Source organism: Pseudomonas fluorescens, assembly GCF_902497785.1.
GTDB classification, from domain to species: domain Bacteria; phylum Pseudomonadota; class Gammaproteobacteria; order Pseudomonadales; family Pseudomonadaceae; genus Aquipseudomonas; species Aquipseudomonas fluorescens_BO.
Genome location: NZ_CABVHK010000005.1, coordinates 285,157 through 334,862 on the forward strand (window position 1 = coordinate 285,157; position 49,706 = coordinate 334,862).

Here is a 49,706-nt window from a genome sequence, read left to right on the forward strand (position 1 = left end):
AGTCGGAGCACCCATGGGTGCAACTGTTTCAACGGACCTACCCCGATCTGCCCAAATCAGCGGTGGAGCAAATGTTCGATCGCTACGGCGGCGATTTCAAGGCGGCCCCCGACCCTGAACTCGCCAAGGAGCTGTTCAGTCAACTGGACGGCAAGGCTCGCCACTACCAGCAGCATGTGCGCCTCAATCGGGCTTATGAGGCGCTCTATCTTCGTTCCGTCACCAGTGCTGAATCGGACACGCTGGCCTTGCACTCACTCGTGAATCTGCCGGGATGGCCCAAAGGATTGCGAATCGAAGTGCTCGACGGTTCGCTGGGCGGGCGAGTGCTGGATCGTGCCGGTCCAATCGACTCGCCCGATGGCCTGCGTCTGATCAAGGTCAAGGAGCTGTATCAGTCGGCTTCTGCTGTCAGTGCGACGAATTTCTACGGAGCGGTCGCACAGGCCCTGTCCAGGGACGAACGCTCGGCCTTGCAACTGCTGTCCGAAGATCCCGGCGCCGAGCTGAAACTTCAAATCAGTGAACACCCGCTGTCTCGTTCCGGGTTGGCAACTGGCCTGGACCGAATGAACTCGGGACTCGCGTTTGAGCCACAGGGGCTCAAGGGTGGAGGGTTTCCGAATACACCTGTAGACGAAGCCTTCCCGCAAGCCATGAAAAGGTTGTACCTGAGGGATGTCTATCCCGAGCTCACTGATGCAGACGCCGATGTGGAACTGGCGCGAATGGGCGGCAGTTACCTGGACCATATCGCTCGATTAAAAATTCAACTTCAGCAGTTGTACGCTGATATGAACGACTGGATTAATCGGGTGGCGCAAGACATCAGCGATATGGGCGTACCTCTACTGAACGCCGGCGATCCCGAGGCAGCCGGTATGAATGCCGCGCAACTGGCAGCCCATAATGCCGCATTGATCCAGGAGGTAATGACAAATGAGGTGAACACCCGAATGGAACTGGCTGACGAACTTATTTCCGTGTGGCGTAAGCGTCCTCCGCAGCCACATAGCCGCTACTCGGGTAACCATACAGTCGGCTTCACGATGAACCTGGAAAATGAAAACTTTCATCGTTTACCCGGGTTCAACGTTCGACTGAATGATGTCGTCGGTTTGAATATGCGCAATTTTCAAATGAACGTGATTTCCAGCCTGGATGAGTTTCTTGAGGCCTTTCCCAATCTGCAGACGCTGGATCTGGAAGACGTGGACTTGCGGTTTGAAATTGCCAACGTGCTACAGGATGGTGAACTACCCGTCATTATTCCCGAGTTAACGCGTCTCACTTCATTGAACTTGCGCAACACTCACTTGAAATTAAGTGAGCGCAATGCCGGGAAGTTAGATGACCTGACCAATCTTCAACACCTCGACATGAGCGATAACCCCTTGGGCGATCCGCCCTTGGTGATGAGCCTGTATCAACTGCGGTCTCTGAATTTGAACAACACAGGGATTAAAGTCTGCCCGACCGGGATCATGGATCGACCCTATTTGACGCTGCTGGATTTGGGTGATAACCAGATCACACGCGTGCCGCCGGCGGTACTGAGTCAGGCGATTGCCCGGGATCGAGTGATACTGGGGGGCAACCCGATCACCGACGAAGATACCTTGCAGCGGTTGGTGACGCATCGGGAGCAAACGGGCATTAACCTTTGGCGGAGCGTGGCGGACGCCAATTATGGCAACCCTGCGGTCTGGTTGAACGGCATTGCAGATGGACCAGCGAATGCCCGATTAGCGATTTGGCAACAACTGGCGCTCAGGCCGAGCGGCGCACGATTTTTAGGGATCATCAATACCCTGACGCTCACCGCGGATTTCCGGGTCAATTATCTGGATTTTCAAACCCGGGTATGGCGGTTATTGACTGAAGCAGATGCTTCGAATGAATTGTGGGGGCGATTGACCCAGGATGTGCCGTTGCGCGACGACCCGCTTGCAGCGTTCAAAACCCTGGAGGACAGGGCGCGACTTTACGCCCACTGGGTGACGTTGGGGCGGCCATTTCCGGCCGTAGGGGATCCGACGTAACAACCGACGAGCCTTGAACCCCGCAAGGGGTTCAAGGCATCACGATCAACGGCGACGGAACAGCGGCAGCGGTTCGTCGGTGGCGGCCTGATAGGTCACCGAAAAATCCTTGAGACTTTCAAGGGCTTCGTACGGGTCTTTATCGGCGCGAATGGCAAAGGCGTCGAAACCGCAGCGATGCAGATAGAACAACTGGTCGCGCAGCACGTCGCCAATCGCCCGCAGTTCGCCTTTGAAACCGTAGCGGTCACGCAGCAAGCGGGCGTTGGAGTAGTTGCGGCCATCGGTGAAGGCCGGGAAATTCAGGGCGATAACCTGGAAGTTGTCCACGTCGTCACCGATTTCTTCGGCTTCTTCGTCAGCATCCAGCCACACACCCAGACCGCCGTCGCGGGCCTTGAGCATGCGGCCGTGTTCGCGCCACAGCGTCAACGGGACGATGTAGTCGTCGCAGTTGCTGATCTCGTCAATGTTGAAATCCTTGGGCAGCAGGTGCCAGGTTTCGTCGACGACTTCGTTGTTCTTAATGATTCGCTGCATAGACACGCTCCTTGAAGAGGTCGATGCCAATACGCTGGTAAGTGTCGATGAAGCGCTCGTCTTCGGTACGTTGTTCGATGTACACGTCGATCAGCTTCTCGATCACATCAGGCATGGCTTCCTGGGCGAAGGACGGGCCGAGGATCTTGCCCAGGCTGGCGTCGCGACTGGCGCTGCCGCCGAGGGAGACCTGGTAGAACTCTTCGCCTTTCTTGTCCACCCCGAGGATGCCGATGTGGCCGACATGGTGGTGACCACAGGCGTTCATGCAACCGGAGATGTTCAGGTCGAGTTCGCCGATGTCGAACAGGTAATCCAGGTCGTCAAAACGGCGCTGGATCGATTCGGCGATCGGGATCGACTTGGCGTTGGCCAGCGAGCAGAAATCACCGCCAGGGCAGCAGATGATGTCGGTCAGCAAACCGATGTTCGGCGTGGCGAAACCTTGCTCGCGCAACTCGCCCCACATCGCGAACAGTTGCGACTGTTCAACGTCGGCCAGAATGATGTTCTGCTCGTGGGAGGTGCGCAGCTGACCGAAGCTGTAGCGATCCGCCAGGTCGGCGACGGCGTCGAGCTGCTTGTCGGTGATGTCGCCCGGCGCAACACCGGTCGGCTTCAGGGACAGGGTTACGGCGACATAGCCCGGCTTTTTGTGCGCCAGGGTGTTGCGTGTGCGCCAGCGGGCGAAACCCGGGTGTTGCTGGTCGAGCGCGGCGAGTTCGGCGCTCTGGTTGTCCAGCGCCTTGTAGTCCGGGTCGACAAAGTGTTTGGCGACACGATGGACTTCAGCCTCGGTCAGCGTGGTCTGGCCATCGCGAAGGTGTTCCATTTCCGCGTCGACTTTCTGCGCGAAGACTTCAGGCGTCAGGGCCTTGACCAGAATCTTGATCCGCGCCTTGTACTTGTTGTCGCGACGGCCATAGCGGTTGTACACACGCAGGATGGCGTCGAGGTAGCTCAACAAGTGCTGCCACGGCAGGAATTCATTGATGAAGGCGCCGACTACCGGGGTACGCCCGAGGCCACCACCGACCAGTACCCGGAAACCCAGCTCGCCAGCGGCGTTGTGCACCGGCTCGAGGCCGATGTCATGGACTTCGATGGCAGCACGGTCGGAGGTCGAACCGTTGATGGCGATCTTGAACTTGCGCGGCAGGTAGGCGAATTCCGGGTGGAAAGTCGTCCACTGGCGCACGATCTCGCACCACGGGCGCGGGTCGATCAGCTCATCGGCCGCGACACCGGCGAACTGGTCAGTGGTGACGTTGCGCAGGCAGTTGCCGCTGGTCTGGATCGCGTGCATCTGCACGGTGGCCAGCTCTTCGAGGATGTCCGGGATGTCTTCCAGCGCCGGCCAGTTGAACTGAACGTTCTGGCGGGTACTGATGTGGGCATAGCCCTTGTCGTAGTCGCGGGCAACCTTGGCCATCATTCGCGTCTGGCGCGAAGTCAGCTGACCGTAAGGCACCGCCACTCGCAACATCGGCGCGAAGCGCTGGACATAAAGCCCGTTTTGCAGACGCAGGGGGCGGAATTCTTCTTCGCTCAGCTCGCCTGCCAGATAGCGTCGGGTCTGATCCCGGAACTGCTTGACGCGGTCCTCGATGATCCGCTGATCGTACTCGTCGTATACGTACATATAAGTCCTGTTCTCAGGCTTGGGCCGGTCGGATCCAGTGGCGTTTTCGCTTGCTGAAGTCTCCGATACTGCCTCGGCAATTCTGCGCGCACGGCCGCGCACTCCCTACGGAGCCGGGGCAAGATACCAGTTTGGAGTTATGCGCAAAAGTGATGTTTGAGTATATGTAAAGAACCAAAACGACTAACGAGAATCGTTTTGGTAAAACCCGTATTTGTGGTGTGGGCAATCATCGTCTTAACTGTGGTCGAGTCTTTATGCAATCACCGATAAAACCGACAAGAGGCGATGCAATGAGCAACCCTACCAAAGCTTCAAAGCCTGACAGTACGGTCGATGCCTGGGCCATTCTGTTTCTGATCATATTGGTCGTGGGGACGGCAGTTTTCTGGGTCAGCCATCAATAACCGACCCCGTTCGGGCCCGGTGCCGACGATTGTCGGACAATAACTGCATCAAATGCCGTTTTTCGAACGTTCGCTGGCTATAATGCGCGGCGAATTTTCGAGGGCCCGGACGTCAAATGTTAAAGTTTTTTTGCACCTGCCTGCTCATGCTGGGCGCCCTCTACGGCCCTATTGCGCGTGCGGAATCGGTGTTGTTCCTCAATCCCGGAACCACCGGGGAAGCGTTTTGGGTCAGCTATTCGCGATTCATGCAGGCCGCCGCCACCGAACTGCACGTGGACCTGCGCATTCAATACTCGGACCGCAAGAGTGAGAACACCCTGAAACAGGCGCGCGAAGCGCTGCAAGGGCCTAATCGTCCGGACTATCTGGTGTTCGTCAACGAGCAGTACATCGCGCCGCAGATCCTGCGCCTGGCACGGGGCAGCGGGGTCAAGCTGTTTATGGTCAACAATGCCTTGACCCCGGATCAGGTGCGCCTGCTCGGTGCGCACCCTGATCAACACCCGGACTGGCTGGGCAGCCTCGTGCCGAATGATGAAGAGGGTGGCTACCTGATGCTCAAGGAGCTGATTCGCCTGCATCCTCCGGTCGCGGCAGGCCAGGTGATCGAGTTACTGGCTTTTTCCGGACTGAAAATTACCCCCGCCGCGCAATTGCGTGAAAAAGGCCTGATGCGTGCGCTGGCCGAGCATCCCGAGGTGCGGCTGCGGCAGTTGGTGTATGGCGAATGGACGCGTGAACGCGCTTATGAGCAGGGCAGATTGTTGTTCAAGCGTTACCCGAACGCTTCGCTGATATGGACCGCCAACGACGAAATGTTCGCCGGCGCCCTGCAAGCGTACGCAGAAACGGGCCGCCTGCCGGGCAGGGACGCCGTGTTTGGAACCATCAATAATTCACCGATGGCCTTGCAGGCGTTGCTGGACGGTCGACTCAGCGTGTTGCTGGGCGGGCATTTCAGCCTGGGTGGCTGGGCCCTCGTGCAGTTGCACGACTACGACCAGGGTGTGGACATCAGCCAATACGGCGGTCGCGATGTGCAGATTCCGCTGTTGCAGCTGATTGACCGGGCACAGGCCAGACGCCTGATGACGCTGGGCGTCAAACAGGATTACGGGGTGGATTTCCAGAAGCTCTCGGCCAAGGGGCGGCCAGTGTCCTATCGCTATCCCTTCAGCCTGCAAACCCTGATGCGCTAAACCCCGGCCAGCAGCAACACCAGTTGCACGATGCCGAACAGCGACAGCGCAAAGACCGCCGTGAACAGAACCCCCAACATGACGAAATGACTGGGCTTGCCGTGAGTGAAATCCCGGGCCCGGTTCTTCCCGCTCTGCACCCCGAACGCCGCCGCCATCACGCTGTGAAGCATCTGCCAGAAAGTGGGCGGCTTGTTGTTGTCGACTGGATCGTCCATAAACCCCTCGTCACCGATGTGTGAAGAGTAAGCATAGACAATTCAAAAAAGATCGCAGCCTGCGGCAGCTCCTACAAGGGTGTACACATAACTCTGTAGGAGCTGCCGCAGGCTGCGATCTTTTGATCTTAGTTGTCGTAACCCAGATTCGGCGCCAGCCACCGCTCAGTCACGCTCAATTCCTGATACTTGTTGACCTCACCACGGAATGTACCGGTTGCTGCGGTCATTAAGATTTCAGTTTCTTTTTTTTAATAAATCAGGTGAACCTGTTATTTGTGATAGTAGATAAATCTCACAGCCAAGTGTTTACTGGTTTTGCAAAACACCCAAAGTAATTGAACATATAATCTGTGAGACGATGAGAATGACGAATTACAACTCGAATGATAATGCTGTTCGTCCGGGCATGCCGGAAGACTTTATAGTAAACAATATCAATAACAATTCTGCGTTAGCGAAGTGGAAATTACCCACTGATAGTAATGCCTACAGAAGTTTTATTGGTCTTTCTGGGGCATCTGAACAGGAAGTCGTGGGTGAGCAGTGGCAAATCGAAAATTTGTTGCCTGACACCCAGTATCTAATTCGTTTGCAGATTGAAAATCAACTGGGGCAGCGTTCACGTCCCGAGTATGTCCCGTTCAACACATCGGTTGAGCCACTGACATCCCCATCAGGCTTGCGGGTACTGCAGGACGATACGGGCAGTGTGACGCTGGGCTGGGAGGCTTCCACTGGTGGCGTAGAGCCCATTAACAGTGAGGTTTCCGATGGCGGTGGTATTTATGCAACCACAGGTCAACTGACGCAGGTTGTGGACAATCTGGCGCCTGGTACTAAGTACGAGTTCTCTGTTGCATGCTTTGATATAACCGGCACATTTTCGCAGTCAATTTCGATTCAACATACCACGCCATCCAGTTTGAAATTGCGCGGTGTTATTCTGTCGCCCGAGCATGATCCACATGAGTACGAAGATCACGAAGCAGCACCACGAACAGCCTTTCCAGGGGCTAAAGTGCAATTCGTCGTTGAAGGCGGAATTCCCCCGTATAAAATAGATCTTCTCGGTAGTACCGCGGCAACGGTTGATGGTTTGGTGGTGACATTATTACGGAAAGCAGGCATAGCTCTGAAGATTGAAGACAGTCGGGGTGCGGAAGTGCCCTACTTGATCAATCCTCTCTACTGGTTCAGCACGCCGTCAAATGCAACTTTCACTCACCGCCAGGCTCAGGCGGGAGGAACGTTGCCGGACGTACATATCATGAGCAATCGAGGTGGACCTGGCGACAGGCAGGTTGGAACATTGTGCTCGGAATGGGGGGATTTGACCAAGCAGGGCTGGCCAAAAAAAGACGACGATACTGTCTACTACTGGACTGTAAATGCTTCAAGCGAACCACCTCTCGGCAAAACCTATGAAGCAGTCGGAGTGGCAAACAATATGTGGGGTGGGCGGTTAGAGACGCGTGCATATTTCACCACCTACGTTTCCTAGCATCGTGCAAGCATGCCGCTCAAACCCGGCGGCATGCTTGATTGACTCCGTCCTGTAGTCAGTTGTCATACCCCAGATTCGGCGCCAGCCACCGCTCGGTCACGCTCAATTCCTGGCCTTTGCGCGACGTGTAGCTTTGCACCTGATCCTTGTCGATCTTGCCCACGGCGAAGTACTGCGCCTGTGGGTGAGCGAAGTACCAGCCGCTGACCGCTGCCGCCGGGAACATTGCGTAGTGTTCCGTGAGGAATACACCGCTGCGACCCGCCTGCATTTCGCTGGCTTCAGGGTCGAGCAATGCGAACAGCGTCGATTTCTCGGTGTGATCCGGGCACGCCGGGTAGCCCGGGGCAGGGCGGATGCCGGTGTATTGCTCTTTGATCAGCGCTTCGTTGTCGAGCGTCTCGTCCTTGGCGTAACCCCAGTGCTCTTTGCGCACCTGCTGGTGCAGCCATTCGGCGCAGGCTTCGGCCAGGCGGTCGGCCAGGGCTTTGACCATGATCGAGTTGTAGTCGTCGCCAGCATCCTGATACGCCTTGGCCACTTCTTCGGCGCCGATGCCGGCAGTAGTGATGAAGCCGCCGACGTAATCGGTGATTTCGCTGTCCTTGGGCGCCACGAAGTCGGCCAGGGAGAAGTTTGGCTTGCCGTCGGTCTTGATGATCTGCTGGCGCAAGTGATGCAGCTTGGCCAATGGCTTGCCGTCATCGCCGTAGACTTCGATGTCGTCGTCGCGCACCTGATTGGCCGGCCAGAAACCGAACACCGCGCGGGCACTGATCAGTTTTTCGTTGATCAACTTGTCGAGCATTTCCCGGGCATCGGCGTAGAGCGAAGTGGCGGCTTCCCCAACCACTTCGTCGGTGAGGATGCGCGGGAACTTGCCGGCCAGGTCCCAGGAGATAAAGAACGGCGTCCAGTCGATGTATTCGGCCAGCACCTTCAAATCGATGTTGTCCAACACCCGGGAACCGGTAAAAGCCGGTTTGACCGGGACGTAGGCGCTCCAGTCAAACTGCGGCTTCTTGGCGATGGCTGCCGGGTAGCTCAGGCGTTCGGTGCGGGCGCTGCGGTTGGCGGTGCGTTCGCGGACCTCGATGTACTCCAGACGGGTTTTCTCGACAAAACCGGCCTTCAATTCCTTGGACAACAACTGCGTCGCCACGCCCACGGCGCGGGAAGCGTCGGTGACGTAGATCACCGCGTCGTTGCTGTACTTGGGCTCGATCTTGACCGCCGTGTGCGCCTTGGAGGTGGTCGCGCCGCCGATCATCAACGGCAGATGGAAGTCCTGGCGCTGCATCTCGCGGGCGACGTGAACCATTTCATCCAGCGAAGGCGTGATCAGACCTGACAGGCCAATGATGTCGCACTTCTGCTCCTTGGCCACTTGCAGGATTTTCTCCGCCGGCACCATCACCCCGAGGTCGACAATGTCGTAGCCGTTACAGCCGAGCACCACGCCGACGATGTTCTTGCCAATGTCGTGCACGTCGCCCTTTACCGTGGCCATCAGGATCTTGCCCTTGGCTTCCGGTTTGTCGCCTTTCTCCAGTTCGATGAACGGAATCAAGTGGGCCACGGCCTGTTTCATCACGCGGGCGGATTTCACCACCTGCGGCAGGAACATTTTGCCGGCGCCGAACAGGTCGCCAACGATGTTCATGCCGGACATCAGCGGGCCTTCGATCACTTCGATCGGACGGGAGAACGACTGGCGCGACTCTTCTGTATCTTCAACGATGTGCGTGGTGATGCCCTTGACCAGCGCGTGTTCCAGACGCTTGTTGACCTCCCAGCCGCGCCACTCTTCGGTCTCGGCTTCCTTGACGCTGCCGTCGCCCTTGTACTTGTCGGCGATGGCGAGGAGGGCGTCGGTGCCTTCCGGGGTGCGGTTGAGCACGACGTCTTCGACAGCGTCACGCAACTCGGCCGGGATCTGGTCGTAGATCTCCAGCTGGCCGGCGTTGACGATGCCCATGGTCAGACCGTTGCGGATCGCATACAGCAGGAACACCGAGTGAATCGCCTCGCGCACCGGGTTGTTGCCACGGAAGGAGAACGACACGTTGGACACGCCACCGGAGGTCAGCGCATACGGCAGTTCGTCGCGTATGTAGGCGCAGGCGTTGATGAAGTCCACAGCGTAGTTGTTGTGTTCTTCAATGCCGGTGGCCACGGCGAAGATGTTCGGGTCGAAGATGATGTCTTCCGGCGGGAAGCCGACTTCGTTGACCAGAATGTCGTAGGAGCGTTTGCAGATCTCTTTCTTGCGTGCTTCGGTGTCGGCCTGGCCAGCTTCATCGAAGGCCATCACCACGACTGCGGCGCCGTAGCGTTTGCACAGTTTGGCGTGATGGATGAACTGCTCGACGCCTTCTTTCATGCTGATCGAGTTGACGATGCCCTTGCCCTGGATGCACTTGAGGCCGGCTTCGATCACTTCCCATTTGGAGGAGTCGATCATGATCGGCACGCGGGAGATGTCCGGTTCGCCGGCAATCAGATTGAGGAAGGTCACCATGGCCTTCTTCGAATCGAGCATCCCCTCGTCCATGTTGATGTCGATAATCTGGGCGCCGGCCTCGACCTGTTGCAGGGCGACTTCCAGGGCTTCGGTGTAGTTGTCTTCACGGATAAGGCGGGCGAATTTTGCCGAACCGGTGATGTTGGTGCGCTCGCCGACGTTGACGAACAACGAGCTGCGATCGATGGTGAACGGTTCCAGGCCCGAGAGGCGGCAAGCCTTGGGAATCTCCGGGATCTGGCGCGGTGCATAGCCGGCCACGGCTTTGGCGATGGCCTCGATGTGGCCCGGGGTGGTCCCGCAGCAGCCGCCGACGATGTTGAGGAAGCCGCTCTGGGCGAACTCTTCGATGACTTTCGCGGTTTCCGACGGCAGTTCGTCGTACTCGCCGAATTCGTTCGGCAGGCCGGCGTTCGGGTGCGCCGACACGTGGGTGCCGGCCTTGTTCGACAGTTCTTCGAGGTACGGGCGCAATTCGCTGGCCCCGAGGGCGCAGTTCAGGCCGACCGAAATCGGCTTGGCGTGGGCCACGGAGTTCCAGAACGCTTCGGTGGTCTGGCCCGACAGGGTGCGGCCAGAGGCGTCGGTGATGGTCCCGGAAATCATGATTGGCAGTTCGATGCCCAACTCCTCGAACACCCCTTGCACGGCGAAGATCGCGGCTTTCGCGTTAAGGGTGTCGAAAATGGTTTCGATCAGGATCAGGTCGGCGCCGCCTTCAATCAGGCCTTTGGTGGCCTCGGTGTAGTTCTCCACCAGTTCATCGAAAGTCACGTTGCGGTAGCCGGGGTTGTTCACATCCGGGGACAGCGAACAGGTGCGGCTGGTCGGCCCGATCACGCCGGCGACGAAGCGCGGCTTGTCCGGGGTTTCCAGGGTCTTGGCATCGGCCACCTTGCGCGCCAGCCGTGCGCCTTCTACGTTTAACTCGTACGCGAGGCCTTGCATGCCGTAGTCGGCCAGGGACACCTGGGTGGCGTTGAAGGTGTTGGTTTCCAGAATGTCGGCGCCGGCATCCAGGTAGGCCTTTTCAATCGAGCCGATCACATCCGGGCGGGTCAGCACCAACAGGTCGTTGTTGCCTTTGACATCGCTCGGCCAGTCTGCAAAGCGTTTGCCACGGTAATCCTGCTCTTCGAGCTTGTAGCTCTGGATCATCGTGCCCATGCCGCCATCGAGAATCAGGATGCGCTCTTTGAGGGCGTGCTTGAGGGCTTGAAGGCGAACACTGCGATCGGACATTGGGACTACTCGGAAAGACCATGACGAAGGGGCGGGATCATAGCAAACCTGTGCGGTTTTAGAGCATGTGTGGTTTTTGCATGAATATCGCTCATGTTGGCGCAGGGGCCTCGCCTGTAGAATCGCGGCGTTTTTTCATGATCGGGACCAGGGACATGTCTTTTCGCGTCGTCAGCATTGTTTTGCTGTTTTCAAGCTGGGGCGCTGCCGCGCAGGAAGCGGTCAATTTCTCTGCCATTTCCTACAGCCGCGACATCCAGCCGATCTTCACCGAGAAGTGTGTGGCCTGCCATGCCTGCTACGACTCCGCCTGTCAGTTGAACCTGGGCAGTGGCGAAGGGGCGGCCCGTGGCGCCACCAAGTCCCCGGTCTACGACGGTGAAAGAAGTCAGGCTGCCGCGCCGACCCGGTTGTTTTACGACGCCTTCGGCAAACGTGCCTGGCAGCAAAAGGGCTTCTATTCAGTGCTCGACGCTCAGGGCAGTCAGGCGGCGTTGATGGCGCGGATGCTGGAACTGGGTCACAAAACTTCGTTGCAACCCAACGCCAAATTGCCGCAAGACATGGTTCTTGGCCTTAATCGGGAAAACAGCTGCGCCATGCCCGCCGAGTTCGACGGCTACGCCAGCACTCATCCGAAGGAAGGCATGCCGCTGGCCGTTACCGGCCTGACCGACCAGCAATACCAGACGTTGCAACGCTGGCTCGCCTCGGGTGCGCCGATTGATGAGCAAGGTCTGGTGCCTTCCGCCAGGGAAGCCTTGCAGGTGGTGCAGTGGGAAAACCTGCTGAATGCCCCGGGCGCGCGGCAGAGTCTTGTCGGTCGATGGTTGTTCGAGCACTGGTTTCTCGCGCATCTTCATTTCAAGGACGGCGAGCCGGGGCATTTCTTCCAGTGGGTGCGTTCGCGCACGCCAACCGGCCAGCCGATTGATCTGATCAACACGCGGCGCCCGAATGACGATCCGGGTACTCAGGTGTATTACCGTTTGTGGCCGGTGCAAGGCGTGATTGTGCAGAAAACCCACATCACCTACCCGCTGAGCCCGGCGAAGATGGCGCGGGTCAAAAGCCTGTTCTACAGCGGCAACTGGCAGGTCAACGCCTTGCCGGGTTACGGGCCGGAACGCCGGGCCAATCCGTTCACCACGTTTGAATCGATCCCGGCGCAGGCGCGGTATCAGTTCATGCTCGATAACGCCGAATACTTCGTTCGCACCTTTATCCGCGGCCCGGTGTGTCGCGGCCAGATTGCCACCGACGTGATTCGCGACCACTTCTGGGCGCTGTTCCAGGCACCGGAACACGACCTCTATATCACTGACCCCAACTATCGCGGCCAGGCCACGCCTTTGTTGGCGATGCCGGGGCAGAACGATGATGTCGGCAGTGTCCTCAGCCTGTGGCATGACTATCGCAACAAGCGCAATGAATACGAGGCCTTGCGCCGCGACTACTATGCCGACTCACCGGCGCCAAGCTGGTCGACTTTGTGGGCCGGCAACGACAATGCGTTGCTGAGCATCTTCCGGCATTTCGACAGTGCTTCGGTAAATAAAGGCTTGATCGGAGATGTGCCACAGACCCTGTGGCTGTTCGATTTTCCGCTGCTGGAGCGCACCTATTATCAGTTGGCGGTCAACTTCGATGTGTTTGGCAACGTCTCCCATCAAGCGCAGACGCGCCTTTACTTCGACCTGATTCGCAATGGCGCCGAGCAGAACTTCCTGCGCCTGATGCCCGCCGACTCCCGGGATGACTACCTCGACGACTGGTACCAGAGCGGCGGAAAATTCAAGATGTGGATGGACTACGAGTCCATCGACAACGACAAGCCGACCGCGCTGACACTCGACGAGAAAGACCCGAAGCGCGATTTTGCCATGCAGCTGCTGTCGCGCTATGGCGAGTTGAATGCCAGGCCCGATCCGATCAACCGCTGCGATGGGGCCTATTGCTCGCGGCCGAACATTGACCCGGCATTGCAGAGCGCCGAGCAGGCGCTGAGCCGTCTGACTTCGCGTCCGGCCGCCGGAATGAAAGTCATCGACCAATTGCCCGAGGCGACCCTGCTGCGCATCGAAACGGCGAGCGGTCAACGCGAGGTCTACAGCCTGCTGCGCAACCGCGCCCACAGCAACGTGGCATTCCTGCTCGGCGAGGCGCGACGTTATCAGCCGGGGCTCGACACGTTGACGATTTATCCGGGCGTGCTCAGCAGTTATCCGAATTTCATCTTCAATGTGCCCGCCGATCAAATACCGGCCTTCGTCGAGGCCATGGAAAACGCCAGGGATGCCCAGCGTTTCGAGAAAATCGTCGAGCGCTGGGGCATTCGCCGCAGCCATCCGCAGTTCTGGTTTTACTTCCATGACCTGAGTCGCTACGTCCACGAGACCGACCCGGTGGAAGAGGGCGTGCTGGACATGAACCGCTACGAGAATCTTTGATCGACTTTTGATCGATGCCCGGTGTCTCAATCTCATCTGCGCCGCTGACCCCTGTGGGAGCGGGCTTGCCCGCGATTGCGGTGGGTCAGTCGCCATCAATGTTGAAGGTAATGTCCCCATCGCGGGCAAGCCCGCTCCCACAGGATTCTCGGTATCTGGAAGAATGAGTCCGGAGGGCGATCAATGTTGATTTCAGTACAGGCACTGCGCGCGCTCGCGGCCTGGACCGTGGTTTGTCACCACTTCATGCAGATTTTCTTCGACTTCAAGGCCCGGGGCCCGATCGGGCAGATGTTTATCGACAAGGGCGCGGTGGGCGTCGATATCTTCTTCGTCATCAGTGGTCTGGTGATTTTCCTGTCGACGCAGGAAAAATCGCTGCCGCCGGGACGATTTTTACTCTATCGGCTGTTTCGCATCGTCCCAGCGTATTGGTTGTACACGGTGCTGATGGCGCTGGTGGTGGTCTTCGCCCGGCCGGTGTTGCCGGATCAGACGGTCGACTGGTCGCATTTCCTTCTGTCGTTGCTGTTCATTCCTACGGAAAACCCCGGCGGCTACGGGATTTATCCGACGCTGAATGTCGGCTGGACCCTCAACTACGAAATGCTTTTTTATGTGCTGTTCGCCTGGGCGCTGCTGTTCCGCCTGCAGGTTCGCCTGTTGGTCGTCGCGGCGCTGTTGTTTGCCGTGTGCCAGGCGTGGACGGGCTACGGCTGGATCAGCGAGTTTTACCGTTCGGACATTGTTTATGAGTTTCTGCTGGGCATCGCCATCGGCATGATTTACCGGCGTGGCTGGATCAAACCCGGTTTATGGCTGCCGTTGCTGGGCGTTGGCGGGGCGTTGCTGGCGATTTATCACTTGGCGCCGCAGCCACGATTCCTCGCCTGGGGCCTGCCGAGTGCGGTGCTAGTGATGTCCTGTATGGCGCTGGAGCGGTTTTTCGAAGACAGCCGAATGTTCAAGTTACTCGGCGATTGTTCTTACTCGGTGTACCTGATGCACGTGTTGGTCCTGTCCGCCGGCGGCTTTGTCGCACAGCGCTTTGGGGTAAATCCCTACGTGATGTTCGCCCTGTGCGTTGCGACCATCGGCGTGGCGTCATGGGCCAGTTATGAATGGGTGGAAAAAGGCAGCTATCGCTGGCTTAAAGGCCGGATTGACGGCCAATCCTCAGGTGAAGGCGCGCTGGCGCTTTCCCGACAAAAATACTAGGACTTTGTCCGGCGCGATGATTGGCGTAAACTGCGCCCAAGCCTGCGAGGAGTTTCCATGACCGCTATTACCATCACCGACGCCGCCCACGATTATCTGGCTGATCTGCTCTCCAAGCAGAACACCCCGGGCATCGGCATCCGCGTCTTTATCACCCAGCCCGGCACCCAGTACGCCGAAACCTGCATTGCCTATTGCAAGCCGGGCGAAGAAAAACCCGAAGACACGGCGCTGGGGCTGAAAAGCTTCACCGCATACATCGATTCGTTCAGCGAAGCTTTCCTGGACGACGCGGTTGTCGACTACGCCACCGACCGCATGGGCGGCCAACTGACCATCAAGGCGCCAAACGCCAAAGTACCAATGGTCAATGCCGACAGTCCGATCAACGAGCGCATCAACTATTACCTGCAAACCGAGATCAACCCGGGGCTGGCCAGCCACGGCGGTCAGGTCAGTCTGATCGACGTGGTCGACGACGGCATTGCCGTGCTGAAGTTCGGCGGCGGTTGCCAAGGCTGCGGCCAGGCGGACGTCACCCTTCGCGAAGGCATCGAGCGCACCTTGCTCGAACGCATTCCCGAGCTCAAAGGGGTCCGTGACGTGACCGACCACACGCAGAAAGAAAACGCCTACTACTAAGGTGTTCGCTGCAGAAACGAAAAAACGGTACCCGTGAGTGCCGTTTTTTTATGGGTGAAGCTTTAAAGATCGCAGCCTTCGGCAGCTCCTACGGGGTATGCGTATTCCTGTAGGAGCTGCCGAAGGCTGCGATCTTTTGATCCTACGGTCTATACAAATGCGCATGCCCCGCGCGATACAGCGATGACTCACTGAACTGATCACTGCCCAACACCCGTCCCACCAGAATCAACGCCGTGCGCCGAAACCCCTTGGCCTCAACCTTCCCGGCAATATCCGCAATCGTTCCCACTACCCAATCCTGATCCGGCCATGTCGCCCGGTGAATCACCGCAATCGGGCAATCCGCGCCGTAATGCGGCAGCAACTCAACAAGAATTTTGTCCAGATGATTAACCCCCAAGTGGATCGCCATCGTTGCCCCATGCTGCGCCAGGCTCGCCAATTCTTCACCGGCCGGCATCGCGGTCTTGTCGGCATAACGGGTGAGAATCACGCTTTGCGACACGTCCGGCAAGGTCAATTCAGCACCTAACAGCGCTGCACAGGCCGCCGTAGCGGTCACTCCGGGGATGATTTCAAACGCAATATCGAGCTCGCGCAGGTAACGAATCTGCTCGCCAATCGCGCCATACAGACCCGGATCACCGGAATGCACCCGAGCCACATCCTGACCGTTGGAGTGGGCGGTCTTGATCAGCTCAATGATCTGTTCCAGGTGCAGCTCGGCACTGTTGATCACCTGCTCGGCGCGGTGACCTTCGAGCACGGCGGCGGGCACCAGTGAGCCGGCGTAGATGATCACCGGGCAGCTGCGGATCAGCCGTTGGCCTTTGACGGTAATCAGTTCCGGGTCACCGGGACCTGCGCCAATGAAGTACACGGTCATGGTCGTATCCTGTGAAAAAGGGTGCGGGCACGTCTTACAGATGAAGATTGCTCATGATCAAAGGCGAGGATTATCGGAGATTTTACCCAGTGCAAGCCAACGCCAGAGTCGCCTGGGCGTATTTTTGCCGGGTGATCAGCAGTTTTGCCGGTGCTTGAGCCAGCTGTTCTGCAAGGGCGAGGGCGGCACTTTCGGCGATGCCGTAACAGCCCGTGCGTTCGAAGGCGATCTCCGAGCGGTGGCTGAGCCGGGCTTGATAACCGGCCAGTTGCTCACTGCTGAAGTACGTCAAGGGCAGCGCCAGCTGCGCCGCAAGTTCGATCAGGCCAGGTTCATCACGCTTCAGGTCGATGCTGGCAAGGGCACTGATCCGGTGAAGTTCGATGTGATGCGCCTGTAATGCCTGATCGAGCAACGCCCGCAGCGTGCTGACGGGGCAGCCGCGCTGGCAGCCCAGGCCGACCACTAACGTCGGCGCCGTGCCGGCTTCGGTCATGCGGGGTATTGGCCATCGTTTTTGCGGCGGAACAACCAGGCGCTGATCAGGCCCAGGGCCAGCCAGAACACTACGTTGGTCAGCTGCGAAGCGATTTTGAACTGCGATTCCAGCGCTTGCGGCGCGAGCATCGAATGCACTTCCGGTTGCGGCGCGCCGATCACGTGCGGAACGGCGAGAATCGCCACACCGAGGATTTTCATCAGCCAGTGACGGCTGAACACGATTAGCGCGATGCCGACGGCGGTAGACGCTGCGGTGCCAATCCACCAGACCTGCCTTTGCGCCAGATCGGCTGCGGCAGTGCCCGGCAGTTCCGGTGGCAGGCCCAGGGTCGGCGCCAGTACAAACGTCGCGTACCCGGCCAGGCCCCAGAGCAGGCCTTGAGAGGTTTTGGTCGGCGCACGCAAGGTATAGAGGCCCGCAAGCATCAGTGCAAAACCAACGGCGACCACCAGATTGCCACCGGTCGTGGACAGCACGCGCTGCCAGCCGTCTTCCGGTTCCCAGGCTTCGCCATCGTGAGTGTGCGCGGCGACACCGGCGGCGTGTTCGTGAACTTCAACGGTGGCCGTCCCGGATGTTTCGTAGGTCTCGGCTTGCAGAATCAGTGGAGACACCCAGAAACTCTGCAGCAGGGTCAGCAACAGGGCGGCTAGCAGTCCGGTGAAACCTGCGGTTTGCGCGATACGCTTGATCATGTCGGCAGGTCTCAATGGCACGGGAACGCGGAACTGTGACGGGTATCGTGTGCAGCGTTGTGCACCGCTTCGATGTGCGAGAAACCGGCGAAATACACCAGGCACGCACCGAGGATCGAGGCGCAAACGGCGGCGGTCAGGCGTTGAGTCAGGGTCGTGGTGGTGCTGGCGGTGGTGTGATTGGTGCTGCTGATGATCGACATGGCGCATCCCTCTGGTCTGTCAGCGGGTGAATAGAGCGCATGGAAGACCCCTGCGAACCGGGCTCGCAGAGAGGCAAACAGCGCCCGCCCACCGCGGGTTTGTCATTCAGTGATCGCAAGGGTCACTGTGTGTTGCGGGCCGGTCTCCGGGCTCACGAGGGGTTTTGGCGTTCACCGAAACCTGCAAGCATCACCTTCCCATGCCGAACAGCTGGCACAGTGGATCTGACGCTTCGCTCGCTTACCGTTGCGGGGGCAGCACCGGACTGACATGGCTTTGAGTAAAGCACATGATTCACCGGTTTCCCGTTTCACCCTGTGAAGGGCACCCGTAACAAGGTGCGTAGGAGAGCATGGGCGGGGGTTGGGCGTCAATTGGCAGGGGTTCTCAATTGCTCTGTGTAGGAGCTGCCGAAGGCTGCGATCTTTTGATCTTGTTTTTCTAAAAGCTAAGTCAAAAGATCGCAGCCTTCGGCAGCTCCTGCAGGGGGATGCTGGCAGTCAGGTGATTGACCCGCCCCAAGACGATGCGTAGCCTTGCGCTTTCGAGGTTCTTCGGCTCAGGCCGAAGCTAAGAAGGGAACGCGGTCAATGCCGCGGCTGCCCCCGCAACTGTGAACGGTGATGTTCGCTGCCACGCCACTGCAAACGCTGTCCAGCGGGTTCGCGGGAAGGCGCAGCGAATGCCAATCCAAGATTGGCACACCGTCAGCCAGGAGACCTGCCTCGACACAGATTCTCACTACAACCGGGCGGGGTGATCCGGTGGCGAACTCTTCCGCGCGCGCGTGCGCCGCAGCGATTGTCGTCCCGTATGCCCGCCACCTTGCCAAAGGGCATCCGATGAAAACACTGGCCAAACTTCCCGTCACCATCGTTACCGGCTTTCTCGGCTCGGGCAAAACCACGTTGCTGCGGCACATGCTCGACAACGCCCAAGGCCGGCGTATCGCGGTGATCGTCAACGAATTCGGCGAGCTGGGCATCGACGGCGAAATCCTCAAGCAGTGCTCCATCGGCTGCACCGAAGAAGAAGCCAATGGTCGCGTGTATGAACTGGCCAACGGCTGCCTGTGCTGCACCGTCCAGGAAGAATTTTTCCCGGTGATGCGTGAATTGGTGGCCCGTCGTGGCGACCTCGATCACATCCTCATCGAAACCTCGGGCCTGGCCCTGCCGAAACCGCTGGTCCAGGCCTTCCAGTGGCCGGAAATCCGCAGTGCCTGCACGGTTGACGCAGTGATCACCGTGGTCGACAGCCCGGCCGTGGCCGCCGGCACGTTCGCGGCGTTCCCGGATCAAGTGGATGCCCAGCGCAAACTCGATCCGAACCTGGACCACGAATCGCCGCTGCACGAGCTGTTCGCCGACCAACTGGCCAGCGCCGACCTGGTGATTCTCAACAAAGCCGACCTGATCAGCCCCGAAGACCTGGCCCGCGTACGCCTGGAAGTCGCCGAAGAATTGCCGCCCGCGGTCAAAGTCATCGAAGCCAGCAGCGGTCGCGTGCCACTGGACGTGTTGATCGGCCTTGGCGCCGGTTCCGAGGAACACATCGACAGCCGTCACAGCCATCACGATCACCACCATGAAGGCGAGGATGATCACGATCACGACGCGTTCGACTCCATCTCCATCGAACTGCCGCAAGCCGACGAAAGCCTGCTGATGGACGCGCTGACCCAATTGGTGGTCAAGCACGGCATCTTGCGTGTGAAAGGCTTTGCCGCGATCCCCAATAAACCAATGCGCCTGCTGATTCAGGGCGTGGGCACGCGTTTTGACAAGCATTTCGACCGTCAGTGGGGCGCCGAAGAAGCACGCACCACGCGCCTGGTGTTGATCGGTCAGGAACTGGACGCCGCGCACCTCGAAGCGCAACTGCGTGCCGCGCTCAGCGTTTAGCCCATGCACCTGCTCAGGACCCAGCCCGGCGGTTTCGTCTCGGATGACAACATTGCCGACCTTGGACAAACCCCCGCCGAGCTGGTGATCCTGTGCAGCGGCGATTCCAGTCTGGCGCTGCTCGCCGAAGCGGCGCAGCAATTGCCTGACGATTACCCGAGCGTGCGCCTGGCCAACCCGATGCAGGTGCAGAATCACGCCTCGGTCGATCTATACGTCGATGAAGTGCTGCGCCACGCCAAGGTGATTCTGATTTCGTTGCACGGCGGCATCGCCTATTGGCGCTACGGCATCGAGCGGCTGGTCGAGCTTTCACAGCGTGGTGTGCAGCTGATTCTGGTGCCCGGCGACGATCGCCCGGACCCGGAACTCAGCGACCTGAGCACCGTTGCCGTCGAAGACCGCGACCGGCTCTGGCATTACCTGCGCCAGGGCGGCATGGCCAATGCCCTCGACCTGTTTCGCTGCCTGGCCAATCGCTGGCTGGAACGCGACTACACCTGGGCCGAACCGCACACCCTGCCGCGTACCGCGATTTACCATCCGCACAAAAGCCCCGCCGAACTGGCGGATTGGCAAGCCGACTGGCACGCCGATCAACCGGTGGCGGCGGTGCTGTTTTATCGCTCGCATCTGCAAGCGGCGAACACCGCGTTCATCGATGTTTTCTGCCAGCGTTTGCAGGCGGCGGGGTTGAACCCGTTGCCGATTGCCGTGGCCAGTCTGAAAGAGCCCGGCTGCCTGTCGGTGGTCGAGGACTGGCTGGACGACGTCGGGGCCTCGGTGATTCTCAACACCACCGGTTTCGCCCAATCCAGCCCCGAAGCGCCGCACCTGCGCCCGTTTCGCCGCAACATCCCGGTGATCCAGGCGATTTGCGCTCAGGACAACGAGCCTGCCTGGCGTGCCAGCGAGCAGGGCCTCGGGCCTCGGGATCTGGCGATGCACATTGCATTGCCGGAACTGGACGGACGGATCATCAGCCGCCCGATCAGTTTCAAGGACCTGGCGTGGCGCAGCGAGCGCAGTCAGTCCGATGTGGTCTGCTATCGAGCTGCGCCTGAACGGATGGATTTTGTCGCTGAACTGGCGCGACGCTGGGTCGATCTGGCGCGGGTGCCGAACAGTGAAAAACGCATCGCGCTGATCCTCGCCAATTACCCGACCCGCGATGGCCGGATTGGCAATGGCGTCGGCCTCGATACCCCGGCAGCCGCGCTGAATATCCTGTGCGCGCTGCATGACCAAGGTTATCCGCTACCGGCCCAACTTCCCGACAGCGGCACGGCGTTGATCCAGCAATTGCTCGGCGGCGTCAGCAACGACCTCGACACCCTCGACCAGCGCCCCTGTCATCAAAGCCTGGCGCTGGATGACTACAACCAGATGTTCAACGCCTTGCCGGAGGCCAATCGCCAGGCCGTGCTGGAGCGCTGGGGCACACCGGACAGCGATCCGATGTTTCGTGGCGGGCGGATGATGATTGCCGGGCTGCGTTTGGGCCTGACCTTTGTCGGTATTCAGCCGGCGCGGGGTTATCAGGTCGATCCGAGTGCGGTGTATCACGACCCGGATCTGGTGCCGCCGCACGGTTATCTGGCGTTCTATTTCTGGTTGCGCCACACCTACGGCGCCCACGGCGTGATCCACGTCGGCAAGCATGGCAACCTCGAATGGCTGCCGGGCAAAGGCGTCGGTCTGTCGCAAAACTGCTGGCCTGACGCGTTGCTCGGGCCGCTGCCGAACATCTATCCGTTTATCGTCAACGACCCGGGCGAGGGCGCCCAGGCCAAGCGGCGCACGCAAGCGGTGATCATCGATCACCTGATGCCGCCGCTGACCCGCGCCGAAACGTACGGGCCGCTGCGCAACCTGGAGTTGCTGGCCGACGAATATTACGAAGCGCAACTGCTCGACCCGCGCCGCGCCCGGGAACTGCAACGCGACATCCTGCAACTGGTGCGCGATACGCACATCGACCGTGAGCTGCTGCTCGACGAGAAGCTCGACAGTGACGCCGATGCTGCGATTTGGCTGCCGCGTCTCGACACCTATCTGTGTGATTTGAAAGAGTCGCAAATCCGCGACGGCCTGCACATTTTCGGCGAGTCGCCGACCGGGCGTTTGCGCATTGATACGTTATTGGCGCTGCTGCGCATTCCCCGGGGCGACGGGCGCGGGGCGCAGTCGAGTGTGCTGCGGGCGTTGGCCAAGGCGTTCGAGTTGCGGTTTGATCCGCTGGATTGTGAGTTGGCCAAGCCCTGGACCGGGCCTCGGCCAGACGCATTGCAATGTGTCAGCGACGAAGCCTGGCGCACCGCCGGCGATACCCGCGAACGCCTCGAACTGTTCGCCGCGCAACTGATTGAGCAAGTTCTGAATACCAACCCCGATCCCCGTGGAACCGTGCTTTTGTGGCGAGGGGATTTATCCCCGTTGGACTGCGCAGCAGTCCCATTTTCCGGGGCCACTTCGCGACCCAACGGGGATAAATCCCCTCACCACAAAAGTCCACTCCCACAGGAAGCAAGTTGGGCAGAGGTCCACGCCATCCTCGACAACCTGCGCGAAGTCGTGGCGCCACGCCTTGACGCCTGCGGCCCCGCCGAGATGCGCGGTCTGCTTGACGCCCTGAGCGGCCGCTTCGTCCCGGCCGGCCCCAGCGGCGCGCCGAGTCGTGGCCGGCTGGACGTGCTGCCGACCGGGCGCAACTTTTACTCGGTGGACGTGCGCAACCTGCCGACCACCACCGCGTGGCGCATCGGTTTCCAGTCGGCCAACCTGATTCTTGAGCGGCATTTGCAGGACCACGGCGATCACCTGCGCCAGCTCGGCCTGTCAGTCTGGGGCACCGCGACCATGCGCACTGGCGGCGACGACATTGCCCAGGCGATGGCGCTGATGGGTGTGCGGCCGGTCTGGGCGACGGGCAGTCAGCGGGTCGATGACTTCGAGATTCTGCCGCTGAGTCTGCTCGACCGTCCACGGGTGGACGTGACGTTGCGGGTGTCGGGGTTCTTCCGTGATGCCTTCGCCAATTTGATCCGGCTGTTCGACGCGGCGGTGCAAGCCGTCGCCGCGCTGGATGAGCCGGACGACCTTAATCCGTTGGCCGCCAAAGTCCGCGCCGAGCGTGAAGCGCTGCTGCAATCGGGGCTGGATGAAGAGGGCGCCAGGCGGCAGGCTGGCTGGCGCATCTTCGGCGCCAAACCCGGTGCTTACGGCGCGGGCGTGCAGGGCGCCATCGACGGGCGTTTGTGGCAAAGCCGCGAGGATTTGGCCGAGGTGTATCTCAATTGGGGCGGCTACGCTTATGGCGGTGCCGACGAAGGCACCGCCGCCCGCGAACAGTTCGCCCAGCGCCTGAGCCAGGTGCAAGCGGTGCTGCAGAATCAGGACAACCGCGAGCATGACGTGCTCGATTCCAACGACTATTACCAGTTCCAGGGCGGCATGCTTGCTGCCGTGGAAAGCCTCAGCGGCGCAGCGGCGGCCAGTTATCACGGCGATCACAGTCAGCCGGACTTGCCGAAAATCCGCACGCTGAAGGAAGAGTTGAACCGGGTAATTCGCTCGCGGGCGGCCAACCCGAAGTGGATCGACGGGGTGAAGCGCCACGGCTACAAAGGCGCGTTTGAACTGGCGGCCACGGTCGATAACCTGTTTGCCTTCGATGCCACCACGCAGTTGATCGACGATCACCAGTACGCGTTGCTGGCCGATGCGTATCTGCTGGACCCGGCGACTCGGGAATTTGTTCGCGAGCACAATCCACAGGCCCTGCGCGACATGACCGAACGGATGCTCGAAGCCCAGCAGCGCGGGATGTGGCAGGAACCGGGCGAGTACCGCGAGGCGCTGGAGAACCTGTTGCTGGATATAGAAGAAGACGGATAGCACTGTGGTGAGGGGATTTATCTCTGGTGAGGGGATCTGTGGTGAGGGGATTTATCCCCGCTGGACTGCGCAGCAGTCCCATTTTTGGGGCCGCTTCGCGACCCAACGGGGATAAATCCCCTCACCACAGATAAATCCCCTCACCACAGATCCCCTAGCCACAGTTCTCTCACCACAAGGCTCCGTTAGTAACTCACTGATGTGCCCACCGACCATGACTGAGAATTTACGATGACCGACACTCCCCATTTCCCGCTCTCCGCCGTGGTCGGCGCCGACGATCTGAAACTCGCGCTGTGCCTGACTGCCATCGACCCGAAAATCGGCGGCGTGTTGATCGAAGGTCCACGCGGTATGGCCAAATCGACGCTGGCCCGGGGGCTCGCGGACCTGCTGGCCAGCGGTCAATTCGTCACCTTGCCGCTCGGTGCCACGGAAGAGCGGCTGGTCGGCACCCTCGATCTCGATGCGGCCTTGAGCGAAGGTCGCGCGCAGTTTTCTCCCGGCGTGCTGGCCAAGGCCGACGGCGGCGTGCTCTACGTCGATGAAGTCAATCTGTTGCCCGACCACCTCGTTGACCTGCTGCTCGACGTCGCCGCCAGCGGCACCAACCTGATCGAACGCGACGGCATCTCCCATCGGCATTCGGCGAAGTTCGTGCTGATCGGCACGATGAACCCGGACGAGGGCGAATTGCGCCCGCAGCTGCTCGACCGCTTTGGCCTGAACGTCGCCCTCAGCGGGCATACCGCGCCGACCGAACGTGGCCAGATCATCCGTCGGCGGCTGGATTTCGACAGCGATCCGCAACGCTTCTGCGCTGAATGGGAACGCCAGCAACAAGCTTTGCGCGAGCGCTGTGAACGAGCCCGCAGCACGCTGGCGAGCATCCCCCTCGACGATCAGGCGCTGGCGCAGATTACCCAGCGTTGTTTTGCCGCCGGGGTCGATGGCCTGCGCGCCGACCTTGTTTGGCTGCGCGCCGCTCGCGCCCATGCCGCGTGGCGAGGGGCGAACGCCATTGCCGAAGAAGATATCGAGGCCGTCGCCGAGTTCGCGTTGCGTCATCGTCGCCGCGAACCCTCGCCTCCCGCACCGCAGCAAGCGCAACCGCCGTCCGGGCAGAATTCCACTGCGGGGGAAGGCCAGGGCCAGTGGGGCGAAATGCCCGCGCAAGCGCTGCCGGTCGGTGCTCGCCGTGAGGTGCCGAGCTGGCCAAAAAAGCCCTAGGCATTCGCCCTCGATCTGACGCGGGGGCGAATGCCAGACCCCGCGCCGGTCGGCTGGATCACGGCAAACAGGGCAAGCGTCATGCCGCGCGCAACGGTTCGATCAATTGGCCCGGCACCTTGCTCAATGGTCGCCCGCGTCAACGCAAGGATGTGCTGTTTCAGCTGCGCACCCGTTCGCCCCATGAACTATGGCTGGTGATCGTCGACGCCTCGGCCTCGACCCGTCGTCATCAGGCACTGAGCGATGCCAAGGGCTTGTTGGCGCAACTGTTCGACGATGCCTACCGCCAGCGTGCGCGTCTGGCGTTGCTGACGGCCAGCGGTCAGGCGCCAGCGTGGCAAGTGCAAGGGTTGAAAGCCTCAAGGGGTTTACGTCACTGGCTCGATGGCCTCGGCGCGGGCGGCGGCACGCCTTTGTTGGCGGCACTGAGCGAGGCGGGGCGGTGGCTTGCGGGCAGGCAAAAACGCCTGCCGGCGGAACAGCAGCGGGTGTTGCTGGTGACCGATGGGCGATTGAAAGAGTGGTCGCCGTTGCCGGCGCTGACGTGCCCGGGCCTGCTGATTGATGTCGAACGGGGGCCGATCCGGCTGGGACGGGCGAGGCAGTTGGCGACGGAGCTATACGCCGATTATCGGCATATCGATGAGCTGGTTTCTCGCTGAGCGCTGTGTTGTATCGGATGGCCCCCAATCGCGGGCAAGCCCGCTCCCACAGGTTTTGCGCAAATCCTGTGGGAGCGGGCTTGCCCGCGATTGGGGCGACTCGGTCCTCAACGAAACCAGCGGGTCCGCGCCAACTCGATTACCTCATCCCCACGCCCGCTCATGACGGCCTTGAGCATGTACAAACTGAAGCCCTTGGCCTGTTCGAGCTTGATGGCGGGCGGCATCGCCAGTTCCTGAGTGGCTGTCACCACGTCCACTAACACCGGACCGTCGTGCGCCAACGCCCGGCGTAAGGCCGGTGCCAGGTCTTCGGATTCCTCGACCCGAATTCCGAGGATGCCCATGGCATTGGCCATCGCCGCGAAATCCGGATTGTGCAGGTCAGTGCCGGTATCCAGCAGCCCGCTGGATTTCATTTCCATGGCGACGAAACCCAGTGAGGCGTTGTCGTAGACGATGATTTTCACCGGCAACTTCAATTGCGCGAGCGATATGAAATCCCCCATCAACATGCTGAAACCGCCATCGCCGGACAGCGAAATCACCTGCCGCTGGGGGAACGCGGCTTGGGCGCCGATGGCCTGCGGCATGGCGTTGGCCATCGAACCGTGGTTGAACGAGCCGAGCAGACGCCGCTTGCCGTTCATTTTCAGGTAACGGGCGGCCCACACTGTTGGCGTGCCGACGTCGGCCGTGAAAATCGCGTCGTCATCGGCCAGTTCGCTGAGCAAGCGCGTAAGGTATTGCGGATGAATCGGCCGACCCGGCGCCGACGGCTCGGCGAGGTCATCGAGACCCTGGCGCGCCTTTTCGTAATGCTTGAGCGATGACTCGAGAAAACGCCGGTCCGCCCGATACGGCAGGCGCGGCAGCAACGCGGCGAGGGTTTCGCCGACATCGGCGGCGATGCCCAAATCCAGCGCCGTGCGGCGGCCAAGCGCTTGCGGGTCGTGGTCGATCTGAATAATGGTCGCGTCGGTCGGGTAGAACTGGCGGTAAGGAAAGTCAGTGCCGAGCATCACCAGCGTGTCGCACTTGAGCATGGCTTGATAACCCGAGCTGAAGCCGATCAAGCCGGTCATGCCCACGTCGAACGGGTTGTCCCATTCCACGTGTTCCTTGCCGCGCAACGCATGCACGACGGGCGCGCCAAGCGCGTCGGCGAGTGCCACCACTTGATCGTGTGCACCCGCACAACCGGCGCCGCACATCAGCGTCACGGCTTTGCTTTCGCTCAGCAGTTCGACCAGCCGATCGAGGTCATGGGGCGCGGGCAGCGTGCGGGGTCTGGACAGCGCCGGCCACGGCTTGAAGGTGTCGTCGACTTCCTGCAAGGCAACGTCGCCGGGAATCACCACCACCGCCACGCCCCGGTTGAGGATCGCGCTGCGCATGGCGCGGTGCAGCACGTGCGGCATCTGCGCGGGGCTGCTCACCAGTTCAACGAAGTGGCTGCATTCCTTGAACAGTTCCTGGGGATGGGTCTCCTGAAAGTAATTCAGGCCCACTTCCGAGGATGGAATCTGCGCGGCGATGGCCAGCACCGGCACATGGTTCCTGTGGCAATCGAACAGCCCGTTGATCAAGTGCAGGTTACCCGGCCCGCAACTGCCGGCGCACACCGCCAGTTCACCGGTCACCGCGCCGTCCGCACCCGCAGCAAACGCAGCCACCTCCTCGTGACGCACGTGCATCCACTCGATGCTGTCCATGGTGCGCAGCGCTTCGGTCAGGCCGTTAAGGCTATCGCCGGTCAAGCCCCAGATGCGCTTGACGCCGGCCTGTTCCAGGGTGGTTGCGAGTTGCTGGGCCAGGGTGATTTTCGCCATGAGGTGCTCCAGTGATCAGTGAGTTGTCCTTGTGGTTAAAAGAGGACAACACCCTGGCGCCCATGACTCCCATCGATTGCGGATTACTTGCCCACGAGTGCGGACTCTTCAACAGAAACGTTTAGCGCAACCGGGATCGGATGGCGCATCAACGTGCCGACCACCAACGCCCCCAGCAACGCCAGCAGACCCGCCACCCACAGCAACAAACTGAAACCGCCGACAAACGCCTGACGCGCCAGCGGTTCAACCAGGGTTCGCGCAGTTTCCGGCAACAACCCCAGCGCCGCCGACATGTCACCGGCCACCACCCGCGAGGCGATGCCCTGGGTCTGTTCCAGCCATTGCGCGCCCTGTTGCGACAGGTCTGTGCGCAGCAGTTGCTCGGTGTGACTGGACAGCAACGCGCCGTACACACCGATGGCCAGGACGATGGCGCTGAAGCGCATGGTGGTGCTCATGCCCGACGCCATGCCGGTGCGTTCCCGTGGTACGCAAGCCATGATGTTTTTCTGCGTGTCGCCGTTGAGCAACCCGGCACCGGCGCCGGTCACAGCAATCGCCAGCGCGAAAGACAGATAACCGCCGCTGCCGACCGCCCAAGCGCTTAGCAGGTTACCGATACCCACCAGGGTCAACCCGGCGGCCATCAAGGTCGCGGGGGCAAAACGGCGCGCCAGTCGCGCACCGATCCGCGGACAAATCAGCATGGTCAGGGCAAACGGCAACATCCCGAGGCCGGAGGCGATGGCCGAGAAGCCCAAGCCGTTTTGCAGATAAAAGGGCAGCAACGTCATCATCACTTGCGCGCAACCGGCGTAGGCAAACATGCCCAGCAAGGCGCCGATGAAACGCGGATGGCGGAACAGTTGCAGGTCGACCATCGGCCGCTGCTGCAGCCGCTCGACCAGCACGAACACGCCCATCAATACTGCGCCGCCGATCAGTCGGGCGTAAGTGGCCGGGTTGCTCCAGCCAATCCGGTTGGCCTCGATCAGGCCCCAGATCAGGCACAGCAAACTCGCGCTGAACGCCAGGCTGCCCCACGGATCAAGGCGCGCGGATTGCGGGTCGCGAGACTCCGGCACAGCACGCCAGACCATCATCATCAGGAACAGACCGACCGGCAGGTTGAGGTAGAAAATCCAGCGCCAGCCCATGTATTCGGTGATCAAGCCGCCGAGGGTCGGCGCGGCGGTCATCGCTACCCCCATGCATGCGCCCCAGAACGCCCAGGCTTTGGCCCGTTCCACTTCATCGTGAAAGGTATGGCCGATGGAGGCCAGGGCCGAGGTCAGCAACAACGCCGCGCCGACACCCTTGACCGCTCGGGCGATGTCGAGGAACAACGCCGTCGGCGCAGCGCCGCATCCGATCGACGCGAGGATGAACAGGCCCAGCCCCCAGCACAGGGTTTTGCGCCGGCCAAAGCGGTCGGCGATGCTGCCGGCAGGCAACAGCAGGGCGGCGAACGCCAGCATGTAGGCACTGACCACCCATTCGATGTCGGCAAAGTTCGCCCCCAGATCCCGGGCGATGGTTGGCAGCGTGACGGCCACGATGTTGGTGTCGAGGACGATCAGCGAACAGACGCCGGAAGCCGTCAGCAAGGTCAGGCGCGGATTGACCCCGCTCATGACAGGATTGCCTTACGCGCAAGGTATCTGGTCGCTACGGCGTTGAGGGGTTTGACGTACATGATGTGTGCTCTCTACTGTGTTTGCTGAATGAGCTTATCGCGAGCCTTGATCGGTTGCGTTAGCCCGCCCACGGCACTTCATTACCTTTGAGCTAATGCACTGATGGATATCCGCCATTTCAGATACTTTCTGGCCGTTGCGCGACAGGGCAATTTCACGCGCGCCGCCGAGCAATTGGGTATTGCGCCGCCGACCTTGACTCGACAGATCCAGGACATGGAGAACGAACTCGGGACGCGGCTGTTTGTGCGCCAGACGCGTGAGATCAGCCTCACTGAAGCCGGCGCCGCCCTGGTGATCGAAGCCGAGGCAACGGTGCGCCAATTCGAATACGCCCAACACAATGCCCAGCGCGCCGGGCGTGGCGACATTGGCCACATCGAACTGGGTTACGTGGCCTCGGCGGTGTACTCGGGGCTGCTGCAAAAACAGGTGCAGGCCTTCAGTCGCGAATGCCCGGACGTCAGCCTTAATGTGCGAGAAAGCCCGATGGCTTCATTGCCAGCGATGGTGGTCGAGGGACGATTCGATGTCGGATATGTGCGCTCACCCATGACCCTGCCCGAAGGTCTGGAAGCGATCCGCCTCGACGCAGAAGGGTTTGTGCTGGCGCTGTCGAGCGACTCCTGGCTGTGTCGCCTGCCGGAGATTGGTCCGGAGCACTTACAGGGCGAGACGTTTATCTTGCCCGAGCAAATCAGCGGTACCTTGCAAGTCGCCGCCGAGGGCGGATTTGCACCGAAGCTGGGGGCGCAACCGGGTGGGCTGGTGGCGGTGCTGGCGTTGGTGTCGCTGGGGCAGGGCGTGGCGGTGGTGCCCGAATCGGTGGTTGGGCATGTCGGGTTGCCGGGTGTGCTCTATCGGCCGGTCAAGGGCTGTGAGGCGAGTTCGTGGCTGTCGCTGATTTATCGGCGGTTCGAGAAATCGGCGGCGGTGAGGCGGTACATCGAGCGGGTTAACAATGGATAAAAGATCGCAGCCTTCGGCAGCTCCTACATGGGCTCGACGTTACTCCGTAGGAGCTGCCGAAGGCTGCGATCCGTTGATCTTCTACAGATTTTGTAATGATTTCCGGCTGTAGGAAATATCCCTTCCGCCTGTACTCTTCAAGGCCTTTTTCCCCTCAGGACTTGCATGAACACCCTCTTGGAGCCTCCCGGTTATCCTTCCTCCTCGTACTACCGCGCACGTTTGACGCACGCGAAACACCCGGTCTTTCGACTTCCGAACCCCCTTGTCACTGCAACTCCACGGCCTCTGTGCCGCGCCTTGCCGTGCCCGGCATTCTGAATCTACTGAAGAGATCGAGACATTTTTATGGAATGGATAGCTGAACCCACCGCATGGCTGGGCCTGTTGACGCTGATCGTGCTGGAGCTGGTGCTCGGTATCGACAACCTGGTGTTTATTGCCATCCTGGCGGACAAACTGCCGCCCGAGCAGCGCGACCGTGCGCGACTCATCGGGTTGTCGCTGGCGTTGTTGATGCGCCTGGGCCTGCTGGCGAGTATTTCCTGGCTGGTGACGTTGACGCAGCCGCTGTTCGAGGTGTTCGACAAGAGCTTTTCCGGTCGCGACCTGATCATGTTGTTCGGTGGGGTGTTCCTGTTGTTCAAGGCGACCATGGAATTGCACGAGCGACTCGAAGGCCATGTCGGCGAGCGCACGTCCAACACGGCCTACGCACTGTTCTGGCCGATCGTCGCCCAGATCGTGGTGCTCGACGCCGTGTTCTCCCTGGACGCGGTGATTACCGCTGTCGGCATGGTCGATGAACTGGCGGTGATGATGATCGCGGTGATCATTTCCATCGGCCTGATGATTGTCGCGAGCAAGCCGTTGACCCGTTTCGTCAACGCCCACCCGACAGTGATCATGCTGTGCCTGGGCTTCCTGATGATGATCGGCTTCGCGCTGACCGCCGAAGGCCTGGGCTTCCACATTCCCAAGGGTTACCTGTACGCGGCCATCGGTTTCTCGATCCTGATTGAAATCTTCAACCAGATCGCCCGGGCCCGCCGCAAGAAGTCCGCGCAGGGCCTTAAGCCAATGCGTGAGCGCACGGCCCATGCGGTTCTGCGCCTGTTGGGCGGTCGCAAGTTGGCGGCGGAAGAAGTCGATGAGGAAATTGCCGACTTGCTGGACAACGGCGACGCACCCGGCGAAGCACTGTTCGACCGCCGTGAACGGGTGATGATCAGCGGCGTGCTGCAACTGGCCGAGCGGCCAATTCGCACAGTGATGACCGTACGCGCCGACGTCGATCACATCGACCTGGCCGACGATGCCGAGACCATTCGTACACGGCTGATGCAGTCGTCCTACTCGCGCCTGCCGCTGATTCGCGACGGCGCGGTGGATGAGCCATTGGGTTTCGTGCACAAAAAAGAGCTGCTCAAGGAATACCTCAGCGGAAACGAGCCGCAACTCGACCACCTGGCGCGCAAGACCATTAACTTGCTGGACAGCTATTCCATCCTCAACGCCCTCGAACAAATGCGCCAAGCCTCGACGCACATTGCCTTCGTCGTCAATGAATTTGGGGATTTCGTCGGCGTGCTGACCATGACCGACATTCTCGAGTCGATTGCCGGTGAGTTGCCCGATGCCAGCGAAATCGAGGGCCCGGACGTGGTGCAAGCGCAGGGCGGGTTCATGGTCAGCGGTGCGCTGAACCTGGCGCGGGTGCAACAGCGAACCGGGTTTGCGGCAGAACCGACCGACGACTACCAGACCCTGGCCGGGCTGGTGGTGAGCCTGCTGGACCGCTTGCCGATGATCGGTGACAGCCATGAGTGGGAAGGCTGGCGCATGACCGTGGTGGCGGTTGAAGAGCGGCGGGTGACGCGGGTGTTACTGGCGCGTCTCGGCGGGTGATTTTTGGCTGAGGCTGATATCCCCTTCGCGAGCAGGCTCGCTCCCACATGGAAATGCGTTTTCCTGTGGGAGCGAGCCTGCTCGCGAACGCAATCACCTCTGTTGCTCATGTATCCAGAGCACGCACGCACCGATTGTGAACCTGATACCCGCGAATGTAGCCAACAGTAGCGCTTTCTCATTTGTGCCTTTCGTAACATCCATTCGCTTATCTACGCATCCTCCTGATTCAAAACAGCTTTCAATTTCCCCTCCATTCCATCCCCGACCTGTGGCACACTTTCTGCTGTCTATTCCGTTGTTACATACCTAGTTCCGGTATAGCGGAATACACATCACCCAGGAGTGCTTGCCATGCATCGCCGACCTTCCTTGTTTAAAGCGTGTGTTTTTCTGTTTGCGGCTTCCGCTGCTGCCATGGGCGTGGCCCAGGCGGCGGACGGCAAGCTTGATAGCGTGCTGGCGCGCGGGAAATTGATCGTGGGTACGGGAAGTACCAACGCGCCGTGGCACTTCCAGGGAGCGGATGGCAAGTTGCAGGGTTTTGATATTGATATCGGGCGCATGATCGCCAAGGGTTTGTTCAACGATCCGGAAAAGGTTGAGTACGTGGTTCAATCGTCCGATGCACGAATTCCCAACCTGTTGACTGACAAAGTCGATATCAGCTGCCAGTTCATCACCGTGACGGCCAGCCGTGCGCAGCAAGTGACGTTCACCCTGCCGTACTACCGCGAAGGTGTCGGTCTGTTGTTGCCGGCGAACAGCAAGTACAAGGAAATCGAAGATCTCAAGGCCGCGAACGACAGCGTGACCGTGGCCGTATTGCAGAACGTGTACGCCGAAGAACTGGTGCATCAGGCGCTGCCCAAGGCCAAAGTCGATCAGTACGACAGCGTGGACCTGATGTATCAGGCGGTGAACTCCGGTCGTGCCGACGCGGCGGCCACTGATCAGTCGTCGGTCAAATACCTGATGGTGCAAAACCCCGGCCGCTATCGCAGCCCGGCGTATGCCTGGAGCCCGCAAACCTATGCGTGCGCGGTCAAGCGGGGCGATCAGGACTGGCTGAACTTCGTCAACACCACCTTGCATGAAGCCATGACCGGTGTTGAGTTCCCGACCTACGCGGCGTCCTTCAAGCAATGGTTCGGTGTCGACCTGCCCACCCCGGCCATCGGTTTCCCCGTCGAATTCAAATGATCCCGTGAGAGCGGGGCGGCTGTCTCAATCGCCCCGCTCAAGGTACTGCTGACCATGAACTATCAGTTGAATTTTGCCGCCGTGTGGCGCGACTTCGACACCTTGCTGGCGGGGCTCGGTCTGGGCCTTCAGCTGGCGCTGGTGTCGATCGCCATCGGCTGCGTGATTGGCCTGCTGATGGCGTTTGCCTTGCTGTCAAAGCATCGTGCATTGCGGGTGCTGGCGTCGGTGTATGTGACGGTGATCCGCAATACGCCGATTCTGGTGTTGATCCTGTTGATCTACTTTGCATTGCCGAGCCTGGGAATTCGCCTGGATAAAATTCCGTCGTTCATCATCACGTTGTCGCTGTACGCCGGGGCGTATTTGACCGAAGTGTTCCGGGGCGGGCTGTTGAGCATTCCCAAGGGGCAGCGTGAGGCCGGTCTCGCCATTGGCCTCAGTGAGTGGCAGGTCAAGGCCTACGTCACCGTGCCGGTGATGCTGCGCAATGTGCTGCCGGCGCTGTCGAACAACTTTATTTCGCTGTTCAAGGACACCTCGCTGGCGGCGGCGATTGCCGTGCCGGAGCTGACCTATTACGCGCGCAAGATCAATGTCGAGAGCTACCGGGTGATTGAAACCTGGATGGTCACCACAGCGCTCTATGTCGCGGCCTGTTACCTCATTGCCATGATGCTGCGTTACCTCGAACAGCGTCTGGCGATTCGCCGATAGGAGGCCCGCATGTACGAATCACCCAGTTGGTTGCATGAGCTGTGGGTCGCCCGCGAAGTGTTGTGGCAAGGTTTCCTGACCAGTGTGCAGGTGTCGGCACTGGCGATTTTGCTCGGCACTTTACTCGGCATCGTCGCCGGCCTGGTGCTGACCTATGGCAAGTTCTGGATGCGTGCGCCGTTCCGCTTTTACGTCGACGTTGTTCGCGGCACGCCAGTATTTGTGTTGGTGCTCGCCTGCTTCTATATGGCGCCGGCACTGGGCTGGCAGATCAGCGCGTTTCAGGCCGGTGCCTTGGGGTTGACGTTGTTCTGCGGCTCTCACGTCGCCGAGATTGTGCGCGGTGCGCTGCAAGCGCTGCCGAGTGGGCAGATGGAAGCGAGCAAGGCGATTGGCCTGACGTTTTTTCAATCCCTGGGCTACGTGTTGTTGCCTCAGGCGTTGCGGCAGATCCTGCCGACCTGGGTTAACTCGTCGACCGAAATCGTCAAGGCTTCGACCTTGTTGTCGGTGATCGGTGTGGCCGAGTTGCTGCTCAGCACCCAGCAAATCATCGCCCGGACGTTCATGACGCTGGAGTTTTACCTGTTCGCCGGATTTCTGTTTTTCGTCATCAACTACGCCATCGAATTACTCGGCCGGCACATTGAAAAGCGGGTGGCCTTGCCATGACTCAACCTCCGTTCTCTCACGTAAAAGACGCTCAGGCCCTGCTGGACATTCGCGGCCTGCACAAACAGTACGGCAAGCTCGAAGTGCTCAAGGGCGTCGACCTGACAATGCAGCGCGGCAACGTTGTGACGCTGATCGGGTCCAGCGGCTCGGGCAAGACCACGTTGCTGCGCTGCGTGAACATGCTCGAAGAATTCCAGGGCGGGCAGATCGTGCTCGACGGCGAGTCCATCGGCTATGACGAGGTCAACGGCAAACGCGTGCGCCACCCGGAGAAAATCATCGCTCGCCATCGTGCCATGACCGGCATGGCGTTTCAGCAGTTCAACCTGTTCCCGCACCTCACCGCGTTGCAGAACGTCACCCTCGGTTTGCTCAAGGTGAAAAAGCTGCACAAGGACGAGGCCGTGGCGCTGGCGGAAAAATGGCTGGAGCGGGTCGGTCTGCTGGAGCGCCGCGATCACTACCCCGGCCAGTTGTCCGGCGGTCAGCAACAGCGCGTGGCGATTGCCCGGGCGATTGCGATGAACCCGAGCCTGATGCTGTTCGACGAAGTGACCTCGGCCCTCGACCCGGAACTGGTCGGCGAAGTGCTGAACGTGATCAAGGGCCTGGCGGACGAAGGCATGACCATGTTGCTGGTGACCCACGAGATGCGTTTTGCGTTCGAGGTGTCGGACAAGATCGTTTTCATGAATCAGGGGCGCATCGAAGAGCAGGGGCCGCCCAAGGAGCTGTTCGAACGCCCGCAATCACCGCGTCTGGCGGAATTTCTCAAGAACACGCGGTTTTAAAACGTCCAGTTTTCAATCAGGAGAAACAATTATGAGCATTACTCGTTACGGCACCGGCAGCAGCGCCGCTGGCGGTACGCCTCGTCCTTTCGCCCGCGCCGTTGAAGCCGATGGCTGGCTGCATGTGTCCGGCCAGGTTCCGGCGTTGGATGGCGAGATCATTGTCGGCGGCATCGTCGAGCAGACCCACCAGACCATGAAGAATCTGATCGCGATTCTCCAGGAGGCCGGTTATGGCCTGGAAGACGTGGTGCGTGCCGGGGTGTGGCTGGAAGATCCGCGGGATTTCACCAGTTTCAACAAGGTCTTCTCCGAGTACTTCAAACCCGAGCACGCCCCGGCCCGCGCGTGTGTGCAGGCGAACATGATGGTTGATTGCAAGGTTGAAATCGACTGCATCGCGTACAAGAAAAAGGCCTGAACACCGCATTCGCACTTGTAGGAGCTGCCGCAGGCTGCGATCTTTTGCAGTTTTTTGCACATGCCGCAGGGGCAAGATCAAAAGATCGCAGCCTCGTTTCACTCGGCAGCTCCTACGGGGCGAATTTGTATGGGAACCACTGACATGACCGAAGACACCATCAAGCGCCGGGCTCGCGGTCTGGACCGGGCGTTCGATATCCTCGATTTTCTCAAGGAAATCGGCCAGCCCCTGCGCCCGAACGAAATCGCCAGCGGCATTGGCAGCCCCAAATCCACGGTCTACGAACTGGTGGCTTCGCTGCTGGAGCGGCGGATTCTGGAGCCCGTGGGCAAGGACGGCCACGTCTACCTAGGTCGGCAACTCTACTTCCTCGGCCAGGCGCATTTGCGCCATTTCGACCTGACCCGCGAGGCCGATTACGCGTTGCAGGAGATCGTCAGCCAGACCCGCGAAACCGCGCAGATGTGCCTGCTCAACGGGAGAAAATATACTGTTGCCCTGATGAAAGAAGGCGAGCGGCATTTCCGCATTTCCTCGGACATCGGCGAGAACGCGCCGATCCCCTGGACCGCGTCCGGTCGCCTGTTGCTGGCGCACCTGAGCGATCAGGCGATCATCGACCTGATCGACCACGACGACTTCATCCTGCCGGATGGCCAGCGTCTGCCGGTCGAGCAGTTCCTCGCGGAAATCCGTCAGGCCGGTAGCGACGGCTTTTTCTCCTTCGACAGCGTCGCCGACACCTTCACCCATTGCTTCGCCGCCCCGGTCAAAGACCCGAACGGCGTAGCCATTGCGACCCTGTGCATCGTCGCACCACGGGCCGATGCCAAGACGCATTACAACGACTATCGCCGGGTGCTGATCGACAGCGCCAACAGCCTGGCCCGGCGTATCAATGAATAACAGCGGCGGCTAACCGCCGCGAACATGTAAGGAGTTCGACCATGTCTTCTGCCCAAAATACTGCCGCCGTGGAAAAGGGTTTCGCCCAGACCGGCGCCCATCTGGTGCGCGACGTCAGCCTGCCTGCGTTGGTGCTGCATCGCGAAGCGCTGGAGCACAATATTCGCTGGATGCAGACGTTCGTCAGCAACAGCGGTGCCGAGCTCGCGCCCCACGGCAAAACCAGCATGACCCCGGCGCTGTTTCGCCGCCAGCTCGATGCCGGTGCCTGGGGCATTACCCTCGCCAGCGCCACGCAAACCCGTGCGGCCTATGCCCATGGCGTTCGTCGGGTGTTGATGGCCAACCAACTGGTTGGCACGCCGAACATGGCGTTGATCGCCGATCTGTTGGCGGACTCGAGCTTCGATTTCCATTGCATGGTCGACCACCCGGACAACGTTGCTGATCTCGGTGCGTATTTCGCTTCGCGCGGCGTGCGCCTGAACGTGATGATCGAGTACGGCGTGGTCGGCGGCCGTTGTGGTTGTCGTTCGGAAGAAGAAGTGGTCGAACTGGCCAAGGCCATTGCGGCACAACCGGCGCTGGCGCTGACCGGTATTGAAGGCTATGAAGGCGTGATCCATGGCGATCATGCGGTCACCGGCATTCGCGAGTTCGCCGCGTCGCTGGTGCGCCTGGCGGTGCAGTTGCAGGACTGCGGCGCGTTTGCGATTGCCAAGCCGATCATCACCGCGTCGGGCTCGGCCTGGTACGACTTGATCGCTGAATCCTTCGAAGCGCAGAACGCCGCCGGACGTTTCCTCAGCGTGTTGCGCCCCGGCAGTTATGTCGCGCACGACCACGGCATTTACAAGGAAGCGCAATGCTGCGTACTCGATCGTCGCAGCGACTTGCACGAAGGGCTGCGCCCGGCGCTGGAAGTCTGGGCTCACGTGCAATCGTTGCCGGAACCCGGTTTTGCGGTGATTGCGCTGGGCAAACGCGACGTGGCCTACGACGCCGGCCTGCCGGTGCCGTTGTTGCGTTACAAGGCCGGCGTCGTGCCGGCCACGGGTGATGACGTCAGTGCCTGCAAGGTGACGGCGGTGATGGACCAGCATGCATTCATGACCGTGGCAGCGGGAATTGAGTTGCGGGTCGGGGACATTATTTCGTTCGGCACTTCGCACCCGTGCCTGACGTTCGATAAGTGGCGCACCGGGTGTCTGGTGGATGAGCAGTTGAATGTCATCGAAACCATGGAAACCTGTTTCTAGAGGTTGCGACCGAGGTGCGGCCTTCGCGAGCAGGCTCGCTCCCACAGGGGACAGCGTTCCATTGTGGGAGCGAGCCTGCTCGCGAAAGCGGCCGACCAGACACCACTGAATTTCCTGAGACACACTAACAATGAACACTCCCAACACCCCGCGCATCGCCCTGATCGGCGAATGCATGATCGAGTTGCAGCAACGCGCCGATGGCAGCTTGCAGCAAAGCTTCGGCGGCGACACCCTGAACACCGCGGTCTACCTGTCCCGCGAACTGGGCGCGGCCGGTACGGTGGATTACGTCACCGCCCTGGGCGATGACAGTTTCAGCGACGCCATGTGCCAGAACTGGGCCGCTGAAAACATTGGCCTGAGCAAGGTTCAGCGCTTGCCCGGTCGCTTGCCGGGTTTGTATTGCATCCAGACCGACGCCGCCGGCGAACGACGGTTTCTTTACTGGCGCAACGAAGCGGCCGTCCGTGATTGCTTCACCACCCCGGCAGCGGCGCCGATCCTCGCGGCGCTGCCGGACTACGACGTGCTGTATTTCAGCGGCATCACCCTGGCGGTACTCGGTGCGCAAGGTCGGGAAAAGCTGCGCGAAACGCTGATCGAAGCCCGCCGGCGGGGCGCTCGAATTGTCTTCGACAATAACTATCGGCCGCGTCTGTGGGCATCGGTCGAGGAAGCGCGGGCAGCCTATCGCAGCGTGCTGCCGTTTGTGGACATGGCGTTGCTGACGGTCGACGACGAGCAGGCGTTGTTTCAGTTTTCCGATTGCGCGGCGGTATTTGCCGCTTACGAGCAGATCGGGACACCGGAGGTGGTGCTCAAGCGCGGCGCCGAGGCGTGCCTTGTTCGCTGTGCGGGGGAGGTGTTTGAAGTGCCGGCGCAGAAGGTCGAGCGGGTGGTCGACACCACGGCGGCAGGAGATTCGTTCAGCGCTGCGTATCTGGCCAGTCGGCTTAAAGGTGCCAGCCCGGCCGATGCGGCACAGGCGGGGCATGTGTTGGCAAGCCGGGTGATCCAGGTGTCGGGGGCATTGATTCCAAAAGGATGAATCGCAACCAATGTAGGAGCTGCCGAAGGCTGCGATCCGTTGATCTTGCCCGTGAAAATCAGGATCAAAAGATCGCAGCCTGCGGCAGCTCCTACGCGGATTTTTGTTCAATCGCGGTAAAAAACCTGCACCAGGTGATACCCGAACTTGCTCTTGATCGGCCCATGCACCACCCGCAGCGGCTTCTTGAAAATCACTGCATCTATCACCCCGACCATCTGCCCGGGCCGTACTTCACCCAAGTCACCGCCGCGTTTGCCGGACGGGCAAGTGGAGTACTTTTTCGCCAGCACATCAAAGGCTTCACCCTTGGCGATGCGTTGTTTGAGCTGCTCGGCTTCTTCCGAGGTTTTCACCAGAATATGGCGGGCTTGAGCTTTCATCAGACAGGTACCTGGTCACGGTGTTGACAGCAAGGCGCGCGATTATGCCTCAACTCACTCGGGTTGGCCGATCATCATGCGAATCTTGTTGGCCAACAGGTCAATGGAAAACGGTTTGGCGACCATGTCCATGCCTTCATCGAGAAAGCCCTGACGCTCCGCCGCTTTTTCCGCATACCCGGTCATGAACAGCACCTTGAGCTGCGGCCGGTGCTGACGGGCGATTTCCGCCAGTTGCCGACCGTTCATGCCGGGCAGCCCGACATCGGTCACCAGCAGATCAACGCGCAAGTCCGACTCGAGCAAGGGCAGGGCGGCTTTCGCGTCTTCGGCTTCGTGGGCGTGATAACCCAGTTCGTTGAGCAAATTCAACACCAGCATGCGCACCGCCGGATCGTCCTCTACCAGCACCACGGTTTCCCCGGCAATCGCCGCCGGAGCCTCGCCGCTGTACGGCATCAAGGTGTTTTGCGGCGCCGTGATGTTCAGCCGTGGCAGGTACAAGCGCACGCAGGTGCCCTTGCCTGGCAGGCTGTCGAGGCTGACATACCCGCCTGACTGTTGGGCAAACCCGTAAATCATCGACAAACCGAGACCTGTACCCTGGCCGATCGGTTTGGTGGTGAAGAACGGGTCGAATGCCTTGGCCAGCACAGAGGGCGTCATGCCGGTGCCGTTGTCGCTGACCGCAATCATCACGAAGTCCCCGGCCTGGATCGTTTCCAGTGGAGTAATGTCACGACTGTCGAGGTACACATTCGCGGTTTCGATCAGCAACTCGCCGCCATCGGGCATCGCGTCACGGGCGTTGATCACCAGGTTAAGCAGGGCGTTTTCCAGTTGGCTGACATCGGTGCTGACGGGCCAGATCTCTTTGGCCAGTCGCAGGTTCAGCTCGATGTGATCGCCCTTGGTGCGGCTGAGCAGGTCTTCCAGTGAATGAATCAGCTCGTTGGCATTCAGCGGCTTGCGATCCAGCGATTGGCGTCGGGAGAACGCGAGCAAGCGATGGGTCAGCGCGGCAGCGCGGTTGGCCGAAGACACGGCCGCTTCGGTAAAGCGGCCGATTTCAGCGGCGCGCCCCTCGGCGATGTAGCGTTGCACCAGGTCGAGGCTGCCGATGATCCCGGTGAGCATGTTGTTAAAGTCATGGGCGATGCCGCCAGTGAGTTGGCCGACCGCTTCCATTTTTTGCGCATGGCGCAGGGTGTCTTCAACGCGCTCGCGCTCGACCATCTCGTTTTGCAGGCGCTGGTTGGCTTCCGCCAGTTGCCGGGTGCGTGCGGCAACACGTTCTTCAAGGGTTTCGTTGAGATTGAGCAGCGCTTCTTCGGTCCGTTTGCGCTCGGTTTCGTCGATCACGAAAATGTAGAAACCGTTCACGGCGCCGTTTGCACCATGGCGCGGCAAATAATTCATCAAGGCCTGACGGATGCTGCCGTCACGATGCGGCGTACGAATGCTGAAACAGCAGGTTCTGCCCGCCAGCGCCTCGGCGATGTATGGGGCGCGCAAGGCGTAAGCTTCTTCACCCAGCACTTCAAGAACCGTCCGACCGTACAGTTCCTGAGGCGTCAGGCCATACCAGTCCAGGTAAGCGGCGTTGTTCAGGCGGAAACGTTCCTCGCTGTCGACATAACTGATCAGGATCGGCATGGCGTTGATGATCAGTTGCAGCTCGGTCTGGCTCTGGCGCAAGGCTTGTTCGGTGTGTTTGCGCTCGGTCAGGTCGAGGGCGGCACCGAGGAAGCGGATCGGCCGGCCATGGTGATCCTTGTAGCAGCGACCCCGGGCAAATACCCAGCGTAACTGGCCGTCGGGTTGCAGCAGGCGGTATTCCTCGGCGTACTCGGTGGCGTGGGTGATGCATTGCTTGATGCTGCGAGTGACCATCGAGCGGTCTTCCGGGTGCACCGCTTCCAGGTAGGCGCTGATGGGTAACTGGCTGGCGAGCAGGGGATCGATGCCGTGCAATTGGGCGAAGTGGGCGTCGGCGATAAAGCGGTCTTCGTTGATGTCCCAGTCCCAGGTGCCGACGGCGTCCGTGGCAGCCAGCGCCAGTTGCAGGCGTTCTTCGGTTTCGCGCTGCGCTTTCAGGCTGGCCGCCGAGCGTTGCTCCAGTTCGAGGGCGATGCGCCGGCGTTCGTTGGTTTCGATGGCGGTGACCAGAATCCCGGCGACCTCGGCGTTTTCATCGCGGATCGGGCTGTAGGTCAGATCCAGCCAGAACTCGGAATCGTCACCGTTGCGATGCAAGGTAAAACGCTGTTCGCTGTAGGTCCGCACCTGGCCTTGCAGGACGGCGCTGTATATCGGGTCGGTAAAGTCTTTGAGTTCTGGCCAGATTTGATGCGTTGGCTGTCCGAACGCGTGCGGATGCTTGTCGCCCGCCAGCAGGGCAAAGCCGTCATTGTAGATCTGGGTGAGTTGCGGGCCCCACAACAACAGCATCGGCATGGGCGAGTGAATCACGATGTCCACCGCGGTGCGCAGGCTCTGCGCCCAGTGACTGGCGGCGCCCAACGGGGTGCGTGTCCAGTCAATTCTGGCAATCAAGGCCTGGGCATCGCTACCGAGGGGTGATGCATTCATCATGGTGTCCTGCACGTCAGTCGGTGTGGCGGCGTCTACTATCCTAAGGCAGTAGTTGCTGGATGACCCGTTTTCAGGTCTTTTGTGTTCATTCAATGCTTCGCGGGTGCTTTTTTCCATGGAAATCGATGTGCTGTTGAAGATCCTGGCCAGCCGGGACGGTTCCGATCTGTACCTGTCCACCGGCGCGCCGCCCTGCGCAAAGTTTGACGGTGTGCTCAAACCCTTGACCGACCAGCCGCTCAAACCGGGGGAAATTGCCGATATTGCCTCGTCCATCATGGACGCCGAACAGCGGCTGGAGTTCGATCGCGAACTGGAGATGAACCTGGCCATTTCGTTGCCGGGTGTCGGGCGCTTTCGGGTCAATGTTTTCAAGCAACGCAACGATGTGTCGATCGTGGCGCGCAACATCAAACTCGACATTCCGCGCTTCGAAGACCTCAACTTGCCGTCGGTGCTGCTGGAAACGGTGATGCTCAAACAAGGCCTGATGCTGTTTGTCGGCGCCACCGACTCGGGCAAGTCTACCTCACTGGCGGCGTTGATCGACTATCGCAACCGTCACAGCAGCGGCCACATCATCACCATCGAAGACCCGGTCGAGTACATCCATCGGCACAAGAAATCGATCATCAATCAACGCGAGGTCGGGGTCGATACCCGCAGTTTTCATGCGGCCTTGAAGAACACCCTGCGCCAGGCGCCGGACGTGGTGCTGATCGGCGAAATCCGCGACCGCGAAACCATGGAGCATGCGCTGGCGTTTGCCGATACCGGGCATCTGGTGATCTCCACGTTGCACGCCCACAACGCGAATCAGGCGCTGGACCGCATCATCAATTTCTTCCCGGAGGAACGGCGCACACAGCTTCTGCATGACCTGGCCAACAACCTGAAAGCGTTCGTTTCCCAACGCCTGGTACGGACCCGTGACGGGCAGCGCAGGGCCGCCGTTGAGGTGATGCTGGGCACACCGACCATTGGCGACCTGATCCGGCGCAACGAAATGGACGAACTCAAAGGGATCATGGAGAAATCCGCGGAGCAGGGCATGCAGACGTTCGATAGCGCGCTGTACGCGTTGGTGGTTGAAGGTGCGATTGATGAGGAAGAAGCGTTGAAGCATGCGGACTCGGTGAACAATTTGCGCTTGCGGCTGAAGTTGCATGCCGAAACCACACCCGGCCCCCACTCGCCACCGGGGGAATGGGGGTTGATGGACTAACCATCCTCAATATCACCGCTACCCCCCTGTAGGAGCGAGCTTGCTCGCGATGGTGGTCAAGTTGACGCGCGATACCTGAATCAACTCGTTGCTCTCGGGTTTTTCGCGAGCAATCGAGCGTCGACCGGCTGCTCCTACAAGGGGTTTCGCGAGCAGGCTCGCTCCCACAAGGGGCTGTGGTGGATTCAGAATTGCAGCCAAAAAAAACCCCGCGACCGAATGAGGCGCGGGGCTAAAGAAAGGTTGGTTGCGGCCAACCAAAGGAGCGCTGTTACTTGCTCGCGACCGTCTCCGGTTGCCAGCCGCCGCCAAGGGCTTTGTAGATCGCGACGATGCCGCGATACAGATCGACTTCGGCCTGGGCCTGGGTGTCTTCGGCTGCCAGACGTTCGCGTTGCGCATCGAGCAGGACGAGGAAATCCGACGAGCCTTCGCGGTAGCGAATTTCGGCCAGATCGGCCGCTGCACGGCTGGATTCACTCTGACGGATCAGCGAAATCAGGCGTTGCTGGCGTTTGCCGTAATCACTGAACGCGTTTTCCGATTCTTCCAGCGCCAGCAACACTTGCTGCTCGTACGTCGCCAGTGCGCCTTCGGCATCCGCGTCGGCACCGCGCAGTCGGGCACGCACACTGCCCAGGTCAAAGGCTGCCCAGGTGATGCTCGGGCCCAGCGCCCAGGCGTTGGCCGCCGCGGAACCGATCTGCGAACCGCGCCCGGCAGTGAAGCCCAGGAAACCGCTGAGGCTGACCCGTGGAAACAGGTCCGCCTTGGCCACGCCGATACGCGCTGTGGCAGACGCCAGTTGGCGTTCGGCGCTGCGAATGTCCGGACGACGCTGCAGCAGTTCGCCCGGATCACCGATCGGCAGCGCTTTGGCAATCGCCGGCAAATCTTTCGGGCTCAGGTCCACGGTCAGCTTGTCCGGGCGCTCACCCAACAGCGTGGCGATACGGTTTTTCTGCCGAACCTGCTCCGCCTGAAGTTGCGGCACGCTGGCTTCGACAGACGCAAGGCGCGCATCGGCGCGCACCACGTCGAGCTGATCGCCAACGCCGGCATCACGCAGGCTTTCGGTGATCTTGCGCGATTCCTGCTGGTTGTTCAGGTTGGCCAGGGCAATCTTTTCCCGCAGTTGCGCACCGCGCAGCTGACCGTAGGCGTCCACCAGTTCGGCAATCATGCTGACTTGCAGTTGGTACAGATCGGCTTCGGCCGCTTGCTGCTCGGCCTCGCTGGATTCCAGGTTGCGCTGGATCCGGCCAAACAAGTCGAGTTCCCAGGCCATGTCCAGACCCAAGTCATAGCGTTCGCTGTTGACCCGTTTAGTGGTCTGCCCGGGAATCTGGCCTTTGCCCAGATCACTGCTGGCGCGGCTGGTGATGGTCGGCATGGCGTCATTGCTGGCGTCATCGCGAATCGCCCGAGCCGCTTTCCAGCGGGCAAAAGCGATGCGCAGATCACGGTTGCCTTGCAGCGATTGCGTCACCAACTGGTTGAGGGTCGGGTCTTCAAACTGCTGCCACCAGATGCCTTCGAAACGCGAGCGGTCGAAGTTCTTCTGACCGGCAGCGCCATCGGTGGCGGTGGCGGTGGTGATGTTGGCCCGCTCGGTGGCCGGGGTCTGGTAATCCGGGCCGACGGCACAGGCACTCAGGGCCAGTACCAGCAGGCTCGGCAGGAAGGCTTTCAGGCTCATTAATGCGCCTCCAGTTGATTGGCCACTTTCAGTGCCTTTGCCGCTTTACGCTTTTCACCGCGCTCCACGAAGTTACGGATCAATACGTAGAACACCGGTGTCAGCAACAGACCGAAGAAGGTCACCCCGAGCATCCCGGAGAACACCGCCACACCCATGGCGTGACGCATTTCGGCACCGGCACCGCTGGAGAACACCAGTGGCACCACACCCATGATGAACGCAAAGGAGGTCATCAGGATCGGCCGCAGACGCAGGCGGCAGGCTTCCAGTACCGCGGCGAGCGGGCTGAGGCCTTCGTCCTGCTGTTTATCCTTGGCAAACTCGACGATCAGAATCGCGTTCTTACAGGCAAGTCCCACCAGTACGATCAGGCCGATCTGGGTAAAGATGTTGTTGTCGCCTCCCGAAGCAATTACCCCGACGATGGCCGACAGCAGGGTCATCGGTACGATCAGGATCACCGCCAGCGGCAGGCTCCAGCTTTCGTACTGCGCCGCGAGCACCAGGAACGCCAGCAATACGCAGAGCGGGAACACGAACAGTGCGGTGTTGCCGGACAGAATCTGCTGGAAGGTCAGGTCGGTCCACTCGTAGGTCATGCCGTTCGGAAGTTCTTCCTTGAGCAGTTTCTCGATGGCTTTTTCGGCCTGGCCAGAGCTGTAGCCCGGGGCCGCCGCGCCGTTGATTTCAGCGGTGATGAAGCCGTTGTAATGCATAACGCGATCCGGGCCCGAGGTGTCGCTGACCTTGATGAAGGTCGCCAGCGGGATCATCTCGCCTTTGTTGTTGCGCACTTTCAACTGACCGATCTGATCCGGCTCGAGACGGAACTGCTGCTCGGCCTGAACGTTGACCTGGTAGGTACGACCGAAGCGGTTGAAGTCGTTGGCATACAGCGAACCCAGGTAAATCTGCAGGGTGTCGAAGATGTCGCTGACGGCGACACCGTGGGTCTTGGCTTTTTCCCGATCGATGGCAGCATCGACCTGCGGTACGTTCACGGTGTAGCTGGTGAACAGCGCGGCCAGTTCCGGCACGTTATGGCTCTTGTTGATGATGTTCATGGTTTCTTTGTACAGCTCGTCGTAACCCAGGTTGCCCCGGTCCTCGATCTGCAAGCGGAAACCACCGATGGTGCCCAAACCTTGTACCGGCGGCGGCGGGAAGATCGCCATGTAGGCTTCCTGAATCCCGGCGAACTGGCCGTTCAGTGCACCGGCAATCGCACCGGCGGACATGCTCGGGTCTTTGCGCTCATCGAACGGTTTGAGCGTCACGAACACGATGCCGGCGTTCGGACTGTTGGTGAAACCGTTGATCGACAGGCCAGGGAACGCCACGGCACTTTCCACGCCAGGCTGTTTCAGGGCCAGGTCGGACATGCGTTTGATCACGTCTTCGGTGCGGTCCAGGCTGGAAGCGTCAGGCAATTGCGCGAAGGCCACCAGGTATTGCTTGTCCTGGCCGGGTACGAAACCGGTCGGCGTATTGGAGAAACCGAAGAAGGTCAGCACCATCAGACCGGCGTAGACGATCATGGCGATGCCGCTGCTGCGGATGACCCGGCCGACTGTCCCGACATAGCCATGGCTGGCGCGTTCGAAGAATCGGTTGAACGGACGGAACAGCCAGCCGCCCAGTAGTTTGTCGAGCACTTTGGTAAAGCGGTCTTTCGGCGCGTCGTGGCTCTTGAGCAGCACGGCGGCCAGGGCAGGGGACAGTGTGAGCGAGTTGAACGCCGAGATCACCGTCGAGATGGCAATGGTCAGGGCGAACTGTTTGTAGAACTGGCCGGTGAGCCCGGAAATGAACGCCGCCGGGATAAACACCGCACACAGCACCAGTGCCGTCGCAATGATCGGTCCAGTCACCTCGCGCATGGCTTTCTTGGTGGCTTCTACGGGCGTCTCCCCTAGCTCGATGTGCCGTTCGACGTTCTCCACCACGACGATGGCGTCATCGACCACGATACCGATGGCCAGGACCAGGCCGAACAGTGACAGGGCATTCAGCGAGAAGCCGAACAAGTGCATCACCGCAAACGTACCGATCAACGACACCGGCACCGCCACCAACGGAATGATCGAGGCGCGCCAGGTTTGCAGGAACAGAATCACCACCAGCACCACGAGAATCAGCGCTTCGAACAGGGTGTGAACCACCGCCTCGATGGAACCGCGCACGAAGATAGTCGGGTCATAGACGATGCTGAAGTCCATGCCTTCCGGGAAGTTTTTCTTCAACTCCGCCATCTTGTCGCGTACTTCGTTGGAGATTTCGATCGCGTTGGAACCCGGACGCTGGAAGATCGGGATCGCCACCGCCGGTTGGTTGTTCAGCAACGAACGCAAGGCGTATTGACTGGAACCCAACTCGATCCGGGCAATGTCTTTAAGTCGGGTGATTTCACCGTTGTCGCCGGAGCGAATGATGATGTTCTCGAACTCTTCTTCGGAAACCAGACGCCCTTGGGTGTTGACGGACAACTGGAACGCTGTGGCATTCGGTGCCGGCGGGGCACCCAAGGCACCCGCCGCCACTTGACGGTTCTGCTCGCGAATCGCCGTTACGACGTCAGTCGCGGTCAGGTTGCGCGAAGCGGTCTTGTTCGGGTCGAGCCAGACGCGCAGGGAATAGTCGCCCATGCCGAACAGCTGCACATCACCGACACCGCCCAGGCGCGCCAGCTCATCCTTGATGTTGAGCAGGGCGTAGTTGGACAGGTAGAGCATGTCGTAGCGTTTGTCCGGCGAGGTCAAGTGCACAACCATGGTCAGGTCGGGCGACGCCTTGTCGACAGTGATCCCGATGCGCGTCACTTCCTCGGGAAGTTTCGGCTCGGTACGTGTCACCCGGTTCTGCACCTGCACCTGTGCGTTGTCCAGGTCAGTGCCCAGCGCGAAGGTGATGGTCAGGGTGATCTTGCCGTCAGCGGTGGACTGCGAGGACATGTACAGCATGTTCTCGACGCCGGTGATGGCTTGCTCCAGCGGAGCGGCCACGGTTTCACCGATAACTTTCGGGTTGGCGCCCGGGAAGTTGGCGCGGACCACCACAGTCGGCGGTACGACTTCCGGGTATTCGCTAATCGGCAATTGGAACAGCGAGATGGCACCGGCGATCAGGATCAGCAACGACAGCACCGCTGCGAAGATCGGCCGGGAAATGAAGAATTGGGAAAAATTCATCGGAGTTGTTGTCCCTTAACCGCGTGGAGTCGCGGCAGCCACTTTCACAACCGACCCCGGCGCGACCTTGGCAGGTGCGACTTGGGGCAGGTTGCTGGCTTCCAGCGCTTGTCGTTGTTGGGCGAGTGCCGCGAGGGTTTGTTCGCTGGCCATCGGGATGACTTCAGGGCTGACCGGGGAGCCGGGACGAACCCGCTGCAGCCCCTTGACGATGACCGTGTCCTCTTTGCTCAAACCGCTGCGCACGATGCGCAACCCTTCGATCTTCGGACCCAGTTCCACCGAGCGGTAGACGGTCTTGTTGTCGGCATCCATCACCAGCACGAATTTTTTGCCGAGATCGGTGCCGACTGCTTCGTCGTTGATCAGCACGGCGGAGTAGGTGCCGCTGCCGACCAGTTTCAACCGGGCATACAAGCCAGGGGTGTACTGTCCGTCGGCGTTATCAAAGACCGCACGACCACGAATGGTGCCGGTTTTCGGGTTGACCTGGTTGTCGACGAAGTTCATCACGCCCTGGTGCGGGTTGCCGTCTTCGTTGGACAGACCGAGGTAAACCGGAGTGGTCGCACCGCGTTTGCCCTGGCGAGCGAGCTGGGTGTACTTGAGGAACACACGCTCGTCGGCGTCGAAGTAGGCGTAGACCTTGTCGGTGGAGACCACGCTGGTGAGCGCGGTGGTGTCGGCGGTCACCAGGTTGCCGGCGGTGATTTCCGCACGGCTGACGCGACCGCTGATGGGTGCGGTGACGCGGGTAAAGCTCAGGTTCAGTTTCGCCAGATCCAGTTGCGCTTGCAGGGCGCCGACAGCGGCGCGGGCTTCTTGCGAAGCGCTGGTGCGCGAATCGGCCAACTCGGCGGAAATCGCATTGCTGGTGCGCAGGCGCTCGCCGCGCTGGGCTTCGTTTTCGCTGCGGGTCGCGTTGGCGCGGGCCTGGGCAACCAGGGCTTCGAGGCGGCGGACTTCAGCCTGGAATGGGCGCGGGTCAATCTGGAACAGCAAGTCGCCTTTCTTGACCAGCGCGCCTTCGGTGAAGGCCACGTCATCGATCTGGCCGGAGACCCGTGGACGAATCTCTACCGTTTCCGGCGCTTCAAGGCGCCCGGTGAATTCGTCCCACTCATTGACCGGTTGTTCCAGCACCTTGGCGACGCTGACTTTCGCCGCAGGCAGGGTCGCGGCAGACTCCGGAGCCTTGCCGCACGCGCTCATCACCAGCACGGCCAACAAGGCCAACGGGAAGCGCAAATGTTTGAGTGATTGTTCCATGGATGCATCCGCCAATGTATTGAGAATGGGCGGATGATGCTCGGCGGGGGAGGTAACGCACGAATCGAATGAAGCGAAGGTAACTATCATTCGGAATGATATAAGTCCGAACACAGCCCTCTAGCATGCACCTGGGATCGGGACGCGATCAATGTGCCTGATGGCAACTCTGTGTTGCCCGGAATGCAAAGGAAAGTCGTTAGACCGAGTCGCTTCCTTCGCGGGCAAGCCCGCTCCCACAAGGATTGCGCTGAACCTGTGGGAGCGGGCTTGCCCGCGAAGGGGCCCT

36 protein-coding genes and 2 riboswitches (1 of these 38 running past the window's edge) are annotated in these 49,706 nt (G+C 60.3%); of the genes, 21 read left to right on the forward strand and 15 right to left on the reverse strand.

Annotated features, from left to right (window positions below; all coding sequences use genetic code 11):
* Positions 1-2,042, forward strand: partial view of a leucine-rich repeat domain-containing protein gene (locus F8N62_RS09965; RefSeq protein ID WP_224791357.1) — the 3' portion only. It extends 1,843 nt beyond the left edge of the window; the window shows 2,042 of its 3,885 coding nt (coding positions 1,844-3,885); its start codon lies off the left edge, out of view; it ends in the stop codon at positions 2,040-2,042.
* Between the two features lie 45 nt (positions 2,043-2,087).
* Here F8N62_RS09965 and F8N62_RS09970 read toward each other — a convergent pair whose 3' ends face one another.
* Complete coding sequence (locus F8N62_RS09970; RefSeq protein WP_150710803.1) at positions 2,088-2,582, reverse strand: DUF934 domain-containing protein; 495 nt, start codon at positions 2,580-2,582, stop codon at positions 2,088-2,090.
* Positions 2,566-4,224, reverse strand: a complete 1,659-nt coding sequence (locus tag F8N62_RS09975) for a nitrite/sulfite reductase (RefSeq protein ID WP_150710804.1) — start codon at positions 4,222-4,224, stop codon at positions 2,566-2,568. Before F8N62_RS09975 ends, F8N62_RS09970 begins: the two co-directional genes overlap by 17 nt.
* A gap of 523 nt (positions 4,225-4,747) precedes the next feature.
* Here F8N62_RS09975 and F8N62_RS09980 point away from each other — a divergent pair.
* A complete protein-coding gene (locus F8N62_RS09980; RefSeq protein WP_150710805.1) occupies positions 4,748-5,833 on the forward strand; it encodes an ABC transporter substrate-binding protein in 1,086 nt (361 codons plus the stop codon).
* On the opposite strand, the gene F8N62_RS09985 is transcribed toward F8N62_RS09980, so the two are convergent.
* Entirely contained in the window at positions 5,830-6,051 is a 222-nt protein-coding gene (locus tag F8N62_RS09985; RefSeq protein ID WP_150710806.1) for a DUF2970 domain-containing protein, read from the reverse strand. The genes F8N62_RS09980 and F8N62_RS09985 overlap by 4 nt on opposite strands.
* A gap of 367 nt (positions 6,052-6,418) precedes the next feature.
* Between F8N62_RS09985 and F8N62_RS09990 the strand changes: the two genes are divergently transcribed.
* Positions 6,419-7,555: a fibronectin type III domain-containing protein gene (locus F8N62_RS09990; RefSeq protein WP_150710807.1), complete on the forward strand. Its 1,137-nt coding sequence runs from the start codon at positions 6,419-6,421 to the stop codon at positions 7,553-7,555.
* 58 nt (positions 7,556-7,613) lie between these two features.
* On the opposite strand, the gene metH is transcribed toward F8N62_RS09990, so the two are convergent.
* On the reverse strand, positions 7,614-11,324 hold the full coding sequence (metH, locus tag F8N62_RS09995; protein WP_150710808.1) for a methionine synthase: 3,711 nt from the start codon (positions 11,322-11,324) through the stop codon (positions 7,614-7,616).
* A 155-nt stretch (positions 11,325-11,479) separates the two neighbouring features.
* Between metH and F8N62_RS10000 the strand changes: the two genes are divergently transcribed.
* The 3 genes from F8N62_RS10000 (at position 11,480) to nfuA (ending at position 15,634) form a co-directional block, all read left to right on the forward strand.
* Entirely contained in the window at positions 11,480-13,774 is a 2,295-nt protein-coding gene (locus F8N62_RS10000; RefSeq protein WP_150710809.1) for a fatty acid cis/trans isomerase, read from the forward strand.
* Between the two features lie 183 nt (positions 13,775-13,957).
* Positions 13,958-14,992, forward strand: coding sequence for an acyltransferase family protein (locus F8N62_RS10010; RefSeq protein ID WP_150710810.1), 1,035 nt, complete (start codon positions 13,958-13,960; stop codon positions 14,990-14,992).
* A gap of 57 nt (positions 14,993-15,049) precedes the next feature.
* A complete protein-coding gene (gene nfuA, locus F8N62_RS10015) occupies positions 15,050-15,634 on the forward strand; it encodes a Fe-S biogenesis protein NfuA (RefSeq protein ID WP_008035804.1) in 585 nt (194 codons plus the stop codon).
* A gap of 142 nt (positions 15,635-15,776) precedes the next feature.
* Here nfuA and cobM read toward each other — a convergent pair whose 3' ends face one another.
* From cobM to F8N62_RS10035, 4 genes are all read right to left on the reverse strand, one after another.
* Complete coding sequence (cobM, locus tag F8N62_RS10020) at positions 15,777-16,523, reverse strand: precorrin-4 C(11)-methyltransferase (protein ID WP_150710811.1); 747 nt, start codon at positions 16,521-16,523, stop codon at positions 15,777-15,779.
* An 82-nt stretch (positions 16,524-16,605) separates the two neighbouring features.
* Complete coding sequence (locus F8N62_RS10025; RefSeq protein ID WP_150710812.1) at positions 16,606-17,019, reverse strand: cobalamin biosynthesis protein; 414 nt, start codon at positions 17,017-17,019, stop codon at positions 16,606-16,608.
* Entirely contained in the window at positions 17,016-17,720 is a 705-nt protein-coding gene (locus F8N62_RS10030) for a CbtA family protein (RefSeq protein WP_150710813.1), read from the reverse strand. The genes F8N62_RS10025 and F8N62_RS10030 overlap by 4 nt, the downstream gene beginning before the upstream one ends.
* 11 nt (positions 17,721-17,731) lie before the next feature.
* Entirely contained in the window at positions 17,732-17,923 is a 192-nt protein-coding gene (locus F8N62_RS10035; RefSeq protein WP_150710814.1) for a CbtB domain-containing protein, read from the reverse strand.
* Positions 17,924-18,042: 119 nt separating this feature from the next.
* Positions 18,043-18,271: riboswitch (cobalamin riboswitch) on the reverse strand.
* A 183-nt stretch (positions 18,272-18,454) separates the two neighbouring features.
* A riboswitch (cobalamin riboswitch) is annotated at positions 18,455-18,667 on the forward strand.
* Positions 18,668-18,766: 99 nt separating this feature from the next.
* Here F8N62_RS10035 and cobW point away from each other — a divergent pair.
* The 4 genes from cobW to F8N62_RS10055 all read left to right on the forward strand — a co-directional run bounded on the left by cobW (position 18,767) and on the right by F8N62_RS10055 (position 25,620).
* Positions 18,767-19,828, forward strand: a complete 1,062-nt coding sequence (cobW, locus tag F8N62_RS10040) for a cobalamin biosynthesis protein CobW (RefSeq protein WP_150710815.1) — start codon at positions 18,767-18,769, stop codon at positions 19,826-19,828.
* A 3-nt stretch (positions 19,829-19,831) separates the two neighbouring features.
* Positions 19,832-23,725 carry a cobaltochelatase subunit CobN gene (gene cobN / locus F8N62_RS10045; protein ID WP_150710816.1) on the forward strand — a complete coding sequence of 1,298 codons (3,894 nt, stop codon included), beginning with the start codon at positions 19,832-19,834 and terminating at the stop codon, positions 23,723-23,725.
* A gap of 231 nt (positions 23,726-23,956) precedes the next feature.
* The gene (locus F8N62_RS10050) at positions 23,957-24,955 is read left to right on the forward strand and encodes an ATP-binding protein (protein WP_150710817.1); all 999 of its coding nucleotides are present in this window, start codon (positions 23,957-23,959) and stop codon (positions 24,953-24,955) included.
* On the forward strand, positions 24,937-25,620 hold the full coding sequence (locus F8N62_RS10055) for a vWA domain-containing protein (protein WP_150710818.1): 684 nt from the start codon (positions 24,937-24,939) through the stop codon (positions 25,618-25,620). Before F8N62_RS10050 ends, F8N62_RS10055 begins: the two co-directional genes overlap by 19 nt.
* Positions 25,621-25,727: 107 nt before the next feature.
* On the opposite strand, the gene poxB is transcribed toward F8N62_RS10055, so the two are convergent.
* Positions 25,728-27,452, reverse strand: coding sequence for a ubiquinone-dependent pyruvate dehydrogenase (poxB, locus tag F8N62_RS10060; RefSeq protein WP_150710819.1), 1,725 nt, complete (start codon positions 27,450-27,452; stop codon positions 25,728-25,730).
* Positions 27,453-27,535: 83 nt separating this feature from the next.
* Positions 27,536-29,089 (reverse strand): MFS transporter, encoded by a 1,554-nt coding sequence (locus tag F8N62_RS10065; RefSeq protein WP_150710820.1) that lies wholly within the window; start codon positions 29,087-29,089, stop codon positions 27,536-27,538.
* 165 nt (positions 29,090-29,254) lie between these two features.
* On the opposite strand from F8N62_RS10065, the gene F8N62_RS10070 reads away from it, so the two are divergent.
* The 10 genes from F8N62_RS10070 to F8N62_RS10115 all read left to right on the forward strand — a co-directional run bounded on the left by F8N62_RS10070 (position 29,255) and on the right by F8N62_RS10115 (position 39,055).
* Positions 29,255-30,121 (forward strand): LysR family transcriptional regulator, encoded by an 867-nt coding sequence (locus F8N62_RS10070; protein WP_150710821.1) that lies wholly within the window; start codon positions 29,255-29,257, stop codon positions 30,119-30,121.
* 348 nt (positions 30,122-30,469) lie between these two features.
* Entirely contained in the window at positions 30,470-32,029 is a 1,560-nt protein-coding gene (locus tag F8N62_RS10075; RefSeq protein ID WP_150710822.1) for a TerC family protein, read from the forward strand.
* 354 nt (positions 32,030-32,383) lie between these two features.
* Positions 32,384-33,232, forward strand: a complete 849-nt coding sequence (locus F8N62_RS10080) for a transporter substrate-binding domain-containing protein (protein WP_150710823.1) — start codon at positions 32,384-32,386, stop codon at positions 33,230-33,232.
* A gap of 54 nt (positions 33,233-33,286) precedes the next feature.
* Positions 33,287-33,949, forward strand: coding sequence for an amino acid ABC transporter permease (locus F8N62_RS10085; protein WP_150710824.1), 663 nt, complete (start codon positions 33,287-33,289; stop codon positions 33,947-33,949).
* Positions 33,950-33,958: 9 nt separating this feature from the next.
* Complete coding sequence (locus tag F8N62_RS10090) at positions 33,959-34,621, forward strand: amino acid ABC transporter permease (protein ID WP_150710825.1); 663 nt, start codon at positions 33,959-33,961, stop codon at positions 34,619-34,621.
* Positions 34,618-35,415, forward strand: a complete 798-nt coding sequence (locus F8N62_RS10095; protein WP_150710826.1) for an amino acid ABC transporter ATP-binding protein — start codon at positions 34,618-34,620, stop codon at positions 35,413-35,415. Before F8N62_RS10090 ends, F8N62_RS10095 begins: the two co-directional genes overlap by 4 nt.
* Before the next feature lie 31 nt (positions 35,416-35,446).
* Positions 35,447-35,836 carry a RidA family protein gene (locus F8N62_RS10100; RefSeq protein ID WP_150710827.1) on the forward strand — a complete coding sequence of 130 codons (390 nt, stop codon included), beginning with the start codon at positions 35,447-35,449 and terminating at the stop codon, positions 35,834-35,836.
* Positions 35,837-35,980: 144 nt separating this feature from the next.
* Positions 35,981-36,745, forward strand: coding sequence for an IclR family transcriptional regulator (locus F8N62_RS10105; protein WP_150710828.1), 765 nt, complete (start codon positions 35,981-35,983; stop codon positions 36,743-36,745).
* Between the two features lie 41 nt (positions 36,746-36,786).
* Entirely contained in the window at positions 36,787-38,004 is a 1,218-nt protein-coding gene (locus F8N62_RS10110) for an amino acid deaminase (RefSeq protein WP_150710829.1), read from the forward strand.
* A gap of 130 nt (positions 38,005-38,134) precedes the next feature.
* A complete protein-coding gene (locus F8N62_RS10115; protein WP_150710830.1) occupies positions 38,135-39,055 on the forward strand; it encodes a sugar kinase in 921 nt (306 codons plus the stop codon).
* A 107-nt stretch (positions 39,056-39,162) separates the two neighbouring features.
* Here the strand turns inward: F8N62_RS10115 and F8N62_RS10120 are convergent, their stop codons facing one another.
* Both F8N62_RS10120 and F8N62_RS10125 read right to left on the reverse strand, forming a co-directional pair.
* Positions 39,163-39,438: a peptidylprolyl isomerase gene (locus tag F8N62_RS10120; RefSeq protein ID WP_007898282.1), complete on the reverse strand. Its 276-nt coding sequence runs from the start codon at positions 39,436-39,438 to the stop codon at positions 39,163-39,165.
* A 54-nt stretch (positions 39,439-39,492) separates the two neighbouring features.
* On the reverse strand, positions 39,493-42,030 hold the full coding sequence (locus F8N62_RS10125; RefSeq protein WP_150710831.1) for a PAS domain-containing protein: 2,538 nt from the start codon (positions 42,028-42,030) through the stop codon (positions 39,493-39,495).
* Between the two features lie 118 nt (positions 42,031-42,148).
* Between F8N62_RS10125 and F8N62_RS10130 the strand changes: the two genes are divergently transcribed.
* A complete protein-coding gene (locus tag F8N62_RS10130; protein WP_150710832.1) occupies positions 42,149-43,258 on the forward strand; it encodes a PilT/PilU family type 4a pilus ATPase in 1,110 nt (369 codons plus the stop codon).
* A 271-nt stretch (positions 43,259-43,529) separates the two neighbouring features.
* Here F8N62_RS10130 and F8N62_RS10135 read toward each other — a convergent pair whose 3' ends face one another.
* The 3 genes from F8N62_RS10135 to mexE are packed head-to-tail and all read right to left on the reverse strand — an operon-like array spanning position 43,530 to position 49,417.
* Complete coding sequence (locus tag F8N62_RS10135; RefSeq protein ID WP_150710833.1) at positions 43,530-44,957, reverse strand: efflux transporter outer membrane subunit; 1,428 nt, start codon at positions 44,955-44,957, stop codon at positions 43,530-43,532.
* On the reverse strand, positions 44,957-48,148 hold the full coding sequence (locus tag F8N62_RS10140) for an efflux RND transporter permease subunit (RefSeq protein ID WP_150710834.1): 3,192 nt from the start codon (positions 48,146-48,148) through the stop codon (positions 44,957-44,959). The genes F8N62_RS10135 and F8N62_RS10140 overlap by 1 nt, the downstream gene beginning before the upstream one ends.
* 15 nt (positions 48,149-48,163) lie before the next feature.
* Positions 48,164-49,417 (reverse strand): multidrug efflux RND transporter periplasmic adaptor subunit MexE, encoded by a 1,254-nt coding sequence (mexE, locus tag F8N62_RS10145; protein WP_150710835.1) that lies wholly within the window; start codon positions 49,415-49,417, stop codon positions 48,164-48,166.
* Between the last annotated feature and the right edge of the window lie 289 nt (positions 49,418-49,706).

What these genes read in the sequence shown, in the direction of transcription:
- F8N62_RS10105 (WP_150710828.1), top strand. Translation starts at nt 35,981, where the DNA reads ATGACCGAAGACACCATCAAGCGCCGGGCTCGCGGTCTGGACCGGGCG.
- F8N62_RS10080 (WP_150710823.1), top strand. Translation starts at nt 32,384, where the DNA reads ATGCATCGCCGACCTTCCTTGTTTAAAGCGTGTGTTTTTCTGTTTGCG.
- F8N62_RS09975 (WP_150710804.1), bottom strand. Translation starts at nt 4,224, where the DNA reads ATGTACGTATACGACGAGTACGATCAGCGGATCATCGAGGACCGCGTC.
- F8N62_RS10130 (WP_150710832.1), top strand. Translation starts at nt 42,149, where the DNA reads ATGGAAATCGATGTGCTGTTGAAGATCCTGGCCAGCCGGGACGGTTCC.
- F8N62_RS10115 (WP_150710830.1), top strand. Translation starts at nt 38,135, where the DNA reads ATGAACACTCCCAACACCCCGCGCATCGCCCTGATCGGCGAATGCATG.
- F8N62_RS10070 (WP_150710821.1), top strand. Translation starts at nt 29,255, where the DNA reads ATGGATATCCGCCATTTCAGATACTTTCTGGCCGTTGCGCGACAGGGC.
- F8N62_RS10000 (WP_150710809.1), top strand. Translation starts at nt 11,480, where the DNA reads ATGTCTTTTCGCGTCGTCAGCATTGTTTTGCTGTTTTCAAGCTGGGGC.
- nfuA (WP_008035804.1), top strand. Translation starts at nt 15,050, where the DNA reads ATGACCGCTATTACCATCACCGACGCCGCCCACGATTATCTGGCTGAT.
- cobN (WP_150710816.1), top strand. Translation starts at nt 19,832, where the DNA reads ATGCACCTGCTCAGGACCCAGCCCGGCGGTTTCGTCTCGGATGACAAC.
- F8N62_RS10030 (WP_150710813.1), bottom strand. Translation starts at nt 17,720, where the DNA reads ATGATCAAGCGTATCGCGCAAACCGCAGGTTTCACCGGACTGCTAGCC.
- F8N62_RS10065 (WP_150710820.1), bottom strand. Translation starts at nt 29,089, where the DNA reads ATGAGCGGGGTCAATCCGCGCCTGACCTTGCTGACGGCTTCCGGCGTC.
- F8N62_RS09990 (WP_150710807.1), top strand. Translation starts at nt 6,419, where the DNA reads ATGACGAATTACAACTCGAATGATAATGCTGTTCGTCCGGGCATGCCG.
- F8N62_RS10125 (WP_150710831.1), bottom strand. Translation starts at nt 42,030, where the DNA reads ATGAATGCATCACCCCTCGGTAGCGATGCCCAGGCCTTGATTGCCAGA.
- F8N62_RS09985 (WP_150710806.1), bottom strand. Translation starts at nt 6,051, where the DNA reads ATGGACGATCCAGTCGACAACAACAAGCCGCCCACTTTCTGGCAGATG.
- cobW (WP_150710815.1), top strand. Translation starts at nt 18,767, where the DNA reads ATGAAAACACTGGCCAAACTTCCCGTCACCATCGTTACCGGCTTTCTC.
- F8N62_RS09970 (WP_150710803.1), bottom strand. Translation starts at nt 2,582, where the DNA reads ATGCAGCGAATCATTAAGAACAACGAAGTCGTCGACGAAACCTGGCAC.
- F8N62_RS10090 (WP_150710825.1), top strand. Translation starts at nt 33,959, where the DNA reads ATGTACGAATCACCCAGTTGGTTGCATGAGCTGTGGGTCGCCCGCGAA.
- cobM (WP_150710811.1), bottom strand. Translation starts at nt 16,523, where the DNA reads ATGACCGTGTACTTCATTGGCGCAGGTCCCGGTGACCCGGAACTGATT.
- F8N62_RS10110 (WP_150710829.1), top strand. Translation starts at nt 36,787, where the DNA reads ATGTCTTCTGCCCAAAATACTGCCGCCGTGGAAAAGGGTTTCGCCCAG.
- F8N62_RS09980 (WP_150710805.1), top strand. Translation starts at nt 4,748, where the DNA reads ATGTTAAAGTTTTTTTGCACCTGCCTGCTCATGCTGGGCGCCCTCTAC.
- F8N62_RS10085 (WP_150710824.1), top strand. Translation starts at nt 33,287, where the DNA reads ATGAACTATCAGTTGAATTTTGCCGCCGTGTGGCGCGACTTCGACACC.
- F8N62_RS10050 (WP_150710817.1), top strand. Translation starts at nt 23,957, where the DNA reads ATGACCGACACTCCCCATTTCCCGCTCTCCGCCGTGGTCGGCGCCGAC.
- F8N62_RS10140 (WP_150710834.1), bottom strand. Translation starts at nt 48,148, where the DNA reads ATGAATTTTTCCCAATTCTTCATTTCCCGGCCGATCTTCGCAGCGGTG.
- F8N62_RS10100 (WP_150710827.1), top strand. Translation starts at nt 35,447, where the DNA reads ATGAGCATTACTCGTTACGGCACCGGCAGCAGCGCCGCTGGCGGTACG.
- F8N62_RS10010 (WP_150710810.1), top strand. Translation starts at nt 13,958, where the DNA reads ATGTTGATTTCAGTACAGGCACTGCGCGCGCTCGCGGCCTGGACCGTG.
- poxB (WP_150710819.1), bottom strand. Translation starts at nt 27,452, where the DNA reads ATGGCGAAAATCACCCTGGCCCAGCAACTCGCAACCACCCTGGAACAG.
- F8N62_RS10025 (WP_150710812.1), bottom strand. Translation starts at nt 17,019, where the DNA reads ATGACCGAAGCCGGCACGGCGCCGACGTTAGTGGTCGGCCTGGGCTGC.
- mexE (WP_150710835.1), bottom strand. Translation starts at nt 49,417, where the DNA reads ATGGAACAATCACTCAAACATTTGCGCTTCCCGTTGGCCTTGTTGGCC.
- F8N62_RS10120 (WP_007898282.1), bottom strand. Translation starts at nt 39,438, where the DNA reads ATGAAAGCTCAAGCCCGCCATATTCTGGTGAAAACCTCGGAAGAAGCC.
- F8N62_RS10095 (WP_150710826.1), top strand. Translation starts at nt 34,618, where the DNA reads ATGACTCAACCTCCGTTCTCTCACGTAAAAGACGCTCAGGCCCTGCTG.
- F8N62_RS10135 (WP_150710833.1), bottom strand. Translation starts at nt 44,957, where the DNA reads ATGAGCCTGAAAGCCTTCCTGCCGAGCCTGCTGGTACTGGCCCTGAGT.
- metH (WP_150710808.1), bottom strand. Translation starts at nt 11,324, where the DNA reads ATGTCCGATCGCAGTGTTCGCCTTCAAGCCCTCAAGCACGCCCTCAAA.
- F8N62_RS10035 (WP_150710814.1), bottom strand. Translation starts at nt 17,923, where the DNA reads ATGTCGATCATCAGCAGCACCAATCACACCACCGCCAGCACCACCACG.
- F8N62_RS10075 (WP_150710822.1), top strand. Translation starts at nt 30,470, where the DNA reads ATGGAATGGATAGCTGAACCCACCGCATGGCTGGGCCTGTTGACGCTG.